Origin of the sequence: Frankia sp. AgPm24 (assembly GCF_023243055.1) — a bacterium.
In the GTDB taxonomy this organism is placed as follows: Bacteria; Actinomycetota; Actinomycetes; order Frankiales; family Frankiaceae; genus Frankia; species Frankia umida.
Map to the genome: position 1 here is coordinate 1 of NZ_JALKFW010000221.1, position 57671 is coordinate 57671.

The 57671-nt window shown below is 71.6% G+C and carries 47 protein-coding genes and 1 pseudogene; 25 read left to right on the plus strand and 23 right to left on the minus strand.

Annotated features, from left to right (window positions below):
* Positions 1–317: 317 nt before the first annotated feature.
* The 3 genes from MXD61_RS25895 to MXD61_RS25905 form a co-directional block, all read right to left on the minus strand.
* The gene (locus tag MXD61_RS25895; RefSeq protein ID WP_248816028.1) at positions 318–689 is read right to left on the minus strand and encodes a hypothetical protein; all 372 of its coding nucleotides are present in this window, start codon (positions 687–689) and stop codon (positions 318–320) included.
* Between the two features lie 100 nt (positions 690–789).
* A complete protein-coding gene (locus tag MXD61_RS25900) occupies positions 790–993 on the minus strand; it encodes a cold-shock protein (protein WP_163547935.1) in 204 nt (67 codons plus the stop codon).
* 209 nt (positions 994–1202) lie between these two features.
* The gene (locus tag MXD61_RS25905) at positions 1203–2153 is read right to left on the minus strand and encodes a LysR family transcriptional regulator (protein ID WP_248816029.1); all 951 of its coding nucleotides are present in this window, start codon (positions 2151–2153) and stop codon (positions 1203–1205) included.
* Between the two features lie 74 nt (positions 2154–2227).
* Between MXD61_RS25905 and MXD61_RS25910 the strand changes: the two genes are divergently transcribed.
* From MXD61_RS25910 to MXD61_RS25925, 4 genes are all read left to right on the plus strand, one after another.
* Entirely contained in the window at positions 2228–3166 is a 939-nt protein-coding gene (locus MXD61_RS25910) for a hypothetical protein (protein WP_248816030.1), read from the plus strand.
* A gap of 57 nt (positions 3167–3223) precedes the next feature.
* A complete protein-coding gene (locus MXD61_RS25915) occupies positions 3224–4009 on the plus strand; it encodes an SRPBCC family protein (RefSeq protein WP_248816031.1) in 786 nt (261 codons plus the stop codon).
* Positions 4010–4288: 279 nt separating this feature from the next.
* The gene (gene add, locus MXD61_RS25920) at positions 4289–5371 is read left to right on the plus strand and encodes an adenosine deaminase (protein WP_248816032.1); all 1083 of its coding nucleotides are present in this window, start codon (positions 4289–4291) and stop codon (positions 5369–5371) included.
* Positions 5372–5421: 50 nt separating this feature from the next.
* Positions 5422–6573: a glycerate kinase gene (locus MXD61_RS25925; protein ID WP_248816033.1), complete on the plus strand. Its 1152-nt coding sequence runs from the start codon at positions 5422–5424 to the stop codon at positions 6571–6573.
* On the opposite strand, the gene MXD61_RS25930 is transcribed toward MXD61_RS25925, so the two are convergent.
* The gene (locus MXD61_RS25930) at positions 6570–7367 is read right to left on the minus strand and encodes a peptidoglycan-binding domain-containing protein (protein ID WP_248816034.1); all 798 of its coding nucleotides are present in this window, start codon (positions 7365–7367) and stop codon (positions 6570–6572) included. The two genes, MXD61_RS25925 and MXD61_RS25930, sit on opposite strands and share 4 nt — an antisense overlap.
* Positions 7368–7703: 336 nt before the next feature.
* On the opposite strand from MXD61_RS25930, the gene MXD61_RS25935 reads away from it, so the two are divergent.
* On the plus strand, positions 7704–8825 hold the full coding sequence (locus MXD61_RS25935) for a GNAT family N-acetyltransferase (RefSeq protein ID WP_248816035.1): 1122 nt from the start codon (positions 7704–7706) through the stop codon (positions 8823–8825).
* A gap of 372 nt (positions 8826–9197) precedes the next feature.
* On the plus strand, positions 9198–9899 hold the full coding sequence (locus MXD61_RS25940) for a hypothetical protein (protein ID WP_248816036.1): 702 nt from the start codon (positions 9198–9200) through the stop codon (positions 9897–9899).
* A gap of 73 nt (positions 9900–9972) precedes the next feature.
* On the opposite strand, the gene ahcY is transcribed toward MXD61_RS25940, so the two are convergent.
* Positions 9973–11409 carry an adenosylhomocysteinase gene (gene ahcY / locus MXD61_RS25945; RefSeq protein ID WP_248816037.1) on the minus strand — a complete coding sequence of 479 codons (1437 nt, stop codon included), beginning with the start codon at positions 11407–11409 and terminating at the stop codon, positions 9973–9975.
* Positions 11410–11595: 186 nt separating this feature from the next.
* A complete protein-coding gene (locus MXD61_RS25950) occupies positions 11596–14271 on the minus strand; it encodes an RND family transporter (protein ID WP_374629584.1) in 2676 nt (891 codons plus the stop codon).
* Positions 14272–15125: 854 nt separating this feature from the next.
* Between MXD61_RS25950 and MXD61_RS25955 the strand changes: the two genes are divergently transcribed.
* Entirely contained in the window at positions 15126–16190 is a 1065-nt protein-coding gene (locus MXD61_RS25955; protein ID WP_248816039.1) for a phosphatase PAP2 family protein, read from the plus strand.
* Positions 16191–16216: 26 nt separating this feature from the next.
* Here the strand turns inward: MXD61_RS25955 and MXD61_RS25960 are convergent, their stop codons facing one another.
* Positions 16217–17437, minus strand: coding sequence for an acetyl-CoA C-acetyltransferase (locus MXD61_RS25960; protein WP_248816040.1), 1221 nt, complete (start codon positions 17435–17437; stop codon positions 16217–16219).
* A gap of 374 nt (positions 17438–17811) precedes the next feature.
* On the opposite strand from MXD61_RS25960, the gene MXD61_RS25965 reads away from it, so the two are divergent.
* Positions 17812–19722 carry a C2 family cysteine protease gene (locus tag MXD61_RS25965; protein ID WP_248816041.1) on the plus strand — a complete coding sequence of 637 codons (1911 nt, stop codon included), beginning with the start codon at positions 17812–17814 and terminating at the stop codon, positions 19720–19722.
* Between the two features lie 30 nt (positions 19723–19752).
* Here the strand turns inward: MXD61_RS25965 and MXD61_RS25970 are convergent, their stop codons facing one another.
* Positions 19753–20691 (minus strand): universal stress protein, encoded by a 939-nt coding sequence (locus MXD61_RS25970; RefSeq protein WP_248816042.1) that lies wholly within the window; start codon positions 20689–20691, stop codon positions 19753–19755.
* Positions 20692–22356: 1665 nt separating this feature from the next.
* Between MXD61_RS25970 and MXD61_RS25975 the strand changes: the two genes are divergently transcribed.
* On the plus strand, positions 22357–24225 hold the full coding sequence (locus tag MXD61_RS25975) for a hypothetical protein (protein ID WP_248816043.1): 1869 nt from the start codon (positions 22357–22359) through the stop codon (positions 24223–24225).
* A 214-nt stretch (positions 24226–24439) separates the two neighbouring features.
* The gene (locus tag MXD61_RS25980) at positions 24440–26329 is read left to right on the plus strand and encodes a GMC family oxidoreductase N-terminal domain-containing protein (RefSeq protein WP_248816044.1); all 1890 of its coding nucleotides are present in this window, start codon (positions 24440–24442) and stop codon (positions 26327–26329) included.
* A 51-nt stretch (positions 26330–26380) separates the two neighbouring features.
* Here the strand turns inward: MXD61_RS25980 and MXD61_RS25985 are convergent, their stop codons facing one another.
* The gene (locus tag MXD61_RS25985) at positions 26381–27229 is read right to left on the minus strand and encodes a hypothetical protein (protein ID WP_248816045.1); all 849 of its coding nucleotides are present in this window, start codon (positions 27227–27229) and stop codon (positions 26381–26383) included.
* 372 nt (positions 27230–27601) lie between these two features.
* Between MXD61_RS25985 and MXD61_RS25990 the strand changes: the two genes are divergently transcribed.
* Entirely contained in the window at positions 27602–28129 is a 528-nt protein-coding gene (locus tag MXD61_RS25990) for a peptidylprolyl isomerase (RefSeq protein ID WP_248816046.1), read from the plus strand.
* 349 nt (positions 28130–28478) lie between these two features.
* A complete protein-coding gene (locus tag MXD61_RS25995) occupies positions 28479–29345 on the plus strand; it encodes a rhomboid family intramembrane serine protease (RefSeq protein WP_248816047.1) in 867 nt (288 codons plus the stop codon).
* 106 nt (positions 29346–29451) lie between these two features.
* Here the strand turns inward: MXD61_RS25995 and MXD61_RS26000 are convergent, their stop codons facing one another.
* Positions 29452–29883: a PH domain-containing protein gene (locus MXD61_RS26000; protein ID WP_248816048.1), complete on the minus strand. Its 432-nt coding sequence runs from the start codon at positions 29881–29883 to the stop codon at positions 29452–29454.
* Positions 29884–30078: 195 nt separating this feature from the next.
* Between MXD61_RS26000 and MXD61_RS26005 the strand changes: the two genes are divergently transcribed.
* Both MXD61_RS26005 and MXD61_RS26010 read left to right on the plus strand, forming a co-directional pair.
* Positions 30079–31983: a glycoside hydrolase family 15 protein gene (locus tag MXD61_RS26005; RefSeq protein ID WP_248816049.1), complete on the plus strand. Its 1905-nt coding sequence runs from the start codon at positions 30079–30081 to the stop codon at positions 31981–31983.
* Positions 31984–32090: 107 nt separating this feature from the next.
* Positions 32091–32450, plus strand: a complete 360-nt coding sequence (locus MXD61_RS26010; protein ID WP_163548438.1) for a hypothetical protein — start codon at positions 32091–32093, stop codon at positions 32448–32450.
* A 21-nt stretch (positions 32451–32471) separates the two neighbouring features.
* On the opposite strand, the gene MXD61_RS26015 is transcribed toward MXD61_RS26010, so the two are convergent.
* The 3 genes from MXD61_RS26015 to MXD61_RS26025 all read right to left on the minus strand — a co-directional run bounded on the left by MXD61_RS26015 (position 32472) and on the right by MXD61_RS26025 (position 34946).
* Entirely contained in the window at positions 32472–32870 is a 399-nt protein-coding gene (locus MXD61_RS26015) for a Rid family hydrolase (RefSeq protein ID WP_248816050.1), read from the minus strand.
* 198 nt (positions 32871–33068) lie between these two features.
* Entirely contained in the window at positions 33069–33326 is a 258-nt protein-coding gene (locus tag MXD61_RS26020) for a cell division protein CrgA (protein ID WP_163548436.1), read from the minus strand.
* A gap of 717 nt (positions 33327–34043) precedes the next feature.
* A complete protein-coding gene (locus MXD61_RS26025) occupies positions 34044–34946 on the minus strand; it encodes a TerB family tellurite resistance protein (RefSeq protein ID WP_248816051.1) in 903 nt (300 codons plus the stop codon).
* Between the two features lie 359 nt (positions 34947–35305).
* On the opposite strand from MXD61_RS26025, the gene MXD61_RS26030 reads away from it, so the two are divergent.
* The 3 genes from MXD61_RS26030 to MXD61_RS26040 all read left to right on the plus strand — a co-directional run bounded on the left by MXD61_RS26030 (position 35306) and on the right by MXD61_RS26040 (position 37447).
* The gene (locus MXD61_RS26030) at positions 35306–35905 is read left to right on the plus strand and encodes a protease (protein WP_248816052.1); all 600 of its coding nucleotides are present in this window, start codon (positions 35306–35308) and stop codon (positions 35903–35905) included.
* A gap of 61 nt (positions 35906–35966) precedes the next feature.
* Positions 35967–36431 carry a nuclear transport factor 2 family protein gene (locus MXD61_RS26035; RefSeq protein ID WP_308222852.1) on the plus strand — a complete coding sequence of 155 codons (465 nt, stop codon included), beginning with the start codon at positions 35967–35969 and terminating at the stop codon, positions 36429–36431.
* A gap of 134 nt (positions 36432–36565) precedes the next feature.
* Positions 36566–37447, plus strand: a complete 882-nt coding sequence (locus MXD61_RS26040; protein ID WP_248816053.1) for a neutral zinc metallopeptidase — start codon at positions 36566–36568, stop codon at positions 37445–37447.
* Positions 37448–37756: 309 nt separating this feature from the next.
* Here the strand turns inward: MXD61_RS26040 and MXD61_RS26045 are convergent, their stop codons facing one another.
* On the minus strand, positions 37757–38323 hold the full coding sequence (locus tag MXD61_RS26045; protein ID WP_248816085.1) for an NADPH-dependent FMN reductase: 567 nt from the start codon (positions 38321–38323) through the stop codon (positions 37757–37759).
* Between the two features lie 354 nt (positions 38324–38677).
* Between MXD61_RS26045 and MXD61_RS26050 the strand changes: the two genes are divergently transcribed.
* Positions 38678–39898, plus strand: coding sequence for a phosphotransferase (locus MXD61_RS26050; RefSeq protein WP_308222853.1), 1221 nt, complete (start codon positions 38678–38680; stop codon positions 39896–39898).
* 90 nt (positions 39899–39988) lie between these two features.
* Here MXD61_RS26050 and MXD61_RS26055 read toward each other — a convergent pair whose 3' ends face one another.
* The gene (locus MXD61_RS26055) at positions 39989–40852 is read right to left on the minus strand and encodes a biosynthetic peptidoglycan transglycosylase (protein WP_248816055.1); all 864 of its coding nucleotides are present in this window, start codon (positions 40850–40852) and stop codon (positions 39989–39991) included.
* A 375-nt stretch (positions 40853–41227) separates the two neighbouring features.
* On the opposite strand from MXD61_RS26055, the gene MXD61_RS26060 reads away from it, so the two are divergent.
* Positions 41228–41629, plus strand: a complete 402-nt coding sequence (locus tag MXD61_RS26060) for a hypothetical protein (protein ID WP_248816056.1) — start codon at positions 41228–41230, stop codon at positions 41627–41629.
* 89 nt (positions 41630–41718) lie between these two features.
* Here MXD61_RS26060 and MXD61_RS26065 read toward each other — a convergent pair whose 3' ends face one another.
* On the minus strand, positions 41719–43047 hold the full coding sequence (locus tag MXD61_RS26065) for an ABC transporter substrate-binding protein (RefSeq protein ID WP_248816057.1): 1329 nt from the start codon (positions 43045–43047) through the stop codon (positions 41719–41721).
* Positions 43048–43643: 596 nt separating this feature from the next.
* Complete coding sequence (locus tag MXD61_RS26070; RefSeq protein WP_248816058.1) at positions 43644–44426, minus strand: enoyl-CoA hydratase/isomerase family protein; 783 nt, start codon at positions 44424–44426, stop codon at positions 43644–43646.
* Positions 44427–45079: 653 nt separating this feature from the next.
* Here MXD61_RS26070 and MXD61_RS26075 point away from each other — a divergent pair.
* The gene (locus MXD61_RS26075; protein WP_248816059.1) at positions 45080–45817 is read left to right on the plus strand and encodes a class I SAM-dependent methyltransferase; all 738 of its coding nucleotides are present in this window, start codon (positions 45080–45082) and stop codon (positions 45815–45817) included.
* 324 nt (positions 45818–46141) lie between these two features.
* Here the strand turns inward: MXD61_RS26075 and MXD61_RS29040 are convergent.
* Positions 46142–46195, minus strand: a pseudogene (locus MXD61_RS29040) (hypothetical protein); the annotation flags it as partial.
* Positions 46192–46443: a hypothetical protein gene (locus tag MXD61_RS26080; RefSeq protein ID WP_248816060.1), complete on the minus strand. Its 252-nt coding sequence runs from the start codon at positions 46441–46443 to the stop codon at positions 46192–46194. The gene MXD61_RS26080 and the pseudogene MXD61_RS29040, both read right to left, overlap by 4 nt.
* Before the next feature lie 221 nt (positions 46444–46664).
* Here MXD61_RS26080 and MXD61_RS26085 point away from each other — a divergent pair, with 221 nt between their 5' ends.
* Entirely contained in the window at positions 46665–47213 is a 549-nt protein-coding gene (locus tag MXD61_RS26085) for a sigma-70 family RNA polymerase sigma factor (RefSeq protein ID WP_248816086.1), read from the plus strand.
* Positions 47210–48169, plus strand: coding sequence for an anti-sigma factor (locus tag MXD61_RS26090; RefSeq protein ID WP_248816061.1), 960 nt, complete (start codon positions 47210–47212; stop codon positions 48167–48169). The genes MXD61_RS26085 and MXD61_RS26090 overlap by 4 nt, the downstream gene beginning before the upstream one ends.
* 20 nt (positions 48170–48189) lie before the next feature.
* On the opposite strand, the gene MXD61_RS26095 is transcribed toward MXD61_RS26090, so the two are convergent.
* Complete coding sequence (locus MXD61_RS26095; protein ID WP_248816062.1) at positions 48190–48804, minus strand: hypothetical protein; 615 nt, start codon at positions 48802–48804, stop codon at positions 48190–48192.
* A gap of 499 nt (positions 48805–49303) precedes the next feature.
* Between MXD61_RS26095 and MXD61_RS26100 the strand changes: the two genes are divergently transcribed.
* Both MXD61_RS26100 and MXD61_RS26105 read left to right on the plus strand, forming a co-directional pair.
* Positions 49304–51019 (plus strand): hypothetical protein, encoded by a 1716-nt coding sequence (locus tag MXD61_RS26100; protein ID WP_248816063.1) that lies wholly within the window; start codon positions 49304–49306, stop codon positions 51017–51019.
* The gene (locus MXD61_RS26105) at positions 51019–54075 is read left to right on the plus strand and encodes a WD40 repeat domain-containing serine/threonine protein kinase (protein ID WP_248816064.1); all 3057 of its coding nucleotides are present in this window, start codon (positions 51019–51021) and stop codon (positions 54073–54075) included. Before MXD61_RS26100 ends, MXD61_RS26105 begins: the two co-directional genes overlap by 1 nt.
* A gap of 15 nt (positions 54076–54090) precedes the next feature.
* On the opposite strand, the gene MXD61_RS27790 is transcribed toward MXD61_RS26105, so the two are convergent.
* The 3 genes from MXD61_RS27790 to MXD61_RS26120 all read right to left on the minus strand — a co-directional run bounded on the left by MXD61_RS27790 (position 54091) and on the right by MXD61_RS26120 (position 56405).
* A complete protein-coding gene (locus MXD61_RS27790; protein WP_308222854.1) occupies positions 54091–54837 on the minus strand; it encodes a lipopolysaccharide assembly protein LapA domain-containing protein in 747 nt (248 codons plus the stop codon).
* 208 nt (positions 54838–55045) lie between these two features.
* Entirely contained in the window at positions 55046–55489 is a 444-nt protein-coding gene (locus MXD61_RS26115) for a hypothetical protein (protein WP_248816066.1), read from the minus strand.
* 10 nt (positions 55490–55499) lie between these two features.
* Positions 55500–56405, minus strand: coding sequence for a mechanosensitive ion channel family protein (locus MXD61_RS26120; RefSeq protein ID WP_372512076.1), 906 nt, complete (start codon positions 56403–56405; stop codon positions 55500–55502).
* Positions 56406–56600: 195 nt separating this feature from the next.
* Here MXD61_RS26120 and MXD61_RS26125 point away from each other — a divergent pair, with 195 nt between their 5' ends.
* Positions 56601–57530 carry a DUF3710 domain-containing protein gene (locus MXD61_RS26125; RefSeq protein ID WP_248816068.1) on the plus strand — a complete coding sequence of 310 codons (930 nt, stop codon included), beginning with the start codon at positions 56601–56603 and terminating at the stop codon, positions 57528–57530.
* Positions 57531–57671: the final 141 nt, after the last annotated feature.

A 57671-nucleotide genomic window follows, 5' to 3' on the forward strand; every position in this document is an offset into this window, starting at 1 on the left:
GGCATCACCCTGATCGAGATGTCCCCCCGGCGCGACAGCCTTGAGGACCGCTACCAGGGCCTCGTCACCGCGGCCCGGGGGGGGCGCGCGGCGCCCCCCCCCCCCCCCCCCCCCCCGCCGGCGGCGCCCCCCCCCCCCCCCCCCCCCCCACCGCCGCCCACCTGGTGCTGCAGTGGTGCATGCACTCGTTCTGCCTGGGTGTGGGCTGGTGCCGCGAGCGCTGGATCGCCTCGGCGAGCTGCCCGATTCGTCGATGCGCAACCATCGGTTGCTCATGGGGTCCGGAGCTCGGGTGGAGCTCGGGTTCGCCTGCCAGGTCAGGCTGCGGTGGCCCGGCGCCAGACGAGGCCCAGGGTGAACGGGTGGCCGAGGAAGCGGCCCCACGTCGGCTTGGTGTCGAGCCAGGACTCGTCGATCACGTTCTCCCGCATCTCCGCGAGCGTCCAACCGGTGGCGAGACCGGCCGTGACCTGGTCACTGGCCAGGTGGACGTGGGTGATGATCGCCCGAGACGAGCCGGACGCGTCGTCATAGTGGGTGGGCATCCCGGACGTGATGATGAAGTGCGGGTGGAAGCGGTCCATGATGTCCTCGACCGTGCGGTCGTACGTCGCCGACCATTCGTTGTAGCCGGTGCGGACGTCGACGGTCGGGTAGCCCCGCTGGTCGAACTGGACGAAGGTGAGCACCCGCGCAGTATCGCCGCAGGTCGACGTGCCCTCAACGGACTTTCGGCGCGTGACCCGGGGTGGGGCCACGCGCCGAAAGGAAGATCACATGGTGCGACGGTCAGGCGGGACTCACGTTGTCCGCCTGCGGTCCCTTCTGGCCCTGCACGATCTCGAACTGGACGCTCTGGCCCTCATCCAGGGACTTGTAGCCGTCGGCCACGATCGAGGAGTAGTGGACGAACACGTCCGGGCCGCCGCCGTCGACGGAGATGAATCCGAAGCCCTTCTCCGCGTTGAACCACTTGACGGTACCCTGCGCCACGATGCTTTCTCCTTGCCGCGCTCCCGGTGTGCGTCCTTCGCATACCGGCTTCGCACCAGGCCGCGATCCGTTCCGCGGTCTGGTCGTGCCGTTCTCTGCGTAGGTCACGCACCGAGAAACCAGCAACACCTCAAGCCTACCCCGTGGCAGGTGCGCCGCGCCGGACCAGCGCTTGTCCGCTTCTGGTCCACTCGCCCCGCTGTGCCCCGCTACGCTCCCGCGAAAACGGCCGCCACAGCCAGTGCCGCCGGGCCGGACCGGCCGGTACTCAGCAGTTCCTGGCGAAATGTCACCGCCGCGCCCCCGGCCGCCAGCCCACCGGCGCGTGGCCGCGTCCGCGCCCCGCGGGTCGGCAGCGCCGCGGCGCGGACCGGCACGGCGACCAGCGACGTCCGCTCCGGTGGCAGCGCCCGTGGTGGCAGCAGCGTCAGCCCCTGGCCGGCGGCGACCAGCGCCAGCAGCCCCTGGACGTCCGGGCCGGTCAGGTGCAGGCGCGCGCGGAACCGTCGCTCGTTGGTCAGCGTGCGCAGTAGGGCCAGCCCGCAGCCCGCCTCGGGTGCGTCGATCCAGCCGGCGTCGACCAGATCGGCGAGGCGTACGTCGGGTCGTCCGGCGAGGGGATGATCCGCGGGCAGGATCACGGCGACTGGTTCCTCGACCATCCCCACCGCCCGGATGGGCCCCACCTCGGGTAGCCGCAGTGGATCGCCGCTGGTGGCGAGCCCAACAGCAACGCCGAGGTCGACGTCCCCGCGGGCGACCGCGGTGGCCACCGCGGTGGAGCCCGCGACGACCACGCGCACCTCCAGACGGGGAAAGTCGGGCCTGACCTGTTCGAGCACGGTGGCCAGTCGGTCGGCGGCGAGCGGGTGGACGGCAACGGTCAGCAGTTCGGACGGCGTGCCCGCGGCCCGGGTGACGTCGGTGCGCGCCGCGGACAGTCGCAGCAACAGCGGTGTGGCGTGTTCCAGCAGTCGGGCACCGGCCTCGGTCACCGCCACCGAGGGCCGACGATGCAGCAGGACGACACCGAGGTCGGACTCCAGCGCCGCGATCTGCTGTGACACCGCCGACTGGGTGTAGCCGAGGCTGTGGGCGGCGGCGGAGAAGGAGCCCGCCGCCGCGACCGCGACGAAGGTGCGCAGCTGCTGCGGATCCACATTATCAGTATTACTGATGGCGGATGCCGGAATTATCGTTGGATCTGATGTCCGCCGCCCCGGACCATCAGGGCATGCCGCTGTCCTCATCGCCCGCCGCCACCGCCACCGCGACCTCCGCCTCCGCCTCCGCCTCCGCCGGCGAGCCCGTCGTCCCGCCTCGAGCCGGGGCCGCGCCCTACGCCCGGGTGGCCCTGGTCGGGGACCGTAGCGCCGAGGTCGCCGCGCACGCCCGTATCCCGGAACTGCTCGAGGCGCTGCGCCTGCGCGATGGTCTGCCGCTGGACGTCTACTGGATCCCGACCGACGAGATCCTCCCCGTCCCAACCGCCGGCTCCTCGGCCGACCGCCTCCCGACTGGCCTGGCCGTGTCCGACCAGGCCGCGTCCGCCGGGTTCCTGGCCGGGTTCGACGGAGTCTGGCTGGTGCCGGGCAGCCCGTACGTCAGCGAGGCGGGTGCGCTCGCGGCGGTCCGGACAGCCCGCGAGCAGGGCATCCCCCTGCTCGGGACCTGCGGTGGGCTGCAGCATGTAGCCCTGGAGTTCGCCCGGTCGGTGTGCGGTCGCCCGGATGCGGCCCACGCCGAGAACGATCCGAGCGCCACCGCGCCCCTGATCGTCCCGATCGCCTGTGCGCTGGACGGTCATGAGGGCGTCGTCCTGGTCACCCCGAACTCGCTCGCCGAACGGCTGATCGGCGCGGACCGCACGGTCGGGCGTTACTACTGTTCCTACGGCATCAATCCGTCCGACACCGGCCTGCTGCTGGCGCACGGACTGCGCTTCAGCGGCGTCGACGAGACCGGCGAGGTGCGGGTCCTGGAGCTGCCCGGTCATCCGTTCTTCCTGGCCACGCTGTTTCAGCCGGAACTCGGTTCGGACGCGGGACGGGTGCATCCGGTCATCCGCGGCTTCGCCGAGGCCGCGGTCGCCCGCGCGGCCGCCCGGCGTGTCGCCGCGCGCGGCGCCTCGGGTCCGGCGTCCATCTGGGGACCCGGCTCGCAGGTGTGTTAGTCGAACGGGCGCGGGGATGAGCGTCATGTCTGCAACTCGCGATGAACGGGAGGAAGCATGGCGAGCACGGTTCAGGAAACGATCGAGGTCCACGTCCCGATTCGCACCGCTTACAACCAGTGGACGCAGTTCGAGTCCTTCCCGAACTTCATGGATGGGGTGGAGTCGATCGCACAGCTCGACGACACCCACACCCACTGGAAGATCAAGGTCGCCGGCCAGGAACGCGAGTTCGACGCGACCATCACCGAGCAGCTGCCCGACGAGCGGGTGGCGTGGAAGAGCACCGGCGGCACGGATCACGCCGGGGTCGTGACCTTCCACCGCCTCACCGACGATGACACCCGGGTGACCGTCCAGCTGGACTGGCAGCCCGACGGCCTCGCCGAGAAGGCGGGTGCGCTTCTTGGCGCCGACGACCGCCGGGTCAAGGCTGACCTGCGCAAGTTCAAGTCGTTCATCGAGCACCGTGGGAGCGAGACGGGTGCGTGGCGCGGTGACGTCGCCCGCCCGGACGCCGCTGGCGGCGCTGACGGCGCTGACAGGTACGAGGCGGGTGCGGCCGGTCGTGGCTACACCGATCGGGCGGGTGACCCGAGCTCGGGTGACGCCGTGGGCGGATCGGGCTACGCCGACCCGACCGGCGGCTCCGACTACGCCAACCCGACCGGCGCTCCGGACCACGACCGCCCGGCGGGTGGTTCCGGTTCCGGCTATGGCTCCCCGGCCGGTGGTTCCGGCTATGGCTCCACGGGTCCCGCGGGCGGTACGGACTACCGCGAGCCTGGCCCGACCGGGCAGGCGGGACCGCGGACGCCGGGTAGCGCCGCCGGCGGCTGGTGACCTGGCACCGCACGGACTTCACGGCGAATCTGAGGGCGTGGCAGGACGGACCCCCGTCCCGCCGCGCCCTCGCCATGTGCGGGTAGCGCGGCACCCCGGCCCTTCGGTCGGGCTCGGAGCCCGGGTCGCTTTCCGGCGTGGTCTCTGACCTGGTTCCGGGGGCGGGGTGGGTCCCGTACCCTCCAACTGGGCGAGTGAGCGGTGGTGGGCCGCCGCATCGGGTCGCGAGGACGCGTCGGGCCTCGTGGCGGTGTCACACCGCGAGGAGGAGGGGCATCCATGCGTGATCTGCGGACTCTGCCCAAGGGCCACCTGCACCTGCACTTCGAACTGGCGATGCGCCCGTCCACGCTGGCGGACCTGGCCGCGAACGCGGGGCTGCCCACACCACGGACCTCGGGTTTCACCGAGTTCGGCGGCTTCGGCGAGGTGATCGGCGGGATTCTGCCGCTGTTTCGCGGCCCGGCCGACTTCGAGCGGCTCGTCGACGAGATGGTCAGCGACGCCGCGGCCGAGGGCATCGTCTACCTCGAACCCAGTTTCTGGCCGTACGCCCACCCCGAGGTGTTCGGGAGCGCCGACGAGGCGTGGGAGACCGTTCTGGGCCGTTCGGAGCAGGCCGGCGCGCGCCACGGTGTCACCGTCCGCTGGATGGCCGCGGTCGACCGGGTGTTCGACTCCCCCGAACGGGCGGTGGAGGTGGCCCGCACGGCCGTGCGTTACGCCGACCGGGGCATCGTCGCCCTGGGCCTGCACAACGACGAGAACGGCTGGCCGCCCGAGCCGTTCGAGGCGGCCTTCCGGCTCGCGGTCGACGCCGGGCTGAAATCCACCCCGCACGCCGGTGAGCTCGACGGGCCGGCGTCCGTGCGGGGGGCGATCACGAAGCTGGCCGCCGACCGGCTGCAGCACGGGGTGCGGGCGATCGAGGATCCGGCGCTGGTCGACGAGCTGCGCGAACGCGGCATCTGCCTGGACGTCTGCCCGACCTCGAACGTGCTGCTCTCGGTCGTCCCGTCGCTGGCCGAGCATCCCCTGGCGGCGCTGGTGCGCGCCGGTGTGCGCTGTTCGATCAATGCCGACGATCCACTGCTGTTCGGCCCCAACTGCCTGGACGAGTACGAACTGTGCCGCCGCGAGCTGGGACTGACCGACGACGAACTCGCCGAATGCGCCCGCAGCTCGGTGCGCTCCGGTGCGGCGCCGGACGCGGTGCGTGACGCGGCACTCGCCGGGATCGACGCCTGGCTCGCCGCGCCCGCCGACCTTCCCGCGCAGCCCGCCGCCCCGTCGGTCCTGTCGGTCCCGTCCGTCCCCTCGGTCTCGTCCGCCCCGTCGGTCGCCGAGGGCGGCCGTCGGTGAACTCCGACCGGCAGTCGATGGTCGTCGCGGGGCACTGAGCGTGCCAGGTCATGATCGATAGCGGTCGGGGCCGGTCGTGGCGGGTGGTGATCGCGCCCGATTCGTTCAAGGGGTCGGCGAGTGCCACCGAGGTCGCGGCGACACTGGCGCGCGGATGGCACTCGCGCCGTCCACAGGACGAGATCGTGACGTTGCCGATCGCCGACGGCGGTGAGGGAACGCTGGATGTCTTCGCCGCGACGGTGCCCGGGGCCAGCCGGCGGTCGCTGCGGGTCACTGGTCCGGATGGGCGAGGCCACGACGGCGAATGGCTGGCCCTGCCGGGGGATGTCGCGGTGGTCGAGCTCGCCGCGGTGAGCGGACTACCGCTGATGCGTACCCCGGACCCGTTGGGCGCCCAGACCATCGGCGTCGGGCAGGCGCTCGCGGCGGCGCTGCGCGAGGGGGCCAGGCAGATCCTGGTCACGCTGGGGGGGTCGGCATCCACCGACGGCGGCACCGCGGCGCTGAGCGTGCTGGGTGCCGGGTTCACCGATGCCGCCGGTGGGGTGCTGCCGCCTGGCGGGGGCGCTCTGGTCACTCTGAATCAGATCGATCTCGCCCGTCTGGTCCCCCCGCCCGCCGGGGGAGTGCGCTGCCTTGTCGACGTCGACGCCCCCCTGCTGGGGGATGCCGGTGCCGCGGCCGTCTTCGGCCCGCAGAAGGGGGCGACCGCCGCCGACGTGGACCGGCTGGCCGCGGGGCTGACCCGGCTGGCCGGGTTGCTCGGTGGTGATCCGAGGGCGCCGGGTGCGGGTGCCGCGGGTGGCACGGCCTACGGTCTCGCCGCTGCCTGGGGCGCGCAGCTGGTCTCGGGCGTCCAGACGATCATCGAGGTGGCTGGCCTGCCCGGTGCGCTGGACGACGCGGACTGGGTGGTGACCGGGGAGGGCCGTTTTGACCAGACGTCCCTGCGCGGGAAGGTCGTCGGTGGCGTACTGGCGCTCGCGCGGCGGCGGGGGGTGCCGGTTCTGGTCGCGGCAGGGCAGGTTGACGCCCCCCGTCCGGAGGGGGTCATCGGGGAGGCCGCGCTGGCGGGACTCGCGGGCGGGGTCACGGCGGCCATGGCGGATCCGCACCGGTGGCTGCGGGCGGCGGGTGCCGAACTGGCCGCGCGGGCCGAGCACGGTCACGACGCCGGGCGCCGCCACCGGGGGATCTAGACGGTGCGGTTGAGGCCGGTCAGGATCCAGCCGAGTTTGCGCCAGGTGGTGGGGCCGCAGACGCCGTCGTCGGGGATGCGGCCGAACCACTGCGAGGCGTACCGCTGCAGGGAGGCCACCCGGGCGGTGGTGCGTGGCCCGTACGTGCCATCCGGGGGCAGCCGGTTGGGATCGCCGGTGGGTGCCTCATGGCCGAAGGCGATGTTCAGCGCGTTCTGGAGTTCGGCGACGTCCGGACCGGTCATGCCCTCGCGCAGGGTGGGCCGGCGGGCGTAGCGGTCGCGGGGATCAGCGGTGAGGGCCGTCCGGCCGGTGGCCAGGGAAAGGATGTCACCGCGGCGGTTCGCGCGAATATCCCCAGGGCATTCATGGCCGCCCCAGGCGGTGCCGCCCATCCGGTGGGTGCCTATACCGTGGCCGTCCGGCGAGTCGGTGATCTCCGCTCGCCAGCCGAACTCCTGCATTCCCCAACGGAAGAGTTCGGCCAGTCGGGTGACCTGAATCGGGGTGTAGTCCTCGGTGGGGTATCCCTCGCATTCGCACGAGATCCAGTACGGGTTTCCGGCGGCCTGCGCCCACGCCCGTTGGTCACATCGCACGTACTGTTCGAGGTCTCCGTTGCGGGAGAGCCACAGATGTGAGCTGACCTGGCTGGCCGAGCTGTCGAACCAGGAGAACAACGAACCGTTCCCGACCTGGACGTGGGGGATGAGGCCACGGGTGGGCTGCACCATCAGCCCGGAGGTGTTCCGCACGGGCCGGTACCGCGCCGGCGGATAAAGGGTCGCCGCCATCGTCAGCAGCCCTTTCGCGCACAGCTGTCGTCACGCCGGGTTGTTGATTGGAAACTCACGATGCCGGTTGCTTCCTCTTCGTGCGAGTGTGGTCGCATCGGCCGATGCCGTCCCGTTTCTATCTGGTTCGCCGCGCGCGCCGGGATACCCGGGGTCCGTAGATGTCATTCCGTGTCCGTACGGATCCATAGCGGGACCGTTCGGTGGCCATCGGTCGATCTGGGCAGGATGCCCGGCTCGCCCGGTCCGGGAAACCCGTCCGTCGGGCGAAAGCGGTCCCCGTCCTGGTTGGGGCGCCTAAACTGCCGCACTGTGCCCGGTGACCGACCCACGAGCGTGGCCATCGTCGCGGGAACACCGCCGAGCGCGGTGCTCGAGCTGCGCACGACGGTGTTCGTCGACGAGCAGGGCGTGCCGGCCGAGCACGAACTGGATGGTCGAGACGGCGACGCCGACCACGCTGTCGTGTTCGACGCGGCGGGCCGGGCGCTGGCCACCGCGCGCCTGCTGGACCCGGGGCCACGCACCCTCGGCGCGCAGCCGGTGGGCATCATCGGACGGGTCGCCGTCGACGGCGCATGCCGCGGGCAGGGCCTCGGTCTCGCCGTCACCACGGCGTTGACGGAGCGAGCCCGCGAACGTGGCCTGCCCGCCGTGGAACTGCACGCCCAGCTCCAGGTCGCCGACTTCTACGCGCGGCTGGGCTATCGCGTCATCGCCGAACCCGATATCGAAGCCGGCATAGAACATGTCTGGATGCGCCGCGACCTCGCGCCCGGACTGCGTCAGGCCCGCGCCGAGGACGTTCCCGCGCTCCGCAGGCTGATGGACGTGGGCAGGCTGATGGACGTGGGCAGGCTGATGGACGTGGGCAGGCTGATGGACGTGGGGCAGCCCGCGGCATCGGGCATCACCCGGGCGGCGGCACCCGGCGGGCCCGCCCACCCGCCTCCGGTCGGGCAACCCCACCTGGCGGCACCCGGGGGGCTGCCGCACGCGATGTGGATGATCCCGGGACGGGCGGACGATCCCGATCCGGCCGGGCGGGTGCTGGCCTGTGTCGCGGTGCGCCGCCACGAGGAGCCGGCCGGGCTCCCGTCGCCGTCGGTGGCCGAGGTGACGGGGCTGTGGGTGGCGCGGTCAGCGCGCCGGCAGGGCCTGGGGACGACCCTGGTGCGGGTGTGCGAACGGGCCGTCCGACAGTGGCGGAGCAGTCAGACGCAGGCCAGCCCGCCCGTCCGGCCCGCGCTGGCCCCGCCGACAGCGCCGGTGGTGCAGGTGGTGTTGTGGTGCGACGAGCGGTCCGTCGCCGTCCACCAGTTCTGGCGGCGGCTGGGGTACGTCCCCACCGGACGATCCCGGGCCTGTCCGAGTGCTGTCGCCATGGTCGAGATCGAGCTTCGTCGATCGGTGCCACACCGGCTACCCGGACGGCCGGCGCGGCCGTCGGCATCCTGACCGTTCACCTGGCACAACGCCGGATCCCACGGTTCGGTGATCCGGACCGGACACGGACCGCTGTTCGAGGAGCAGGCCCGGTTTCCGGACGTGACCCCGCGATCCGGCCGAATGCGCGGCCCCGTCCGGGGGGCGTGGCCGAGACGAATCACCCCGCCGGCACCCAACACATCGCCAACTACCGCTATCCTTGCGACCGATTGCTGTTGTATTTACGGGAATCCCGCTCCAAAGGAGCGGAAACAGGTGTGTCGGTACACGTGGACCGTCGCGCCGACGGGCGTTGGGTGCCCGGGTTCAACAAGGAGGCATTCAATGCCGTTTGCCGTGTCGTCGCGTCACCGTCGCAGGCCGGAGCAGCCTGCCGCGGGCGTGGCATCGCAGGATTCCGTCGACGTCCATGCTCCCGGCCAGGGGTTTCGGGCCGGTGCCCGGTTCGGAGTTCGTGCTACGGGGCCGTCCGGGGGGCGCCGCCGGGTCCGCGCCATCATGGCCGCGACGGGCACCGCGCTCACCCTGACCGGGCTGGTCGCACTGGGGGGTGCGGCACCCGCTCAGGCCGGCGGGGAGAGCTGGGCCCAGTGCCCGAGCAACGAGGTGATCAGCATCACCGCACCGCCGGAGCCGGGCTGGCCGTCCGACGGGATGACGCTGCTGGCCGCCGGTTACTACGCGCACATCGCGCAGGCCTGGCCGCCCACCACCTCGCTACTGTGCCGCACGAAGGCCGGGGGTGGCGCGGCGGTGGGGCAGCCGCCGATCAGGATCGAGCAGCTGAGCTGCCCGAACGGTCAGGTGACCTTCGGCGTGCCGCGGCCGAAGATCGCCGGTGGCAACGGTGTGGATGGTCCGCCCGTCCAGTGGGGCACCTACCTGCCCGAGGGCTGGTACGACCTGTCGGCCACCGCCAATGACCCCGGCTGGACGCCCGTGTGCTGGTCGCAGACCAACCGCACGGCGACCAGGCCCGCGCCGGCTCCGGCGGCGGCCCCGGCTCCCGCCGCCAGGCCGGCTCCGGCCCCGGCCCCTGCTTCGGTGCCGGCCACCTCGGCCGCCCCCGCGCGGGCCAGCTGACAGTCGGTTCCGCCGATCAGCGGCCGGCCGTCCATGGCAGCGGAATCAGCTGTGGACGGCCGACCGCGGGCGATCAGTAGCGGTAGTGGTCCGCCTTGTACGGGCCCTCGAGCGGCACGCCGATGTAGTCGGCCTGCTGCTTGGTGAGGGCGGTGAGCTTGACGCCCAGCGCCGACAGGTGCAGGCGGGCGACCTTCTCGTCCAGGTGCTTGGGCAGCACGTAGACGCCGATCGGGTAGCTCTCGGTCTTGGTGAACAGCTCGATCTGCGCGATCACCTGGTTGGTGAAGCTGTTCGACATGACGAAGCTCGGGTGGCCGGTGGCGCAGCCGAGGTTCATCAGGCGGCCCTCGGCGAGCACGATGATCGAGTGCCCGTCCGGGAACACCCACTCGTCGACCTGCGGCTTGATGTTGATCTTCTCGATGCCGGGGGTCTTCGCGAGACCGGCCATGTCGATCTCGTTGTCGAAGTGCCCGATGTTCGACACGATCGCCTGGTGCTTCATCGCGGCCATGTGGTCCGCGCGGATGATGTCGAAGTTGCCCGTGGTGGTGACGAAGATGTCGGCGATGCCGACCACGTCCTCGAGGACGTCGACCTGGAAGCCGTCCATCGCCGCCTGGAGCGCACAGATCGGGTCGATCTCGGTGACGATGACCCGGGCGCCCTGGCCGCGCAGCGCGTCCGCACAGCCCTTGCCGACGTCCCCGTAGCCGGCGACGACGGCGACCTTTCCACCGATCAGGACGTCGGTGGCCCGGTTGAGACCATCGATGACCGAGTGGCGGCAGCCGTACTTGTTGTCGAACTTCGACTTCGTCACCGAGTCGTTGACGTTGATCGCCGGGAACGCGAGCGTGCCGGCCTTCGCCATCTCGTAGAGCCGGTGGACGCCGGTCGTCGTCTCCTCGGTGACGCCCTTGATGGTGCTGGCGGCCTCGGTCCAACGGCCGGGACGCTCGGCGATCGTGCGCCGCAGCGTCTCGAGGATGATCGCGTACTCCTCGTTGTCCGACGGGTCGGTCGCGGGTACCGCGCCGGCCAGCTCGAACTGCGCACCCTTGTGGACGAGCAGGGTCGCGTCCCCACCGTCATCGAGGATCATGTTCGGGGCGCCACCGTCCGGCCAGGCCAGCGCCTGGTCGGTGCACCACCAGTACTCCTCCAGGCTCTCGCCCTTCCAGGCGAAGACCGGGACGCCCTGCGGGTCGTCCTTGGTGCCGTTCGCCCCGACGACGACCGCGGCGGCGGCGTGGTCCTGGGTGGAGAAGATGTTGCAGGAGACCCAGCGGACGTCCGCGCCGAGGGCCACCAGGGTCTCGATGAGCACCGCGGTCTGGATCGTCATGTGCAGGGAGCCCATGATCCGCGCGCCCGCGAGCGGCTGGCTGGCCGCGTATTCGGCGCGTGTGGACATCAGCCCGGGCATCTCGTGCTCGGCAAGCCGGATCTCTTTGCGGCCGAACTCGGCCAGCGCGAGATCCGCGACCTTGAAGTCGAAACTCATGCCCTCTCCTTCGACGCTCGGATGGCTGCCGAGCCTGGGGAATCGGCGTCTCGTCGCCGAGAACACCTGACCTGAGCGTGCCACATGCCGAAGGCGGAGCGAAGACCCGGGCCAGGGTCCTTCACCCCGTCACCCTCTGCTCCCCGCTTTTACCGTCCGTCACCATTTACCGTTCCCGGACGGTCATTACCGTTTCTGGGGGACGATCGGAGCGCCGGACGCCGCGGCCGGGACGGCGGCCGCGGCGGTGGAAGCGCCCTCGGGGGTACCGCCGGGGGTGGTGCCGGCGGAGCCGCGGTGGACCCAGTGGTGCTCGTCCGCCCAGACGAGCAGCGGGGGCAGGACGACGAGGGCGGACAGCAGCGCGACGGCGACGTTGAGGGCGACCAGAAGGCCGAAGTCGCGAAGAAGGGGCAGGGAGCTGAAGGCGAGGACGCCGACACCGATGACGGCGGCCAGGGCCGAGACGGCGAAGGCGCGTCCGGTGCGGCCGGCACTGGTCTCCGCCGCCTCCCGGGGCCCAAGGCCACGGGCACGTTCCTCAAGGTGACGATAGATCAGCAGAGTGGTGAACTCGGTGCACAGAGCGACGATCAGCGGCCCGCTGACGGCGGTCAGCGGGCTGAGGTCGACTCCGATGGCCAGCGCGATCAGCGAGCTCAGGCCGACGGCGATCAGGACCGGCACGAGCGAGAGCACCGCCCGGACCAGGCTGAGATGGCACAGCAGCAGCAGCACGAACACGGCGATGAGCGCGTAGTAGGTGAGCTGGGTGCGGTTGTTCTGGAAGGACGCGACCAGGCCGGTGCCGATCACGGCGAGGCCGGACGGGGTCGCCGTGATGCCGGCGGGCGGATGGGTGTTCGTCCGGATGTCGTCGACGACGGCGGCGCGGCGTTCCAGCGAGCCCGAGCCCGTCCGCAGGACGATGTTCATGGCGCCCATGTCAAGGTTGACCGTGCTGCGCTGGATGTCCGGCGGGGCGACGGCGTAGGCGGCGCGGATGTCCTGACCGGTGGGCATCACGATCGAGGTGTTCGGCACCTCGAGCAGGTAGCTGACGATCGTCACCAGGCTGCTGGCGTCGACGAGGTCGGCCGAGTGCGTCGAGAGCTGCCGGTTGGCGAACTGGCCGACGAAGGACGCGGTGGCGTCGTCGAAGACGTTCGGCGAGCGGACGAAGACCCCGAGCTCACTGGCCGAACCGGCGCGCGCCCGCAGAATACCGATGTCCTTGATGACCTGGCTGTCCTGGTTGACCCATTTCTCCGGGTCGGTCTGCACGGTCAGCCTGCCGTCCGCGACGATGCCCCCGGCGAAGATGGCCACCGAGGCCAGGACCAGCGGGATCGCGGTGATCTGGGGCAGCCCGCCGAGGCGGATGATCGTCCGGCCAAGGGGGCCGTGGGTGTAGTCGCCCGCGGGTGTGGGGCGGTGGCGCTCGCTGGTGTCCAGGGCGAGGACGAGGAGCAGGGCGGTGGCGATCACGATGACCGGCAGGCCGATCGCGAGCAGCGTGCCGAAGTCCCGGATCATCGGGACCTCGCTGAACTGCAGTGCGCAGAACGACAGCACGGCGGCGATGGTCGCCACCAGCAGGGCGCGGCGCAGTCCCCGCCACGCGGCGGCGACCGGATGGCCGCGGCGGTCGAGCTGCGACTCCTCCTCGATGCGGCTGTGAAGCTGCACGGCGAAGTCGATGCCGACGCCGAGCAGCACCGGCAGGCCGGCGATGGTCACCACCGACAACGGCACCCCGATGTATCCGGCCAGGCCGAACGCCCAGATCAGGCCGACCGCGACGACGGCGAGAGGCAGCAGACGGAACCGGACGGCGAACGCGGCGAGCAGCAGCCCGGCCATCAGCGCCAAGGAGATCACGCCCAGGGTGAGGAAGCCACCCCGCAGGTAGTTGTTGATGTTGCGAAGCAGGACCGGTGAGCCGGTGGTCAGCACCGACGCGTGGTCGAAGGTCTCGCCGGCGATGGCCCGCTCGACGATGTGGGCACCATCACCCTGTTCACGCAGGGACGCGTTGCCGGTCAGCCGAGTGATCATCTGCGCCGTCGAGGTGGACGGGAAGAACGGGCGCAGCGACTTGCGGATCGCACCGGTGTTGTCGTGGAGCAGGATGTCGATCCAGGCGGGGTTGCCCAGCGTGCGGGCGGCCACCGGGATGGCCTGGACGCGGGCGAGGGTGCGCAGCGAGTCGGCGAGGCGCCGGTCGGCCGAGTCCCTGTCGGTGTCCCGCGCCTGCGCGCCGAGCAGCATCTTCGCCGCCGGGCTGGTCAGCGGGTCGCCGCCGGTACCGCGCACCAGGTTGTCGGTGAACTCCAGCGCGGTCAGCGGGGTGATGACCGAGGAGATGTGCGGGTCGGCGTCGAGGTCGCGCTGCAGCTTGCGGAACTGGGCGATGTTGCGTGGGGTGAACAGGTCCGCGGTGTGACTGCCCGGCGCCACCGTGAACAGCGTGATCATCGCCTCGCCACCGAACAACGACTGGTACTCGACGTTGTCCTTGGCGATGCGGGAGTCACTGTTGAGGTAGTTGTCCTGGCTGGTGGTGAACTCCAGGCGGGTCAGGCCGAAGCCGAGGATCGCCGTGACGATCAGGGCCGCCACGGCGGCGAGACCGGTGCGCCGTCCGGCCGACCCGCTGCCCGGGGCCGACCCACCTGGCGGGGCCGACCTACCTGGGGCCGACCCGCCTGTCGGGGCCGACCCGCCTGTCGGGGCCGACCCGCCTGTCGGGGCCGACCCGCCTGTCGGGGCCGGCGCGGCTGTCGGGGCCGGCACACCGGGTGGAGCGGACGCGCCGAGTGGGGCCGGCGAGTCGCCAGCCGAACTGGTGTTCTGGGACATCAGGCACGCTCCGGAGTCAACAGTGGCCCCCGGAACAGCGCGCACTGCGACATCCGGTCCGACGGCGTACCTCGGGATGTATAGCGTAGGTCACATCGCGGGCGGGAGTCCCGGGCATCAATCTTTTCCGACTTCTTTTTGTGTCCGGTCAGACACGAGATGTAGTTCTATGCGGATAGTTCGCTGCCATCGATATACGCAGCGAATCCTATCGTGCCCTCATGCGGCCTGAAGGTGCCCCCCCATGCGAAAGCGGTGGCGCTGTGCCACCGCGCGGCCCGTCCCTGCTGTCAAGGGCGCCAGCCTCGACCCGTGGTCGGTCGCGGATGGACCCTCGGGCCGAGACCGTAAGGCCTGCGGGGCCGAAAGCGTGCTTTCCGGGGCGCCTTCGGGCCGCCGTGGGGTGCCAGGGGCCGCGTGCGGGCGGCGGGCGCCAGGTCGTGACTGTGAGTGGGCAACGCCTGGCCGTGCCGTGGCGGATCGGGTCGCGCGTGGGCCGCGAGTCGGGTCGCACCGTGGGTGCGCTTTGGTGGGGCGGGGTTCACATCCGGGGATCTCGCCGGAGTCGGGAATCCGACAGGGTGAACGAACCAGGCCGCGTCGTCCCGGAATCGATGATCTCTGGTTCCTCGTTGTTAATCTGCGGGTAAGCGGGGAAAAAGCGACCTGGACAGTTCGCCCTGTGTTGGACGCATCGGGCATGCGGTGATGGGCGGAAGTCGAGGAAAGATCCCGGACTGAGCCGTATCTCACACGCAGTTCGCTGTCGCCCTTACCGATCGGTCGGTAGGAACGAAGAGGCAGGTGAACGGGACGTGTCCTGATGGGGAGGCGCGGATGCTGCGGAGCTGCAGATGGTGAGCGCAACGGGCCAGGTGTTCCCGAACGAACGGCACCAGGGTGGGCGGGTCGTTGACCTGCTACGGGCGAGTTGTTTCGTCCTCGGTCAGGTAGTTCTGCTGGGGTCGCTGTACGTGCTGTACGACCTCGGTCGCCACCTCGCCACCGGTCGTGAGCTGGAGGCGCTGCGGCACTCCGTCGACGTCTGGAACCTCGAGCGGCTTTTTGATCTCCCGGATGAGGCTTCGCTGCAGGCGCTGGCGATGCGTTCCACCCGGCTGCTGGAGCTGGCGAACCGCTTCTACGTGACCGTGCACTTTCCCGCGGCGATCACGTTCCTGCTCTGGGTTCTGCTCTTTCAGCGTCACGCCTGGCGCCGGGTACGGACTGTCATTGCCGTCTCCACCGGCGTGGCCCTGATGATTCACATCGCCTATCCGCTGGCGCCACCGAGGTACCTGCCGCGCGTACTGCCCCAGGTCAACCTGATCGACACCGGCGCCGTGATCGGCCCTTCGCCCTACGGTCCCCATGACACCGTCGCCAACCAGTACGCGGCGATGCCGAGCCTGCACATCGGATGGGCGATCCTCGAGGCCTGGGGCGTGATCACCATTCTGCGCATCCGCGCCCGATGGCTCGCGCTGATTCACCCGATCATCACGACCATCGTGGTGGTCATCACCGCGAACCACTACTGGCTGGACGGCATCATCGGCGGCGGCCTGGTCGTGGCGGCGGTCCAGCTCACCCGCCCGGAGGTGCAGTCCCGGATCCGGCTGTGGGCGATCATGCTCCACCTGCCGGTCGGCGCACCGCGGGCGGCCGTGGCAGGCAGCGGTGCGGTGTCGTCCCCGCTGCCGTCGCCTCGCCGGCCAGCCTCATCCACGTCGACCGTGCCCAGTCGAACCGCGATGTCCGCCTCCGCCTCGGCGGCCGCGACCTGCGGCCCACCCTCCGCCCCACCACCGACATCGGCGGAATCACCCTCGGCGTCCACATCGTCACCATCCTCCGCGTCGATGTCGTCGACAGCTGAGCCGGTCAGACGGGTCGACTCGACGGGCCCGGCAGGCTAGACCGCTGTCCATGTGTGCTCGGGACCTCAGGAGAGCCGTTCGATGATCAGGGCCATGCCCTGGCCGCCGCCGATGCAGGTGGTCTCCAGGCCGATCGTCGTGTCGGTGGTGCGCAGCCCGTTGACCAGTGTGGTCAGCAGGCGGGCACCGGTCATGCCGAACGGGTGGCCCAGGGCGATGGCGCCGCCATGCACGTTCAGTCGGTCGAGGTCGATACCGAGCTGACGGTAGGACGGGATGACCTGGGCGGCGAACGCCTCGTTGATCTCCACGAGGTCGACGTCGTCAATGGTCATCCCGGCGCGGGCCAGTGCCCGTCGGGTGGCCTCGACCGGACCGAGGCCCATGATCTCCGGTGACAGTCCGCTCACGCCGCTGGCTGTCACCCGGGCTATCGGAGTGATGCCGAGTTCCCGGGCCCGTGTGTCACTCATCACGACGACGGCGGCGGCTCCGTCGTTCAGCGGGCAGGCGTTGCCCGCGGTCACCGTGCCGTCCGGGCGGAACACCGGGTGCAGTGCCGCGAGGGCCTCGAGGGTGGTGCCGGGCCGAGGGCCGTCGTCGGCGTCGACGATCGTGCCGTCGGGCAGCTGCACGGGGGTGATCTCCCGCTTGAAGAAGCCGGCGTTGATCGCCTTCTCGGCGAGGTTCTGCGACCGGCAGGCGAACGCGTCCTGCTCAACCCGTCCGACCCCGGTGAGCTGGGCGACGTTCTCCGCCGTCTGCCCCATGGCCATGTAGACGTCCGGGAGTTCGCCCCGACCGCGCGGGTCGGTCCACGGGGGGGCTCCGCCGCCGGCCCGGGCGGCCGTGTGACCCTGCGCGCCGGCATAGCCGGGATTCTGCGTGCCGGGCAGGTTGTCGCTGTTACCGCGAACGTATCCGCTGACCACCTCCACACCGGCGGCGACGAAGACGTCCCCCTCGCCGGCTCGCACCGCGTGCATCGCCATCTGGATGGCCTGCATCGACGACGCGCAGTAGCGGGCGACGGTCGTGCCCGGCACGTTGTCGAGCCCGAGGGTGACCGCGACCACGCGACCGATGTTGTGGCCCTGTTCGCCGCCCGGCAGACCACAGCCGAGTATCAGATCGTCGATCTGGTTCGGGTCCAGCATCGGGATCTGGTCGAGGACGGCTCGCACGATCGTGGCGGCCAGATCGTCGGCCCGTAGACCCCGCAGCGAGCCCTTGAACGCTCGTCCGATCGGCGAACGGGCAGCGGCGACGACGACTGCGTCGGGCATGACCGACCTCCCCATCCTTGCCTGACCCGTCGGGTGGCACCGGGTCCGGCCGCTCGTCCTCGGCGCTGTGTTCGCGCGATTGCGGACGGACGGAACAAATGATCGAAACTGTAGCGCGATGACCACTCCTGGGTCGCCCGACGCGAGCCCGGGGGACGCCACCTGCCCGGCTGCGATCTACCCTCAACCGATCGGAACGGAACGAATAGGACCTCTGTCGGACCACTCGCGGATCACTGACGGGGCCAGTAAAGGACAACTCGCCCCGACCGACCGACCGCGCCGTCGGACGTCGGACGCAGGCGGACGGACGCGGTCGGCGATCGGTGCGGGCGCTGGGCCCGGCCAGGGAGGACGCGCGGAGGGCGTGGGCGATGGACATCGCGTTTGGTGCTGGTGCTGGTGTCGAGGCGGTGCGGGTGGCGCGGTGTACGCGGGAGCTCGCCGGCTGCGCGGCCGAACTGCGCCGGCAGGCGTCCGAGGCGTCGGCGATCGCGGAGACGCTGGTGGACACCGCGCTTGTTGGGGCGGACGTGCCGGCCCGGTCGGGTGAGGGCCGCGCGTCGCGGAGGGGCTCCCCACTCACGGATCGGCTGCGTGCGGCGATGGCGTCATGGCGCGAGCAGTTCGCCCTGAGCGCCGAGGCACTGCACGGCCTGGCGAGCCGGCTGGACCAGGCGGCCGCGGCCATGCCGGTACGGCAGTCGTGGCCCCCGCCGCCGTCGGCGATCGCGGCGGCCAGAGTCGTGGCGATGCCGTGGCCCGTGGTGACGGCCGTGGCGTCGCAACCGGCTGGGTCATCGGAACCGAACGGGGTGATCCTGCTGGTCCCGGACGAACTGACGGTCTGCGCTGCTCGGTTGCGTTCCGTCAGTGGGCGTGCGGAGGCCCTCGAACGGGCGGTGGCTGGATCGATGGGTCGAGCCGAGCAGGTCCTGCGCGACGCCGCGACGCCACGACCGATCACACCGATGTCGGTGGAGGTGCTGCGGGAGACGACCGGACGGGGGCTGCGGGTGGCCTCGGTGGGGGCGTTCGCGGCCGCCGTCGATCTGGAGGGCAGGCTGGTTCGGCTGGCCGACGGGCCGTTCGCGTCCCGGCCCACGCCGGCCGGTGCGGGTTCGGCGCTGGCGATCGCGGCGGGGCTGCTGGCGGCGGTCGATGCGACCACCTCGGGGCGGTCCCGGGGTCGCTCGGCCGCGGCGACGCTGCGCGCCACCCGGGCCGCGCTCGCTGGCCTGTCACCGGTGACACGGGCGGCGGTGATCAGTCAGCTGCGTGGGGCCGGGCTCGCTGCCCTTGGCGAGCAGGCGCGCCGGCTGCGCGCGGCTTCCAGCCGGCTGGCGGATCCGTCCGAACTGGGCACTGTGGCGCAGGCGATCGAGCTGGCCGGGCTCGCCGATGACCTGCTCGCGTCCGCGCCACGCGAGATGATCGACGAGCTCGTCCGGGCGCTGCCCTGGCTCGAGCCGGCGCCACCGACCGTGCCCGCCACCTGGTCGGCGTCACTGTCTCCGGCCCCGCGACCGGCCGGCACGCCATCGGCGCCGGTGTGGGCGGATCGCTCGTCCGAACCGTTGGTGCGCGACGGGATCGGGTCGGATGACATCGGCCAGGGGACGGTGCCCGACTGCTACCTCGCGGCCGCGCTGGTCGGCTTCGCCGCACAGGACCCGGACCGGCTGGCCGCGGGCATCCGGCGCAATCCGAACGGCACGGCCACCGTCACGCTGCACCCGACCGCGGATCGCGGTGATGGTGCCACGTCCACGAACGTCACGTCCACGAACATCACGGTCACGGCGAACCTGGCGCAGGGGCTCGTCCGGATGCGACGGGACGGTCCGGTCGGCTGGCAGGAACTGGCGGTGGACGCGGACAACGCCGACGGCCGCGGTGAGCTGTGGCCGGCACTGTACGAGAAGGCGTTCGCCCGGCTGCGTGGCGGTTATCCCGCGTTGGGCTACGGCAGCACCGTCGCGGCGCTCAGCACGCTCACCGGGCATCGGGCCAGCTGGCGCGACGCGCGGCGGACCGGCTCGGACGACCTCGCCGCCGCGCTGGGAGATGGCGAGGTCGTCCTGGTCACCACCCGCGAGCGGACCGGACCGGCGGGGCTGGTCGCGGCGCACGCGTACGCCGTCCTCGCGGTGGACAGCGGGCGGGGGCGGGTGTTGTTGCGTAACCCCTGGGATCCGCCGGCGGGCGAGACCAACGAACGCTGGTACGACTGGTCGGCGGTGCGCGGGGACGTGCGCACCGTGGTCCGCGGCGCCACGAGGTAGGCCGGCCGGGTCGGATGTGGCGGTTCGGGCTCAGGGTGAACGGATGATCGCCACCGGTACGGCCGAGTGGATCATGCACTGGTGGCTGACCGAGCCCAACAGCAGCTCGGCGAACCCACCGTGACCGCGGGCACCGACGACCACCAGGTCGCACTCCTTGCCGGCGGTGAGCAGCGCCTGGCTCGGCGAGCACGGGACGGTCCGTCGCTGCGGCCGCAGACCCGCCGGCAGCTCGTCGCGGACCCTGGCGATGGCCTCGTCGAGAACGGTGGACGCCTGGTCGCCGAGCACCTGCGTGATCTCGACCGGGGTCGCGGCGAACGGCACCGGCAGCGCCGCGAACCAGGCGTGCACGGCGATCAGCTCGACGCCGCGCAGGTCGGCCTCGGCGGCGGCCCACACCAGCGCCGCCAGCGAGTTCGGTGACCCGTCCACGCCGACGACGACGGGACGCGGCTGCTGGAGGAAGCCGTGCCCGGGCTGGTCGTTGCCACCCCGGGCGATCACGACGGGCACCGGTGCGTGCACGGCCACCGAGGTGCTGACCGCGCCGACCCGTAGCCGGTGCAGCAGACCGCGACCGCGGGCACCGACCACGATCATCCGGGCATCGTGCCCCACGGTGAGCAGCGCCTGCGCCCCCGGCTGGTCGACGACCTCCTCGGCCACCGTCACGGGTGCCACCGCGACAGTGGCGGCGGCGGCCACCCTCGCTGTCGCCACTGGTGTCGACGTCGCTGCCGCCGCGGCCGCCGCGATGGCCTCGGTGACGGTGCGATGAAGGAGATGGGCGGCCTGTTCGGCCACCTCATCGGCGGAGTGTGGCCAGATCGGCTCCGGTGTGCCCGAACCGATGCCGATCACGGCGCGAACCGTGCAGCTGTGCCGTCGCGCCTCGGTCAGGGCCCAGTCCAAGGCCACCCGGGAGCCGGCCGAACCGTCCACTCCGACCACGATGTCGTCGTTCACGCGCGGCCTCCTCACGGTCGCCGGACATGGATCGCCGGTGCTCCCGCCGCTACCCGGTCGATACCCGGACCTGGCCGGCGGGAACCCGACCCCCCGACCTGGGGCATGCACCGGCCAGGGGCCGACGGACCCGGTGCGGCCGGCCGAGTTGCGGGTCTGGTGTGGTGGATGGGTGTGGTGGCCGGGTGGGCGTCCCGGGACCACGGTGGTGTGTCCTTGACCCCCGGCTGGTAGCCGATGGGTTGGCCGCGGGGGGACGGCCTGCCGGAGGGGTCGGTCCGGTCCGCTGCCATCCAGCGGCGAATCCGATGGGTGAGCATGGTTTTGGCGCATCCCGGAGCTACGCACAACACGGCGTTCCCACCAGATCACGTAGCCCTTGCCCGTTGATGATGTGAGGTTGTGCGCGGGCGGCGCGTGATACGCCTGATCGGCCGGAATGTCCAGGATCTGTCCGCAACCGAGAGCACTTGCACCAAGAACATTTCGGACGGGGGAGGAAACGCCGTCCGGCCTCGTCGGGTCGTCACCGATCTTCGACGCACCGTGCCCACCCTGGTTGAGCGGGACGGATCCCGCCGCCGCGCGCGGCACCCGTTCCTGGTGTCCGTCGATCGGTCGTTGGTATTCGAACCCGGGCCGGATCGGTGTGATCGACCGGCAGTGTGCGGTGGGTCGACAAAGGACGAGGTGCGCCGTCCGGGGTGATCGAGGGGGAGTCGCCAGGGTGCGGGCCGTGGTCTTTTTTCCGGCTGACCTGAACGGCTTTTACGGGCTGTTCCGATGGGACCGGGCGGGATCGCGCCACCTGCGCCGCTGACCCGAATTCACCGTCGGCCAGGTGCCGGTCGGGGAACGGGCCGAGCGGTACGGCCGACGGCCGGGCGGGTGACACCGGGGCGGTGGTCTGGCCGGCTGGCCGGCGGCCTGGCCGTCCGACGTCGGGGTGTGCCGGTGGGGTGGTGTGATCGGTGGGCCATGAACCGGTGCCCACCGCGGGGATGGCCGGTCGGGTGTCGGGTGGGGGTCGAGGCACCGCGGGAACCGTTCGGTGCTTTCCGTCGACCGATCGCTCCAGGTCGGTCTGGCGACCCAGGATTCCGCTGTTACCCGTGCACCCATCGAGACTTTGTCAACATGATTTAAATTTTTTCTCCTGTGTCGGATGGACCTCGCCTGATTCAGTGTTCGGGGTGGCAGTCAAGTGTTTCGATGGTTGATTTCGATGAATGCTCGTGGTCTCGATGTGGTCGCCTGGAATTCTTTTTGCTGCGAAGCAGTCACCGGATGTTTGATGTTTCTGTCACACCACGACCACCCAACGGCGGTGATGGAGTCATGTCCTCTTCATGTGAGCGTGGTGGCTCCCCGCAGGAGCCCCATGATGCGGTGCGGAGTACGGTGCCTGAACACACGTCGACCCGCCCGCCCCCCGTCGATCCCGTTCCGTCGGGCTCGATCCCCGGACACCCGGTCCCTGCCCAGTCGGACCCGGGCCGTTCGTCAGCTCCACGTGACAGTGTGGCGTCGGGCGACGGTGCGGCTTTGAGTAACGGTGCAGCCTCACGTGGCAGTGCGGCATCGCCGGGCAGTGCGGCATCGAGTGACAGTGCGGCATCGAGTGACAGTGCGGCATCGAGTAACAGCGTCGAGGGAAGGAGGCCCGTGCCGTCGGACACCATCCAGCTCGCCATCCCTGGTGCGCTGGTCTCCGTCCGAGTGGCGCAGGACTCCGGGACGCTGATCGGTGATCGCATCGGATGGCAGCGGGCCATCCTGCGGGCCGGCCTACCGTCCGCGGCGAAGCTCGTCGCCTGCACGATGGCCAGCCATCTCGCCGAGACGCCGTCGAGCGTTCCCGACGGCGTGGCCGTGAGCGGCCCAGGGCTGCGCACACTCATGGACCAGACCGGTTACAGCCGGACCCACGTGCAACGACAGGCGTCACGCCTGCGCCAGACGGGCTGGCTGACCACGGTGGCCCGCCCGTCCGCCGGGCGGATGACCCGGTTCGCCCTGACGATCCCCGACTCGGCGGTGGAGTCCGGCCTCGTCCGGCTGGTCGAGAGTCCGCCGGTGGCCAGCGCCGAACGGTCGTCGGCGGCGAACGCCGCACCCGGCGGGCCTGTCCCAGGCGGTGCCGGGGCAGGCAGCGTCCACCGGGCAGGCGGTACGAGCGGCCCCCCGGGTGGCGACAGCGACGGGGCTGACACCTCCGTCGCCTCGTCCGCTCCCGGCGCCGCCCCTGCCTCCGGCTCCAGCTCCGGCTCCGGTGGAATCGGGGCAGGCCATGGCGGTCGGCTGCGTGGCACCGGCGCGGCAGCGGCGGGCGGACCGACCCGGCGGCACGGGCGCCGTGGCCGGTTGGGTTCGCGTAGCTGGGCCGGCGCACGCCGCCGTAGCCGAGTGATGGCAGCGGTGGGCTCCGACGCCGCGATGGTTCCGGACAGCGCCGTGGCTTCTGACGCCACGCTCGGCGCTGATGTGACGGTGGGCGCTGATGTGACGGTGGGTGCTGACGTGACGGTCGGTGCTGACGTGACGGTCGGCGCCGGGATGCCGCTGGGGTCCGAGACGCCTGCCTCCGTGCCCGACACCGACACGCGGCCGCTGGCCGACGCCGTCGAGGACATGCCGGCCGTCGAGGACATGCCGGCCAGGGCGGCTGGCGCCGAGGTGACCACGCTCTCCGACGCCGAGCCGGTTCACGAAGCGTCTGCCGGGTCGACCGAGAGTGCCGAGCCCGCCGGGTCCGCGGAGGGTGAGGTGGTCGACCCGTCGGTGCCGAGCATCCCGCTGCCGCCGCCGTCACCGACGGCGCTGACACTCGCGGCAACCCAGGTGATCAACGTGCTGGCGAACGCGATGCGGCGGTCGACGTCGGACTACGTCTCGCTCCTTGCCAAGCTGGAGGTCATCTTCGACGAGGACAACTGGGATCCGGTCACGCTGGCGCTGCACCTTGTCCACATCATCAGCACCGGAGTGCTGGTCGGGGACGGCGACGAGATCGACAACCTGTCCTGGCGACTTGACCGGCTGCCGCGTTCCTCGGCGGAGTGCGAGTGCCGGTCCTGCATCGAACAGCGGGCCGAGAAGCTCCGGGCCGCCGCTGCCGCCCGGGCGGCGCAGACGGATCAGGTGCGCCCATCGGCCTACGCCGACATGGGCGTCGACGGCACGTGGACGCCCACCGCCAGGCCGGCGGCGATCAGCCCGGCCACTCTGCGCACCGGTTCGCCCAGGGTCGCGAGCTCGAAGTACGCGAACGTCGGCGCCGTGCGGACCAGAGCGCCCCACGGCACGTCCCCCGCCAGCGCGGTGCGCTCGGAGCATCCCGCGCCGGCCGAGGTCCCGCTCCCGCCGATCGAGGAGATCGAACGAGCGGCTCAGGTGGGCCTGGAGGCCCGGGCACGCGCCCAGGCCGCCGCCCAGGCCGCCGCCCGCACCGGGGCCGTCCTGAGCGGCACCGCCCCCGCCTCCCAGGGGGACACACACCTGCTGGAACGCCGCGACCCCAGCAGCGCGGCCTGACCTCACGTACCGCGACCTTCCAGGTCTGGCCTCCTCGGGCCAGACCTCCCCAGCCGCGAGTTTTCGGGTCGCCGAGCGTTACGGCGTCGGCGTCGCGGTCGGGGAACGTAGTCGAACGGCGCATCGTTGACGTCATCGCGGGTCGACCGGTGCGCCGTGGTGGTCGGATCTGCGCGTCAGGAGTGGCCGGCAGCGAGCGCGGTAGGTGGCGAGCATGGCGATCGGTCCGTTCCGAAGGCGTCCTGACCCCCGGGTCGGCGGGCCCGCCGAAGCCAGCGACGAGACCGGGCTGGACGGCGAGGGCACGTCCGGCATCGATGTGGTTGTGATCGGTAGCGGTTTCGGGGGGAGCGTCAGCGCACTTCGGCTGGCGGAGAAGGGGTACCGGGTCCTCGTCGTGGAGGCGGGGCGCCGTTTCACGGCGGAGACGCTGCCCCGCACCAACTGGGATCTGCGGCGATATCTGTGGCTGCCGCAGATCGGCTGCCGCGGGATTCAGAAGATCACGTGGCTGGGGCGGGTGCTCGTCCTGTCCGGGACGGCGGTGGGCGGCGGCTCGGTGGTCTACGCGAACACGCTGTACCGGCCGCTTGACGCGTTCTACACCGATCCGCAGTGGCGGGACATCACCGACTGGCGGGCGGAACTCGCGCCCTACTACGACCAGGCCGAACGGATGCTCGGGGTGGTGGCGAACCCGTCCACGACCTACGCCGACGAGGTGTTCCGCGGCGTCGCCGAGGAGCTCGGTGTCGGTGCGAGCTGCGGGCCGTCCCGCGTGGGGGTGTTCTTCGGGCGGGACGGGCAGCAGGAGCCGGGTGTCACCGTGGCCGACCCGTACTTCGGTGGGGCCGGCCCGAGCCGGACGGGCTGCGTCGAGTGCGGCGAGTGCATGACGGGCTGCCGTCGCGGTGCCAAGAACAGCCTGGACCGCAACTACCTGTGGCTCGCCGAGCGGGCCGGCGCCCGCATCCTCGCCGACACGACGGTGACCGCGGTGCGTCCCCGGCCAGGTGGCGGCTACGAGATCGACATTGTCACGGCACCCGTCCGGGACGCGCGTCAGCGTGCCGCGGCCGGTCGAGACACCGGCCTGGCGGGCTGGTGGCGGCGCCCGCGGCAGCGGCGCCAGCAACGCCAGCGGCGGACGTTGGTCACGGAGCAGGTGGTGTTCGCCGCCGGCACCCTGGGCACCCAGCGGTTGCTGCACCTCGGGCGTGAGCGGGGGGAGCTGCCGGGACTGTCGGATCGGCTGGGGGAACTCACCCGGACGAACTCCGAGTCGATCCTCGGGGCGAGCCGGCACCGCGCGGACCGTCGGGTCACCCAGGGTGTCGCGATCACGTCGTCGTTCTATCCGGACGACCACACCCACGTGGAACCCGTCCGCTACGGGCGAGGTAGCAACCTGATGGCCCTGTTCAGCCTGCCCATGACGGACGGGGGCGGCCGATGGCCGCGCTGGCTGAAGGTGCTGCGAAAGATCGCCATCCATCCCTATCAGGCGATGGCCGGTCTGCCGTGGCGCTGGTCCGAACGGACCATGATCGTGCTGGTCATGCAGGCGCAGAACAACTCGCTGACGGTGCGTCTGCGCCAGGGCCCGCTCGGGCTACGGTGGCTGAGCAGCGGGCAGGGCCACGGCGAGCCGAACCCGTCCTGGCTGCCGGCCGGCAACGACGCCGCCCGCCGGGTCGCCGACCGGATCGGCGGGCATCCGCGCGGTTTCATCGGTGAACTCGTGGACGTCCCACTGACCGCGCACATCCTCGGCGGTGCGGTCATCGGCACCGACCCCACCCAGGGCGTGATCGATCCCTACCACCGGGTGTTCGGGCATCCGGGTCTGCACGTGGTCGACGGTGCCGCCGTCACGGCGAACATCGGGGCGAACCCCTCGTTGACGATAACCGCCCAGGCCGAACGGGCCATGGCCTTCTGGCCCAACCGGGGCGAGGCCGATCCACGTCCGCCGCTGGGTGAGTCCTACCAGCGGGTCGAGCCGCCCGAACCGGCCCAGCCGGCCGTGCCCTCGTCCGCTCCCGGTGCCTACCGGCGGCGACTGCCGTTGTTCGCCAGCACCGACACGCCGGGAGACCGCTGAACGAGCCAGCGGTTCCCGGCGGGTGAGCAGACAGCCGAAGGAAGGTACAGGTCAGCGGGGGCCGGGACGGCTGATCTCGCTGCGCGTGGTGTCCACGCCGGGCATTTCCTCGAGGCTGTTGGACGAGGCGCGCAGGCGATCGTCGAAGCTGCCGGCGGCCAGCGGGCTGGTGCCGGTCGCGGACGTGCCGGTGCCGGACGTGCCGGTGGTGGACGTGCCGGTGGTGGCGGCGCCCGTGGTGGATGTGCCGGGGGTGGACAGCGGGGTGGGGATGGGTTCGGGTTCGGTGCCGAGCGCGTCGCTGCCGCGCTGCGCCAGGTAGCGGCGCGCGGCGACGGTGCCAGCGGCACCAGCGCCGAGCAGGAGGATGGCCAGTGTGCCGCGGCGGCGGTGGCGGCTCACCCGGGCGAGCTTCGTCTCGGCCTTCGCCAGACGCTTCTCGAGGATCTGCTGGGCCTTGTCGGCTTCGAGGCGAGCCTTGGTCTCGGCCGCGACGGCCCGGTGGGAACGCTGCCGCTCGGCGCGGATCTCCGTGGTCGCGCGGGCGCGTTCAGCGGTGAGTTCCGCCCGCGAGCGGGCCTTCTCGACCTTGCGACCGGCCCGGCCGGAGACCTTGACGGCTTTGCCGGCCGCCTTGCCCGCGCCACGCCCGGCCGCCCGCTGCGCCGCGGCACCACCGCGGACGGCGGACCCGGAGGCATCGGAGACGAGGTGGGCGACGCTGGCCCCGGCGTCCCGGGTGGCGGAGGCCGCGGTGCCCGCCGTGTCACCGGCGATGCTCGCCGCCCGGTGTGCGGCGGTCCCCGCGGCGTCGGCGGCGTGGCGTGCGGCGTCCGAGATCCCGCTGACCGGCGCGGTGTCGGTGACGTGCGAGATACGGTCCTTCAGCGTCGTACTCATGGCGTCCTTCCCTGTCTGCCGTGCACAGTGGGCCGTGGGTGGGGTGGGTCAAGATCTCTGTGCAGTGTGCCGTACCCCGCTACCCGCCCTCTCCAACGCGCAGTTGCCTGCCAGGCGTGTCACGCCGTCCTGACCGGCCTGCCGGGGGTGCGTCCACGGGCGTCCGGTGGAGTCAGACGTGCCCGGATGTGGGCCTACCCGGGCGCGTCCGGATGAATACTGAGCGTGGACTCGCGCAACGTGGACGCGCCGGGCGCATACGATCGGGACCGGCCAGGGTGCCGTCTGAGCGGACACCGCACCGACCGGACACCGAACCCGGCCCGAGCAGGCCCGAACTGAACAGACCCGACCTGAAGAGAAGAGAGCCTCATGGCCGAGGAGCTGTACGCGACGCTGCGCACGACCGCGGGGGACATCGAGATCCGTCTGTTCCCCGACCACGCTCCCAAGACCGTTCGTAACTTCGTCGGCCTTGCCACCGGCGAGCAGGAGTGGACCGACCCGTCGACCGGCGAGCGCAAGGCGGGCACCTCGCTCTACAACGGCACGATCTTCCACCGGGTCATCCCGGACTTCATGATCCAGGGCGGCGACCCGCTGGGCTCCGGTCGGGGCGGCCCGGGCTACAAGTTCGCCGACGAGTTCCACCCCGACCTCGCCTTCACCCGGCCCTACCTGCTCGCCATGGCGAACTCGGGCCCGGGGACGAACGGCTCGCAGTTCTTCGTCACGGTGGCGCCGACGGCGTGGCTCACCGGCAAGCACACCATCTTCGGCGAGGTCGTCCGCGGCACCGAGATCGTGGACGCGATCGCCAAGGCGCCCACCGGCGCGCAGGACCGGCCGAAGAAGGACATCTCCATCACCGAGATCGTCGTCGATCGCCGACAGGCCTGACGGGCTGGCGGTCCGGGCTCACACAGGGGTTGTAACGATGGGCGCACCGCCGGAGTCGGCCAGTGAGCCGGGTCGGGACCCGTTCGCGCCAGGCTCCGGCGCGTCACCCCCAGGCCCAGGTGGCCCCGGGGGATCGCCACCCCCCGGCTGGCGGCCGGATGTAGGCCCGCCGCCCGGCCAGCAGGGCTGGACCCCACCCCCCCAACCAGGCGGCCCGGACAGCCCGGGCGGTCCTGGCTGGGGCGGCCCGGGCCCGGGCGGTCCTGGCTGGGGTGGTCCGGGCTGGGGTGGTCCGGGCTGGGGTGGTCCGGGTCCGGGCGGTCCGGGTTCGGGTGGGACGTCCGAGCCGGTGGTGGCGCCGCACTGCTACCGGCACACCGACCGGGAGACGTACGTCAGCTGCCAGCGTTGCGGCCGGCCGATCTGCCCGGACTGCATGCGCCCCGCCGCCGTCGGGTTCCACTGTCCCGAGGAGGGCCGGGGCGATTCGTCGTCCGCGGGCCACAACGGAGGCGCCGGACGACCCGCGCAGCGGGACCCACGCACCGTGCTCGGCGGGCGGGCGGGCCAGGCCCGGCAGGCCCTGGTCACCCAGAGCCTCATCGTGGTCTGCCTTGTCGCCTATTTCCTTCAGGGCGCGCCCGGCCTGAGCAGCAGCGACCGGTACAACGACTTCACCGAGCGCTTCGCGATGAACGGCTACCAGATCGCGGTCGACGACCAGTACTACCGGCTGCTGACCGCGGCGTTCCTGCACGCGAGTGTGCTGCACATCCTGTTCAACATGTACGCGCTGTTCCTGCTGGGCTTCCAGCTGGAGGCGCTGCTCGGCCGGGTCCGCTACCTGGCGCTTTTCGTGGTCGGCGCGGTCGGCGGCAACACGCTGAGCTATCTGCTCGGTGGCCGGGGCACCTTCTCGGTCGGTGCGTCCACCGCGATCTTCGCGTTCTTCGCCGCCTACTACGTGATCGCCCGGCGACTGCGGATCGACTCGACCCAGATCCTCGTGGTCATCGGGATCAACCTTCTGATCACGTTCACCCTCAGCGGCATCGACAAGTGGGGCCATCTGGGCGGCCTGGCCGTCGGCATCCTGGTCGGCCTTCTGTACGCCTACGTGCCGCCCCGCCACGCCCGGCTACAGGCCGGTGGTGTGCTGGGCATCCTCGCGGTTCTGCTCCTGGCGGCGTTGGCCAGGTCCGCCGCGCTCACCTGAACCTGACCTCGGACCGGCGGCTCGGGCGCCTGAGGGTGCTCGTGCGATGCCGCCCTGGGCGGGGTCGGGCGGGGTCGGGCGGGGTGGGGCGGTGGCGCTGGGGGAGTCAGGGGGACCTGCGGCGGATCTGCTCGACGCGCTCGGCGACGGGGGCCGGGTCGGTGCCGAGCTGGCGGCGGGTGAGCAGGATCGGCCCGTCGATCGTCTCGATCTCCAGGGTGCGCAGGTGCACCGCCCGCCGGTTGTGGGTGACGGTGCCGGCTCGTACCGACAGCACGGCGGCCCAGGGCAGCTGGCGGCGGCGTAGGCCGTCCACGAGGGTGAGGCCGCCGGCGTCGACCAGCAGGGTCGGCCGGGCCAGGAGGTCCCGCACGGCCAGGGTGCCAAGGCCGGCGGCGAGCACGCCCAGCAACAGCCGTCCGGCGCCGTCGAGCTGCTCGAGTCGAGCGGCGAGCGAGCCGATCGCGGCGACCAACGCCGCAAGCGTGCAGCCCAGGGCGTAGAGCGCCACCCGCCACAGCGGCGGCGACCAGGACACCGAGCCCACGCGATCGGGCCGGTCGGATGGGTCGGGCGGGGTCACGACCCCACGCAACCACACCCGGGGCCGCCACTGTGACGCGGTCCTTGCGTCGCCCATCCGATCGGCTACTATTCGCAATCTCGTCATGACGCTATGTGTTCATCCTGGGTGGCGAGGTGGGATGGATGCCGTGGGTGGCAGGAGGTTCAGGTGGCACAGGCTCCGGTGCGGCGAAGTGGGGGCAGCCCGTTCCCGCCGATCGCCGAGTACGGGTTTCTGTCGGACTGCGAGACGTCCTGCCTGGTGGCGCCGAGCGGGAACGTCGAGTGGATGTGCGTGCCGCGCCCGGACGCGCCGAGTGTGTTCGGCGCGGTGCTGGACCGTTCGGCCGGCGGGTTCCGGTTCGGACCGGACCGGACCCAGATTCCGGCCGGGCGACGCTACCTGCCGGGGACGAACATCCTCGAGACGACCTGGCAGACCCCGAACGGCTGGCTGATCGTCACCGACTGCCTGGTCGTCGGGCCCTGGCACCGTACCCATCGGCGATCCAATACCCATCGGCGCACCCCCAGCGACTGGGACGCCGACCATGTGCTGCTGCGGCTGGCCCGCTGCGAGCACGGATCGGTCGATCTGAGCCTGGTCTGCGAACCGAACTTCGACTACGGCCGGCACGCCGAGTCGTGGGAGTACGAGGCCGAGGACTATTCGTCCGGGGCCATCGGGCACGCCGGTACCGGCGTCAACCTGCGACTGCGTACCGATCTGCGACTCGGCTTCGACGGCCGCCGGGCGCTGGCCCGCACGACCCTGCGGGAGGGGGACACGGCCTTCGTCGCGCTGACCTGGCGGGCCGAGGATCCGCTGCTGCCGGGTACCTACGCGCAGGCCTGCGAGGCGGTGGAGCGCACCACGCAGTTCTGGCGCCAGTGGCTCTCCCACGGGATGTTCCCGGACCATCCGTGGCGGCGGCATCTGCAGCGCAGCGCGCTGGCGCTCAAGGGGTTGACCTACGCGCCGACCGGCGCGCTGCTCGCGGCTTCCACCACGTCCCTGCCGGAGACCCCGCACGGCGAACGCAACTGGGACTACCGGTTCAGCTGGCTGCGCGACTCGGCCTTCGCCCTGTGGGGGCTCTACACCCTGGGTCTGGACTACGAGGCCAACGACTTCTTCTCGTTCATCGCCGACGTCGCCGAACATGACGACGAGATCCAGGTGATGTACCGGGTCGGCGGTGAGCCGCGCATCGACGAGGAGATCCTCGGCCATCTGTCCGGCTACGAGGGCGCCTCCCCGGTACGGGTCGGGAACGCCGCCGCCCTGCAACGTCAGCATGACGTGTGGGGGGTCGTGCTGGACTCGGTGTATCTGCACACCCGGTCCCGGGACTACCTCTCGGAGCGGCTGTGGCCGGTGCTGGTACGGCTGGTCGAGGCCGCCGCCGCGCACTGGCGTGAACCGGACTGTGGGATGTGGGAGGTCCGCGGCGCGCTACAGCACTTCACGGCCTCGAAGATGATGTGCTGGGTCGCCCTCGACCGCGGCCGTCGCCTCGCCCAGATGCGCGGTGACCTCTCGACCGCGACCCGCTGGAAGGCGATCGCCGAGGAGATCCACGCCGATGTCTGTGCGCAGGGCGTCGACCATCGCGGCGTGTTCACCCAGTTCTACGGCTCGACGGCACTGGACGCGTCCCTGCTGCTGATGCCGCTGCTCGGCTTCCTGCCCGCCACGGACGATCGGGTGAAGGCCACCGTGCTCGCCATCGCCGAGGAGCTCTCCGAGGACGGCCTGGTGCTGCGCTACCGCACCGAGGAGACCGACGACGGGGTGGCCGGCGAGGAGGGAGCCTTCCTGATCTGCTCGTTCTGGCTGGTCTCCGCGCTGGTGGAGATCGGCGAGCTGGCGCGTGCCCGCCAGTTGTGCGAGCGGTTGCTGAGCCTCGCGAGTCCGCTGGACCTCTACGCCGAGGAGATCGATCCGCACAGCGGCCGGCACCTCGGCAACTTCCCCCAGGCGTTCACCCACCTCGCGCTCATCAACGCGGTGATGTACGTGATCCGCGCCGAGGACGCCGAGGCCTACGCCCGCCCGTCCCCGTCCACCTGACCCACCCGCCGTCGACCTGATCCGTTCGCGGTCCCCTGATCCGTTCGCACAGTGGGCGTCGTCGCCTTTCGCCTCAGGGTGAGGGGCTGGACGGCTAACGTGAACGGATGGCCAGCCTGGAGGTAAGGGACAAGCGGGTCGAGGTCGTCATGCGTGGCCTGGAGCGGCTCGGTGCGCTGCGCGGTGACGTCTCCGTGGCGCTCGATGAGGTGCTCGACGTGCGGACGTCGGCGGAGCCGTTCGGTGAACTGCGTGGGTGGCGTCTGCCCGGGACGGGTCTGCCGCGGGTGATCGCGCTCGGTACCTGGCGCTCCCGGGACGGCAAGGACTTCGCCGCCGTCTACCGTGGCCGCCCCGCCGTGGTCGTCGAGGTGCGTGCGGGGGCGGAGTTCCGCCGCCTGCTCGTCGGCGACGAGCACGCCGAGGACACGGTCTCCCGCCTGCGGGCCGCCGTCCTGGCCCGCTGATCACGCCGCACTACCCTGGAACTACGTTTCGCAGTCTCCACGGATTGCCTCGACTTCGACTTCCACAACCCAACGTTCGTCAAGAAGTCCGCTGACGATCACCATCGTGGCGGCCGGGCGGGTGCCCGCGAACAGGTCCCGGTGCACCTTGCCCACAGCATCGGCATGTGCGCCGGAGGTGAGGTACATCCGGGTGCGCACCACGTCCGCGAGGCCCGCGCCGGCCCGGGCCAGGGCCGCCTCGACCAGCTGAAAGCACCGTCGGGCCTGGGTCGCGGCATCTGCTGGCACGCTGCCGTCCGGCCAGACGGGCCCGGTGCCGCTGACGAGGATCCGGTCGCCGACGCGCACGGCGCGGGAGAATCCGATGATCTCCTCGTAGGGCGAGACGCCCGCGATGAGATCACGATTAGTGTTCATGCCTTCACTATCCATCGATCTCACCCTCAAGGGTGATATCCACACTTGTGGACAACGGTTGTGGATAGATGACAGCCGTGCAAGTCGTCAGCTCTTCCCTGGACGCCCCCGAGTCAGCCGGTAGCGACCCCGTCCGCCCGCGTGACAACCCGTTCACGGCCCTGCGGCGGCGGGGTCCCGGCTACCGGCGTGGCGGCGTCAGCGCCACTGGGTTGACACAGCCAGCCCGATGACGACGAAACCGAAGCCGATGAGGATGTTCCAGCCGCCCAGGCTCTCCATGCCCAGCACACCGCCGTTGGAGAAGTAGTAGATGAGCAGGTAGACGATGCCAAGCAGGAACAGAGCGAGGATCAGTCCGCCGAACCACGGTGGCGACGGCGGCTTGCGCCGGGTCTGGTTTCCGCTGGTGGTCGGTGGCTGCTTCTTCGGCTTGCGGCGTCGTGACTCGGGCACGGCGGTACTCCTTGACTGGCCAGGCATGGACGACGCGCGATCGCCCTTCGCGTCGTCCCGTGCGGGCAGTGGCGATCCCACGTTGGGCAACAGCGTAGACAGCGGATCTGTGTCGGCGCCGATAGCCTGCCGAACTGGATCGGCGCGTGGTGCCAACCGGGCATCCACGATGCCCCTGCCCGCGTAGCGTGCGGCGCGAGGACGTTTCCGCGATGGCATCGGAAAACGGCGTGATCGTTGGAATCCACCCGCGTCCCGACGAGCGTTGGAGGGGTTCGGTAGCGCATGGTCACCGCGGCGGGGATCCGGGCGCGTCGGATGGCGACAGCATCGGCCGGGCGCGTTCGGCGAGCCGTGGTCATCGCGTCCGTGCTGTCCCTGGGTGTTCTGCTGGGGGGTGTGACGAGGCAGCCCGGCCGCTCCGCCGATGCGGACGCCTTCGCCGACGCTCGCCTTGGCCCTGGCGCGGCGGCGCAGGTCATCGCCGACGAGGCGCGCCGAGCAGCCACCGAGGCCGCCACAGCCCCCGCCACCGCCCCCGCCACCGCGACGGCGTCCACGCGGGGTGTCCCGCCGACGCCGAGGCCGACGGCGGGGCCCGCGGGGGGGGCCCGGAGGCGCACCATCGTGGACACCCCCGGGGCGCCCGCGGCGGCCCCCCCGGGGCCGGCGGGGCCGGCTGAACCGCAGGTCGCGACCGATCCGGCGTCGACCCCGTCAGAGCGCGAACTCGGCCGGGTCCAGACCGAGCACGAGGGCCGCCTCGCGCACCACGGCCCGCTCGCTGGCCACGAACTCGCCGTCCACCAGGCCGATGACCTGCCCGAAGCGAATCACCGCGGAGGCCTGCGCCGCCCGCCCCCGCACCTTGGCGATCTCGGCCAGGGCCACCGCCCGGCCAGCCTCAAGATCATGCTCGAGGCGGTCCAGATGGCCCTCGAACAGCGTGATCGTCTCCTGCTCGGGGAACTGCGACAGCACCGGATCGGTCGCGGCGTACGCCCGCACGCCCTCGCGTTCGGTCGGATCGATCCGCCCGTCCGCCACCGTCACCAGCGCACATATCGCGACGGCCGCATCGCGGAAGGCCAGTGTCCGCAGTTCCTCGCGGCGGGCGAACAGCTGCGCCCGCAGCGAGGCCAGCGACGGCAGCCGCCGGGTGCCACCGATCGGGTCGAGCCCCCGCCACAGTGGCCACCCCTCGGCCAGCCAGCCGCGCACCACCTCGGCCATCGACACCGGACGCAACCGGGTCGCCAGCAGCACATCGACATCCACCGGCACGAGCGTGTGATCCCCCCACCGTGACGGCGTCGGAATGTCGGCGGGCCAGATCCCCCCGAACAGCACACTCAGCACATGGTCATCGCCCTGCACCGGGGCCCGGCCCGACACGCTCCCGTCATGTTCGACCGCGCCGACGAACTGACGGGACACCACCCGTGGCCCCGCGAGCCGTCCGACCAGCCGTTCCAACGCGTCATCGGCCGACTCGTCACCGTGCACGGGGCCGCCGGGCAGCACGTGCCAGGCGTCATCGGGCGGTCGGGCGAGCAACACCCGGTGATCGATCCGCAACAACAGGCGAACATCGAGTCGAAGAGCGGTCCGTAGCGGCATACAAGGGCCTCCCGGCGACACACAGCACAGTGGGTCTCTCGCTCCCCGCATCATCGCGCAGACGTGCCGACAACCACACACAGCGGTGCGTCCGGGTCATCCGCCCAGCCGGGATGTCCGACTCGTGCGGGCCCGCGCCACCCCTTCGCCGCCTCATCGCCACCGCGACGCTCGGGCCGGTACCAGCCGATGGGAGCGAGCCCTCGACCGTGGGAGTGGCACCCGAGTGGTGGAACTGTCGCAGGTGAGCCGTAGCGTCGGGATGTACTGTTCGTCCACCTCGACGCTGCCGCCGGCCCGCGCGTGCGCAAGCACGCGGGCCCGCCCGTGGTCGAGGTGCGTGCCGCGATGAGGTGTTCGTGAACAAGTTCCTGCTCAGCGTGCACGTCCTGGCGGCGATCGTGGCCATCGGCCCGGTGGCGGTGGCGGCCAGTATGTTTCCCCCCTCGGCCCGCGCCGCCCTCGCCAACCCCGGCGATGCGCACGCCACGGCCGTCAGCCGTGTGCTGTACCGGATCTGCGGGGTCTACTCGGCGGCCGGCCTGATCGTCGTGCTGTTCGGCTTCCTCACGGCCCAGGGCCTGGGCATCCTCGGCGAGGCCTGGCTGATGGTCGCCATCGCGCTGACCGCCCTCGCCGCCGGAGTGCTCGCCTTCGCCGTCCTGCCCGCGCAGCGCGACCTGATGGACGAGATCACCGCCGCCAGCATCGGTGGACCGGTCGACGCTCAGGCGCTCGACGCCGGGCGGATCACGGACGCGACGGTACCGGCCGACGACGCCCCCACGTCGGAGGCGGCCGCCGTGACGAGTACGGCCGCCCTCCCGAGTGCGGGTGAGGTGGCGGGCGCCGTGGCTCGCAGCCGGCGACTCGCGATGAGCGTCGGCATCTTCAACCTGCTGTGGGTCGCCGTCACCGTGCTGATGATCATCCGCCCGGGGTCCACGACGAACGTCTGAGCCGGCGGTTTCCCCGTCGTGGCAGGCATTCTGATGCGATGATCGCCTCAGCGGCCGCGGCGTGACGCGGCGTGACGCGGACCAGGCGAACACGGGGGAGACACCGGTGGGGCAGGCTCTGGACATCGTCCGACAGGCGCTGGACGCGTTCGACGGCGGCGACGTGCCGGCCGCGCTGGCGCTCATGCACGAGGATCTGGTGGTCGAGGCACCCGGTGGGGTGCGCGTCGAGGGCCGGGAAGCCGGCGCCGGCTACAGCGCCGCGTTCCTCGCCGCCTTCGACGACGTGGACGTCGACACGCACATCCTCGCCGAACAGGGCCAGCTCGTCGTCGAGGAGTACACCCTGACCGCCACCCACACCGGCCCCCTGCGGGAAGCCGACGGCAGCGAGCATCCGCCCAGCGGCCGGCGGATCACCCTGCGGGTCGTCGAGGTCTACCGGGTGGAGGGCGGGCTGATCGCCGAGAACCGGATCTACTACGACCAGACCCGTCTGGCCCGCCAGCTCGCCCCCACCCTCTAGCGTCGTGCACACCGACGGCGGGTCGATGTTCGGCGGCTGATCGTCCGGGACATACTCCATCCGGAACCCGGCAGACCGGACACACCGGTCGGACGGCTGCCGGGCGGACCCGGGGGATCGGTGGAGGGCAGGACATGCAGTTCGACGACGAACAGGTCGATGCGTCCGAGCTGGACGACCAGCGCGGCGGAGGTGGCGGCCTGGGGCGCGGCGTGGCCTTCGGCACCGGCGGTGCGGGCATCATCGGCGTGGTCATCTACCTGCTCGTCACGGTGCTCGGCGGCGGGTCGGGTACCTCGACGTCCGGCCCGGCCCTGTCGCAGCCCGGCGGCGGGACGTCCGGGGACGTCGCGACGCGCTGCAACACCAGCGGGGCGATCAACACCTATGACGACTGTTTCGTCCTGAAGGCGTTCAACGAGATCAACGAGGTGTGGGCGGCGCAGTTCAGCCGCTCCGGCCAGACCTACACCAAGCCGCGCCTGGTCTACTTCTCCCAGGCCGTGCGCACCGGCTGCGGAACCGCGTCGTCCCAGGTGGGCCCGTTCTACTGCCCGCCGGACCGGCGCGTCTACATCGATCTCGGCTTCCTGGCCCAGCTGCAGAAGGAATTCGGCGCGCAGGGCCGCTACGCGCAGGCCTACATCGTCGCCCACGAGGTCGGCCATCACCTGCAGACCCTGACCGGCACGGAGGCCCGGGTCCGCCAGGCACAGCAGGCGAACCCATCCCAGGAGAACGCGTTGAGCGTGCAGCTCGAACTCCAGGCCGACTGCTACGCCGGCGTGTGGAGCACACTCGCGAACACCGGCGGCAACGTCACCATCGGCGAGGCCGAACTCGACCAGGCCCTCGGCGCCGCCCAGGCCGTCGGCGACGACCGCATCCAGGCCCGCGCCGGCGACGTCAACCCCGAGACCTGGACGCACGGCTCCGCCCAGCAACGCCGCGACAGCTTCCTCACCGGCTACCGCGGCGCCACCATGGCCTCCTGCGGCACCGTCCCTCACACCTGATCACCGCCGGCACCGGCCGGCCGCGCGGTGGCCGGCAGGTGCTGGCGACATCGAAAAGCGCGCTGTTCGCGGCGAGTGCCCGAACGCCGACCTGACCGAACTCGATTCGACAGCGCCTCCCGCGGTAAGATCGCCCAGTCCAAATCACGACGGATGCCGGATGCTTCCTGGAAGTCCAGCTCACAAAGCGTCCTCCCCACTCCCGTGGGGGTGATCCGACCGAGACGGCGTTGCACGCGGCGAGGTTGATGTCCTCCCCACGCCCGTGGGGGTGATCCGACTGACGAGTGGTGCAGCTCCCTGCCCGTCTCACGGGATGCTGTTTGTTTCGGAACGGCGGGCTTGGAGATGTGCGGCGACAGCGTGCAGGGCGGCGGTCAAAGCGGCGCGGATGTGAGGGTCCTCGACCAGCCCGTCGGCGCCGATGGCGTCCCGGGCGATGGGGATGTCGGCGCAGGCCTCGGTGATCAGGTCGACGGTGACGTAGCGCAGCACGGTGGCCAGTTCGGCACGTGCGCCGGCGCCGCGGCCAGGTGCGGCGACGTTGATCCAGGCGGCGGGCCTGTCGTAGAGGTCGCCGGTGCCGACCGTCCAGTCCAGCAGGTTCTTGAGGCTGCCGGGTAGGGCCCCCGCGTACTCCGGCGTACAGAAGACCATCGCGTCGGCCGTGGCGATCGCGGCCCGCAGGTCGGCGACGGCAGGGTGGGGGGCGTCATCATCGGCATCCGGGGTGAACGCCGGCAGCTCCATCAGCCCGTCGTACAGCTCGGCTGTCACGCCCTGCGGTGCCACCGCGGCGAGGGTGCGCAAAGCCGCGGTGTTCGTGGACGCGTCCCGGGTGCTTCCCGAGATCAGTAGCAGACGCATCTGGCCCATGGTCACATCCCTATCATCCACAGTGTCGGGTTGTGGCCAGGTGGGTCGCGATGACGGCGGAGCGGCATGCGGCGAGCTCCCGCGACGCACAGTCTTGGGACGGATTCCACGCCTGCGGATATGAATCCTCGCGGGATGAAAGAAACCGGAGAGCGGCAGTTCGGTCGCTGTTGCTGGCGAGTGCTGTTGAGAAGCGCAATGGCGCCCTGGCTGTCGTGCGTGGCCCTGGAATGTGGCCTGCCAGCGTCGCGGCGGTGACTCCACGGCCGTGCAGAGGAGAGGAGGGGGCGGGGAGTGGACCGGGAGCGCGGGTGGCCGGGTTCGGGGCCGAGCTGTCCGGCATGATGAACGTCCGTGACCGTCACCACGGCAGCCTCCCTGACCGGTTCTGCGTCTGACCTCAGGGAAATCCTCGCCGCCTACGATCTTGGGCCGTCGCCGCAGGCCCGGCTGCTGCATCTGTCGGAGAACGCCACGTTTGAGATCACCTCGGGGGAGGCTGACGGGCCGAGCGATACCACGGCCCTCTCGGATGGGTGTCCGGGGCCTGGCGGTGATCGTCGATGGGTGCTGCGGTTGCATCGGCCCGAATATCATGATCGTGCTGCTGTTCACAGCGAGCTGGCCTGGATCTCCGCGCTCCGGCGCGACGGCGTCGTGCGCACGCCCGCGGTGATTCCGACTCGTTCCGGTGGCAGTGTGGTCACGTTTCTTCGCCCGCCCGCGGTGGACCCGGCTGTTCCGGCCGGTTCCGGTCGGAACAGGGAATCCGAGGCTGTCGATGTGCGGCACGCGGTGCTGTTCGAATGGGTGGCGGGCCGATCGCCGGAGACATTGGAGCCCGCGGCCCTTGTCCGGGCGTTCGCGCAACTCGGCGGGATCGCCGCTCGTATGCACCTGCACGCTCGGAGCTGGGAGCGTCCACTTTCCTTTTCTCGCTTCTCCTGGACCTGGGAGACCATGCTCGGCCGGGACGGACGGTGGGGCAGCTGGTCGGCCGGTCTCGCGGCCGCGCTGACCGGCGGCCCTCCCACAGGGTCGGAAGCCGGGATAGGTGGCCCCGAAGGGGTCGGCGGCGTGCTGCGAGAAGAAACCGAGCTGTTGGAAAAGGCGGTGCGGGAAACGTATCGTCGGGTGGTCGAGTATGGGACCGGCGCGGCGCGGTTCGGTCTCGTCCACGCGGACATGCGGCTTGCGAACCTGCTGATTCCGGATGTCGCGTCTGGCGATGACCGTGCCGATGATGCGAACGGCGAGGTGTGTGTCATCGATTTCGATGACTGTGGGTTCGGGTGGTATCTGTGGGATCTGGCGGCCTCGCTGTCGTTCATCGAACACCTGGACGTGGCCGGAGACCTGACGGACGCCTGGCTGACGGCGTACCAGCGTCAGCTGCCACTGACGGCCGATGACATCGAGATGATTCCGACGTTCGTGATGATGCGCCGGTTGCTGTTGGTGGCGTGGCTCGGCACCCATCCGCATTCCGACGCGGTGGCGAGCCGCGCCGAGTACGCCCGTGACACCTGCACCCTCGCCGATGCCTACCTACGTGGACGTCTGCTCGCCTGCTGAGAGGAACAGCCGTCGGCGGACAGCGGGTCCCTCACGGCCGGGGCGACGCGGCCGTCGGTGGGACGTGGCTGGGTCGCGGGGCTGTGCGCGTCAGCGCAGGTTGAGGGGGGCGGAGAGGACCTGGGTGGCCTGGGTGGCGGTGAGGCGTCCGGTGGCGACCAGCCGGTCGAGGACGTGGCGTTGGCGGGCGCGGGCGGCGGCGAGATGTTCGTACGGATCGTAGGCGGACGGTGCCTGGACGAGGCCGGCGAGCAGGCTTGCCTGGGTCCAGGTCAGGGTGCCCGGCGTCTGGCCGAAGTAGCCGGCGGCGGCCGCGACGATGCCGTAGTAGCCGTGGCCGAAATAGACGGTGTCCAGGTACATCCGAAGAATCTCGTCCTTGGAGTAATGCGCGTCCAGTTTCACGGCGAGGGCGGTCTGCTCGATCTGGTCGATCGTGTCGCGCCGTCCGCCGGTGTAGAGAAGTTTCACGAGTTGCTGGTCGAGGCTCGCACCGCCGCGGTCCGGGCCGCCGAACAGCGGCTGGGAGAGGCCACGTATCGCGCCGAGGGGATCAATGCCCTGGTGGGAGTAGAAACGGCTGTCCTCGGTCGCGATCAACGCGGCGACGAGTCGGCTCGGCAGCGCCCCGCTGAGCGCCCGTGCCCCGTGCTCCGCGGCCTGCGCGTCGACCCGGGTCCGCGCGTCGGCGACGGACGGCGTGACACCGAGGAGCACACCGAATCCGAGCAGCGCCGCCAGCCCGCAGGCCAGTGCCGTCAGCAGCAGCCGGCGCAGCACCCGCACCCATCGTCGGCCGGGGCGTCGACCAGAGTACGAGGCGGTCTCGACCTCCGGCTCGTCCAGCTCGTCAGGTCCTGTCGTCCCCTCGGGATACCGGATGTTCTGAGGCTCGGTGTTCTGGGGCAGGACGTTCTGAGAAAGGGTGTTCTGGGGCAGGGTGTCGCGGGTCAAGCCGTACCTCCTGCCTGCGGTTCGCCGGCTGCGTCGCGCGGGCTGCGCCGTGGTCTGTTGTCAGTGTGTCCAGCGGGGATGTGAACACGCTGTGGGCTGTGGTCGCCAGCCCAGCGGTCGTGCACCGCGGCGGTGTGCCGGAATGCGGAAAATCCAGATCTCCGGGCACCTGTGGGCGCTTTTGGGAGAGTTGTGAACAAGGGTGGAAAGGTGTCTTTCGGGGTCTTCTGGCGGCGTGGAGGATGGTCATCGAAAGCGTTCGGGAGATTATCCACGACGGCATAGGGGTAGCCTCCCTGGGCGCGCTCTGGATGGTGTCCTGCCTGCATTGAGCTGAGGTGGATGGCTGTCGGTGCGCCGGTCGAAGGGATGGCGATGAAGGTTGCCAAGGGCTTTCGATATCTGTTCCTGACGGTGCTCCTCGCTTTCGCTGGATTCCTTGCCACCGCGCCGGTCGAGGCGGCGCCACCGGCGTCCCCGTCCACACCGGCGCCGACGGCTTCGCCGTCCAGTGGCGCACCCTCGGGGCCGGTGGGCAGGCCGCACGCCGACAAGCCTCCGGTAGACAAGCCGTCGGTGGCCGGGCCGTCGGTGGCCGGGCCGTCGGTGGCCGGGCCGAAGCCGGTGGAGCGCCATCGGGATCGGCACTGGATCTGCCGGCCGGGTTACTGGGAGCCGGGTTACTGGATGCCCGGGTTTGTCTGGCACGGGCGTGCCTTCCCGAAGGAATGGCACGACCGGACCTGGCATCCGGCGCAGTGCTACTGGGTCTTCTGATAGACGGACGCGGCAGCCGTGTGCCGAGGGCCCGGTCCCGTCGGGACGAGCCGTCGGCACACGGCCAGCGGTGCTGTTCGGCGACGGTGCTATTCGGTGGTGACGGTGCGGCCGCAGCGGGGGGTGGCGGACACGGGGGTGAACGTGGCGCCGTCCTTGTTGACCCGCAGGTAGTCGTAGCAGGCGGTGGCGGCGGCGAGGCCCTTCGCGGGGTTGATCGGGGCGAGGAGGAGGCCGCCGGCGTCATAGTGGTCGAGGGTGCGCAGCGCGGTGAGCAGGGCGGCGCGGGTGGGACAGTGGCCGGCGGCCCGTACCCCGGTGAGCAGCAGGTCGGCGCTGATCCAGCCGATCAGTGCGTTGCCGTCGGCGAGTGTCGCCGCCTGCGGTGCGTAGGTGGTGAGCGCGGTGCGGAAACGCTGGTGGGCGGGGGCCGCGAGCTCGAACGGCGCGTAGTCGACGAAGGTGTAGACGCCGGCGGCCCTGGTCCCGGCGGCGGCGAGTTCCTTTTTGCTGTAGGTGGTCTGGTCGCCGAGGATCGCGGTGAGGCCGAGGGCGGCGTTGTGGGTGGCGGTGGCGATCGCGTAGAACGTCTGCGCGGGCACGAAGGCGATGACGCTGTCGGCGTCGGCCGCGCGGATCTGCTCGACGAGCTTCTCGCCGTCCAGGGGTCCGGGCGAGACGAGCAGGGACGCGGCCACCCGCATCCCGGCGGCGCGGGCGCTGCGCTGCGCGGCCGCCGCCATGGCCTGGGTGCCGTCGGACAGTTGCACCGCCACCGTCGCCACCCGCCGCGCGCCGCGACTGTAGAGGAAGTCGCCCCAGCCGCTGGAGGCTGGTGACATGCCCATCGGACGGGAGTAGCTGAACACGTTCGTCCTGGTCGCGGCGCCGGGATCGCTGACGTGGCCGTCGACGACCGGTACCGCGGCGGCGGCCAGTTCCGGCGCGCCGCCGACGGACGCGGAGCTGAACCGCAGGATGCCGAGGGCGTCGCCCGCGCCGGTGAGGCTCCGTCCGGCGGCGGCGTTGCGGGTGGGGATGCCGTGGTCGTCCTCGATGCGGTAGGTCAGCCGGCGCCCGTCCACGCCACCGAGGGCGTTCTGCTCGCCGAGGCGGGCATCGACACCGGCGCGGAACTGGGCGCTCGGATCCCCGCCTGTATCGCCGGGTCCGCCCGAGGGCGAACCGGAGTAGACCATGCCGAGGCGGATGGTGTCGCGGTCGACGCCGGGCGTGGTCGCGCATGGGTACCCACCCTGCGCGACCTGCCGCAGCAGGCTCTTGGTGACCGCGGTGTCGCCTCGGCCGCCGGGCTGGCCGGCGTCGCTGGTCTCGTGCGCGCCGCAGCCGGTCACGGCGACCAGCACGCAGGTGATCACGGCCCTGGCCGCGGCGTGTGACCGCCGGTGTCGTCTCATGTCCCCCACCCGTCCGTGTGCCGGTCCTGCGCCCGTTGTTCGGGCGTGCCGCGTTCGCCGTGGACGGACGGCCTCACCGAAATCCGGAAACCGGCCCGAAAGTGGGATCGGGCCGGCGAGGCCACCTCATCGCACGGCCGATCGAGAGGCAGCACACGGTAACTGGCGGCCTTTTCGGACGACTACGCGGAGACGGCTGCGGAAAAGGGTGCTACGCATTTCGGGTGGGGCCGGGTGGCGGTATCGAGAGTTCCGGGAACTCTCCGTGTGCAGAACACTCCGGGGTTCTCCTCGATGATGTGAGTGGGCTCACGAAGAAGCGGCTACTTGCCCCTTGTCCGGACGGCCCACGGGTGGATTGATCATTCGGGTGATCCGGATGGGGGTAATGATTATGCCGGATGGGCATGGCGGGATTCCGGCTTCGCCGACCGGTCACATCGGTTCGTGCCGCCGGAAACAGTGACAGATGGTTACCGGCGCAGGTCGGTGGGCCGCGGTCAGCGGCTACCCGACAACGCCGAAAACTTCTGGATATCGGCTGGCGTCGGGTGGGGCAAGACAACCACCACCGTCGGGCGACGCGCCGCCGGCGGCTACGCGCCGGTGAAGCGGGGCTCGCGGCGTTCGGCGTGCGCGTGGGTTCCCTCGGCGAAATCCGCGGTGTCCCGCAGGACCGCCTGCTCGGCGGATTCGCGGGTTGTCACCGCCTCGATCGCCGGCAGCAGGTCGGCCCACATGGTCGCTCGGATGCTGCGCACCGCCAGCGGTGCCGAGGCGGCGATGGCACGGGCGTGTTCGATCGCCGCCTCACGCAGGTCGACGGCGGCGACGAGTCGGTCGGCGAGGCCGATCGCGAGCGCCTCGGCGCCTTCCACCCGTCGTCCGGTGTAGAGCAGATCGAGGGCCTTCTGCCGGCCGACCACCGCCGGCAGCGTCACCGAGATGCCGAAGCCCTGATGCAGGCCGAGGCGGGCGAAGTTCGCGACGAAACGGCTCTCGGGCGTCGCGACCCGAAAGTCCGCGGACAGGGCGAGCCCGAGGCCGCCGCCGATCGCGGTGCCCTGGACCGCGGCCACCACCGGGATCGGCGCGGCGAACAGACGCAGCGCCGTGCGGTAGAGGGCCGGTGCGCCTTCGTCGGCGCTCAGCGGGGCCGCCGAACTCGCCCCGGTGAAGTCGGCGCCGGCACAGAAATGCCGGCCGTGCGAGGCCAGCACGATCGCGCGGACGTCACCGTCGGCGGCGAGCCGCTCGTAGGCGTCGGCGAGGGCGTCGATCAGGTGCACGTCGAAGTAGTTGTACGGCGGCCGGCGAAGCTCGACGACCGCGACGTGGTCGGGCCGGGTCTCGACGGCGATGTCCGTGACCGCGCTCATGAGCTCCTCCGAGATCGGGCTGGCGCGGCCGTCCGACGGTACCGGCCACCCGGTGCTTATACCGCACCCGGTGCTTTGCCGTCCGTGCACCTGACCGATTCGCCCATTTTTCATAGGTCTGGCGTGGGAAGCTGAATCGGCGCAAGAATTATCCGGATAGATGTCCGATGCTTTGTGGAGGTGCGGGCGGTGGTGGCGCGGCGCTCCCGCGGACGCTGTTGTCCCAAGGGTCCTTCGGGACCTGTCGACGGGACGTTGTTCCTGTCCCGTTGAGTCGTTCGGCCGGCATTCTGGAGGTCGACCGTCCCGATCGGTTTAATCTGCGGTCCCACGATCGATCAAAGGAGATCATCATGGACGGCTGGGCGGCATCGACGGCATCGACGGCATCGGTGACTGCGGCGTCGACGGTGCTGGCCTTACCGTATCCGTCGGCGGGAGCGACCAGTTCCGCGAGGCCGGCCCGACCGGTTCGCCCCGCGTCGACGCCGGCCGACACCGGCCTTGGGGGAGTGCTCCCCGTGGGAGCGCCGGCGGCGGGAACGGTGCCAGCGGAAACGGCGCCGGGGGGAATGGCGTCCGGTGGGCCGGGGGGTTGGCGGCCGGTGTGGGAACTCGGTGATGATGCTGCGCTCGCGCCGGTGTTCGCGAGTATGGCGGGGGATCTGGTGCGGGCGGCCGGCATCACCCCGATGCATCGGGTGCTCGACGTGGGCGCGGGTAGCGGTAACGCGGCGCTCGCGGCGGCCGAGGCCGGCGCGGACGTGGTGGCCTGCGATCCGGTGTCGGCACTGCTCGAACGCGGGCGTGCGGTCGCCGACGCGCGCGGGCTCAGCCTGGACTGGCTACCGGCCGACGCGCAGCGGCTGCCCTTCGGCGCGGACACGTTCGACGTGGTGCTGTCCTGCGCGGGTGTGATGTTCGCGCCCGACCAGGCCGCCGCGGCCCGCGAACTGGTGCGGGTGTGTCGTCCGGGCGGCACGATCGCGGTGGCGAGCTGGACCGCGGACGGAGCGATGGGCCGGCTGTTCGCCCTGCTGGAACGGTACGCCCCAGCCCGCACCGACGGACGGGTGGCGGCGCCGACCGCCTGGGGACATCCGGCGAGGGTGCGGGCGCTGTTCGCCGGTGGTGACGTCCGTCGGCTGAGCACCCACCATCGCACCGCCCGGCTGGACTACGGCGGATCGCCGGCGCAGTGGTGCACGTTGTACCGCGCATATTTCGCGCCCATCATCGAGGCATATGACCGGATCGGGCCGAACCCGAAACGCATCGCCGCCCTGGACAACGCTTTGCTGCGATTCGCCACCGACGAGTATCTTGGCCCGCTCGGCGGCCCCGGACGCTACGAGTTCGAATACCTGCTGCTTCTCGCCGAGCCGCGATGACACCTGCCCGGCGGCCACGGCTGTCCGGCGGCCGGGAGAGCGGTCAGGCCGAGGGCGAGTGGTGTGGTCGCCGGGGCGGACGGCCACCAGACGGCCTGCGGTGCCGCGTCCGGTCACCTCCACCCGGTCGTCGCCGGCACCGGTGGTGGTTGCGCCCCCGATCGGGATCTGGCGGCCGGAGCGCCACAGGAACGCGCCCTGGGTCGGGCCGGACGCGCTCACCAGCACCCGGCCGGCGTTGTTGACCGCGATCGCGCGCGAGCCGTGCAGCCCGGGCAGGGTGCCGAGGTCCTGCGGGCGGGTGCCGCGCCAGCGGACGGCCCGGGTCGTCCGGGCGTCGGTGGTGCTCCAGCCGACCACCAGCCCGGTGGGGCTCACGGCCAGCGCGCTGCTGCTGCTGCGGCGGCCACCAGCTGCTGGCTGCCCTCGAGGAAGGTCACCCGGCCGCGCCACCACACCCCACCGGTGGAGCTGTAGGAGCCGTCGTTCCAGACGCCGACGAACAGCCCGGCCGCGTTGCCGGCGACCAGCGTCCCGTAGCCACCGGAGCGCGGGCCGGGCACGACCATCGGAGCCAGCGGGTCACGGACCGAACCGTCCGCCGCTCCCAGGTCGGGTGGTTCCACGTCCGGTGGGCGGGGCGAAGGCCGGCTCGGGCTGGCGGATCCGCGAATCCAGGGCGTCTACCAGTGATGATTACTTTTAGGATTTGAATAGTGACTTTTAGTGGATGGAGTGTCAATGGCCGACGTGGCTCGGCGCGTCACGATCCGGGTGCTGATGGTGACAGTGGTGGCGCGAGGTGGTCCGGGTGAACCGGGCGGGGCGATGATGCGTGTTGGTGGGCATGCATGCGCGGCGGCGAGGGCGCGACGGCGGGCCGGAGGTCGAGGACCCCGCCGCCGAGTTCGTGCGCGCCGTCTACACCGAACACGGCTCGGCGCTGCTCGCGTTCATCTCCCGGATGACCGGTGACCGTACGAAGGCCGAGGACGTCCTGCAGGAGACGCTGGTCCGGGCCTGGCGGCACGCCGGCCGGCTCGACACCGACGAGCGGCCGTTGCGACCATGGCTGTTCACCGTCGCGCATCGCATCGTGGTCGACGAGCATCGGGCGCGGCGGGCCCGACCGGCCGAGGTCGGACCGGAACACCTCGAGTTCCTGTCCGCGGGCAACGAGCTGGACCGCGCGCTGGAGAGCTGGCAGGTCGTGGAGGCGTTCCGGGCGCTGAGCGCCGAGCATCGGGCCGCGCTCGTCGAGACCTACTACCTGGGACGCTCCGTCGCCGAGGCGGCCGTGAACCTGGGAATCCCGCCCGGCACCGTCAAGTCCCGGGTCTACTACGGACTGCGTGCGTTACGGCTGGCACTCGAAGAACGGGGGTGGGCGACATGAGCAGCGACTGCGCAGCCCCCCGCATCGCGCTGGGCGCCTATGTACTGGGCGCCCTGGAACCCGCGGACCGCGCCGCCGTGGCGAACCACCTGGGCGACTGCGCGGAGTGTCGCGCGGAACTGGCCAGTCTCGCCGGCCTGCCCGGCCTGCTGGCACGCCTGCAGCTGGCCGACGTGGTGGAGCCCGACGAGCCCAGCAGCACCGACCTGGACATCGCCGCCATCGTCGACGCGGTCCACCTCGACACGGCCCACCTCAACGCGCGGACCCACAGCGACCCGCGCACGGACGGGGCGGCCTCCGCGCCGGACGGGTCCGACGACCCGCGGACCGCCGCGGGCACGGGCCAGGACCAGGACCAGGGGCCGGATCAGGGCGCGCGGCCGGATCAGGGCGGGTGGCCGGGGCATGGTCAGGGCCCGAGGCATGGCCGGCAACCGGCCCGGGCGGCTCGTCCGGTTGTCGAGCCACGGGCGGGGACCGACACCGAGATCACCCGGCGGGCACTGGCGTCGCTGCAGCGGGCCCGTCGCCGCACGCGCCGCCGGGCCGTGCTCGCGTCGGCGGGGCTGCTCGTCGCGGTCGTGCTCGCCACGGTCGGGATCACGGTCAGCGTGCACTCGAACGGCGACTCGCTGACGGTTCGTCCACCCGGGCGGATGTACACCGGCGCCAGCACCACCAGTCAGGTCGAGGCATGGGTGTGGGTCGCCGCGAACCCGGCTGGCAGCGCCTTCACGGTGAAGGTCGCGAACGTGCGTCCGGGCAGTCACTGCACCCTGATCGCCCAGGCTGTCGACGGGCACGAGGAGACCGCCGCGACATGGGCGGCCAACTACGACGGCGACGTGGAGGTGCGGGGAACCGCCGGGATCGAACCGGCGAACCTGGCCCGCCTGCTGATCGTCGACGCGCAGGGCGGGCGGATCGTCGTCCTGCCCGCCCGCGGCGCCTGACGGCTCAGCGGCTCAGCGGCTCAGGGGCGGCGGGGGCCGTTCAGCCAGGGCATCAGCGCGCCGATCGCGAAGCAGACGGCCGACGTGACGATGGTGAGCACGAGGTCGACCAGCGTCGTCGGTGACAGCAACCGGGTCGCCGAGAGAGCGAAGACCCCGAACAGGCCCACCGCGCAGCCGGCGGGGACGAACCGCAGGCCGCGCAGCCACCAGGTCGCGGGCCCGGCGTGCCGGCCCAGCGGGAGCAGCGCCACCGCCCACAGCAGCCCCATCAGCACCAGCAGCCCGACGCCGAACAGTCCGTAGATGGACAACAGCGAACCGTGGACGTTCGCCGTGCCGGACTGACGGGCGACCGCGTGCAGGTCGGTGTCACGCAGGGTCACCTCGACCGGGACGAGGCCGGTGGCGCGGCCGTCCAGATCGCGGATGTCCAGATCGACGGTCCAGTTGGCCGAGCCCTGCGCCGGGACGGTGGTGTGCAGCCGGGTGTCGTAGTCGAAGAACGTGAGACCAAGCACATTTCCAGAAAGCCGCACCGAGTCAATCGGGACGTCGACCCGGCTGAGGTTGTGCACGCCGACCACGACCCGGGCGACGGTGCCGGCGTTCAGGACGAGGTCCCCGCGATCCAAGGCGTGCCCATCCACCGTCACGGCAAGCTCAACACGACCACTCGACTCCGCCCGTGCGATCGACGGGGGCAACAACACGAGCCAACCCAGACAGACTGTCAGGCATATGACAATCAGAAAGCTTTTCTGAACCGCCACCCTCGGCGCAGCCGCGCATTCCACGAGTTCCCCCGACTCTTCCCTGGCTGGGATGCCCCCGACCGGCGTGGTCCATGTTGCCCTAGCCGGGGATCTTCGGCCAGCCTGCTGTTATTCTATGGACCGTCGTATGGGCGGGGCTTCCGCCTCTCGCATCAGGCACGTAACGTCAGGCGCGCACCACGCGTTTTCAACGAGCTGTGTTGACGGGCCGTTATCGCCGTGTTGCCGTTCGCACCCGGGGGGGCGACCTATGTCTGGCCATCGAGCAGCCGGTCGATGGACGGCTCGATCATCACGGTTCGGGGCATCCCGAGGTGATCGGTCGTCGCGTGGTTCCGTCGCTGTCATCTTCCTGAGCGTGCTGCTGCTGTGCGTCGGCACCGGGGTGGCCACGGGGTTGGGCACTCCCGCCGGGGCCGGCGTCCCGATCAGCGCCGCCGCGGCCGGTGATCCCACCAGCGCCGCAGCCACGGAGGGTTCCACCGGGCCGACGCCCGCGGCCGGCGCGGGCGACAGCACGACGGACGGCGCCTCGCCCACCTCCGGCGGCGGGTCGACCACGACCACCGGGCCGCCGACCGACGGCGGCTCCGGCGGCTCCGGCGATGCCGGGTCGCCGACGGGCGGGTCGACGCCGAGCGCCGACCCGAAGCCCGACCCGACGACCCCCGCTCCCACCGCCGGCACCACCAGCCCCACGACCGGCACGCCGTTCACCGGGACGGGCACCCCGGGTACCCCAGGCACGTCGACCCCGACCACCGGCACGTCGACCCCGACCACCGGCACGCCGAGCGCCGGGACCACCTCGCCCGGTTCGGCGAGCTGCTCGCCGAGCGCCTCGGCGACCAGCGCCTGCCCGACCCAGCCAGAGGACTGCCTGGCCAACATCGCCTCGAGCGCGTTCGTGCCCGCCTGCGAGTCCCCCAGCCCGACGGCCTGCCCGCCGAAGGCCACTGTCTCCCGAGTCCCGGTGATCGCCACGAACGGTGTGGTCGCCGCCTCGGGCAGCGCCGCCACGGGTGGGCACACCGACAGCTGCGCGCCGCCGTCGACGGGGCCCGGGCCCTGCCCGTCCGCCACATCGACCCCGGCCGCCTCGGCCGACGCGGACTGCCCTGGGCGATCCTGCCCCAGCACCTCGGCCACCCGCACGCACCGCACCGCCGACACCACCTGCCCCACGGGCACGGGGAACTCGCCGCAGTGCCCAAGCCCGCGGCCAGGCCAGCCGGGCCATCCGGCCAGCGGCGCCGCACCCGCCCCGGCGGCCACCCCGATCTGCGGGTCAGACCCCGGCACGACCGACCACCCCACCGAACAGCCGACCAAGGTCACCTGCTCGGACGGTTCGGTGCGCGACCGCGCCGACCAGTGCCCGCTTCCGCAGCGGTCCTGCCCCGGCACCTCGGTCGGGGTGCCGGTGGGTACCGCCTGCCCGTCCCCGCCGACGCCGACCGCGCCGGTGCCCGTCATCTGCTGGGACGGTTCGCAGCACGCCGCGACGGCCGACTGCCCGTCCGGACGGGTGATGTGCCCGGGCGGTATCTCGGTCCCGCTCGAGCAGACGTGCCCGAGCCCCGAGCCGACGCGGTGCGCCAGGGGAACGGTGCGTGTCCTGGGCGTGTGCACGCCGGTGCGTCGCGCCGGCGACCCGGTGCCCCCGGTCGGCCAGCCCGAGGCGCGGGAGGCGAAGGCCGGTGAGCTGCTGTTCGACCGGACGATCGTTAGCGCCGGCGACACCCTGTTCGCCCGCGGCGCCGGCTGCGATCCGGGCGCCCAGGCAACCCTGACCACCGGCGGTGAACTGGTCGGACGCGCCGTCGCGGACAGGTCGGGCACCTTCGAGACCGTGGTGCAGTTCGCCAGCTTCGAACCCGGGCACCGTCCGGTCGAGGCCCGCTGCGCCGGCGAGAAGCCGTTGACCGCCGGCATCGACATGGTGCTCGTCGCCGCGGACACCAGCGCGTCGGCGACGTCGGTGCTGCTGCCGCTGTTCCTCGCGTTGTCCTTCCTCGCCGTCCACTACCAGATGGCAGCCCGGCGTCGGCGTCGGGGCCGGGTGCGTCGCTGATGGCGAACCCGTCCGCGTCCCAGGCCGCCGAGAGCGACGGCGTCGCCGGCGCGGGCGGGTCCGCTGCCCTCAGCGCCGGAACAGGTGCCGACGGTGGCGACGGCGGGACCTCGGCGCCGGCCGAAGTGGGGCCCTACCGGCTGGTGCGGCGCCTCGGCGCCGGCGGAATGGGCACGGTCTACCTGGGCGAGACCGCCGAAGGCGGCCAGGTCGCGGTCAAACTGATTCGCCCGGACCTTGCCCGGCTCGCCGAATTCCGGTCCCGGCTCAAGCATGAGGCCGACAACGCCCGCCGCGTCGCGCGGTTCTGCACCGCCGCGGTCCTCGACGTCGACATCACCGGTGACCATCCCTACCTCGTCACCGAATACGTCGACGGACCGACTCTTTCCGAGGTGGTGCACAGCCGCGGGCCGCTGACCCCCGCCGAACTGCACCAGCTCGCGGTCAGCATGACCACGGCGCTGATGGCCATCCACCGCGCCGGCGTCGTGCACCGCGACCTCAAACCCTCGAACATCCTGCTGTCCCGGCTCGGCCCGAAGGTCATCGACTTCGGTATCGCCCGCGCGCTGGACAGCGCCACCGTCGTCGGACGCGACTCCGGTACCGACCGGCACCTCGGCACACCCGCGTTCATGGCGCCCGAACAGGCCCGCGGCGAGAAGATCACATCGGCGGCGGACGTCTTCGCCTGGGGTGGTGTCCTCGTCTACGCCGGCACCGGCCGCTATCCGTTCGGCACCGGCCCCGCCCCCAGCCTGCTGTTTCGCACCGTCAACGACCCGCCCAACCTCGAGGGCCTCGACCCGAGCCTGCTCCCGCTGGTCGAGGACGCGATGCGCAAGATCGCCACGCTGCGCCCCGCCGCCGAGGAGCTCTACGTCCGCCTGCTCGACCTACGCGTCGACGTCCCCGTCACCGCCCGCGAGCAGATCCTCTCCGAGGTCACCGCCCTCATCCGCCCGCTGAACACCACACCCCCCAGCACCCCCACCTCCGAACCGGACGCGGCCGGCCACGCCGTGGACGGCGACCCGGCCGGTCCGATCACCCCGATCACCGGCCAGATGCCGCACGACCCGCCGCCCGAGACCCTGGGCACCCAGCCGCTGCCCCTCAACCCCGCCGCGTCCCCCCGCTCGACCGGCACCGGCTCGTCCTCCACCCCTGGCGGCGTTTCCCGGACGGGCGGTGCCTCTCGAACCGGTGGTGCCTCTCGAACCGGCGGTGCCTCTCGGACGGGTGGTGCCTCTCGGACGGGTGGAGCCTCGTCTGCGGGGGAGGCGGGCCCGCCGGCTGGCGGGAAGATTCCCTGGCGTCCGGCGGACCAGTGGACGGGGACCCCGCGCCTTGACGACGGACTGGTCACGGTCTGGGGCGCCGGCGAGGCAGTGGACGCCCGGCGTCTGGGCGCAGCCGCGGCGCGGACGCCCCAGGCCGGCCCGTCGGACCCGGCGACCCTGGCCGACGACGACCTCAGCGACGCCGAGACCGGCATCGTGCCCACCGACCGCCTCAATCGTGTCCGCGACGCCCACCGTGCCCGTCAGGCACGTCCCGGCCAGGCTCCGGCCGACGGCCCCACGTCCCGCGCGGCACCGGCCCGGGACACACCCACCCGCGATACCGCGTCCCACGGGACGTCCGGTCGTCCTACCGCCGACCGCGCTGGGCAGTCGGGGCAGCGTGGCTCGGGCCAGCACGGCCAGGTGGGGCAGCACGGCCAGGTGGAGCGGGGCGGGGCCTCGTCGAGGACACCGGCGGATCGGGTCCGGCGGGGACGGCGCTGGCTGGCACTGGTGGCGGTCGTGCTCGTGGCCGTGCTCGTCGGCGCGATCGTCCTGCTCGAGAGACGGGACAAGGGCGGGGCGGACGTCGCCGACGTCCCGGCCGCCGTCGCCGTCCAGGCGATCACGCGGCAGGCCACCGATCCGGGTCTGGCCAGTCGCCTGGCACTCGCCGCCTACCGCGCCGCACCCACCTCGACGCGGACCCAGGAAGCGATGATCGCCGCGTTCGGCGAGAACCTCCCACCGGTCGCCGTGGACTCCGGCTCCGCCGACATCCGGTCGATGGCGATCAGCCGCGACGGCAAGCTCGTCGCCGTCGGCGGCGCGGACGGCGTCATCACCATGTGGGAGGTGACCGACCGCACCCGACTGCAACGCCGTGACTCGGTCCGCACCACCGGCTGGGTCGACTCGATGACGTTCAACTCCGACGGCAAACTACTCGCCACCGGCAGCGCGGACGGCTCCGTCCGCCTGTGGGACGCGCACGACCCCACCAACCTACGCCGCCTGTCGATCACTCAGCGTCACACTGACACGGTGCGCGCTGTCGCCTTCACCCCGGACGGCAACACGCTCGCCTCCAGCGGCGCCGACGGGACGCTTGCCCTGTGGGACATCACCGATCCCGCGAACCCCACCATCCGCTCACACTTCGAGACCACCACCGGCGGTGTGTACGCGGTCGCGTTCGCACCGAAAGGCGGCATCCTGGCCACCGCCGGCGAGGACGCCACCATCCGTCTGTGGAACATCACCGACGCCGCCCATCCCGTGGGTGGCCTGGTGCTGCGCGGCCACAGCCGGGCCGTGCAGACCCTCGCCTACACCGCGGACGGCGCGACCCTCATCACCGGCGGTGTCGACGCCACCGTCCAGCTCTGGAACGTGGCCAGTCGCGACCGGGCGATCTCCCTGCGCAAGATCCCTGGCCAGCTCGGCGGCGTGACCGCGGTCGCGGTCTCCCGCAGCATTGTCGCCTCCGGCGGTGACGCCGAGGTGATCCGACTGGCCGGCATCACCGACCCCACCGACCCGGTACCCCTGGCGAACTGGCACGGCCCCACCCGTTCGATCACCGCCGTCGGATTCGTCGGCGACAGCGGCGTGGTGCTCGCCGCCGCCCACGACGGCATCCTGCGCCTGTGGGACGCGGACCCCGCCCATCTGGCCACCGGCGCCTGCACCGACCCCGCCAACCGCATCAGCCCCGCCGAATGGTCCACCTTCTTCGGTTCGATGGACTATCGCCCGCCCTGCTGAGTGCGGCATGCGAGATCAGCGTCGATGCCTGAGCTTCGTGGTGACACCGGAACGCCGGCTTTCCGGGGCCGGGCCGGCGGGCATCCCGCCAGCCGGGTTCGGACCAGTCTGGTTCGGACCGGTCGGGTTCGGTCCGACCTGGTTCGGTCCGGTAGGCGGGTTCGCCGCCACGCGCCGGACGGTCCGACGAAGCTGAATCATCCGACCGACACCGGGGATGGCGACGAGCAGTGCACCAGCGACCGCGGAGAACAGCATGGCCACGGCGAGCGGCAGCGTGCCGCTCAGGCCAAGGAACGACACCTTCACATCGTCCAGATTCTGCAGAATGAATATCAGCAGAACGATCAGGACGACTGAGAACAGTATCAGGCTCGTCCATGCCCGACTGGTGCGGGTATGCGGAATATCCGGCCGTGCGGGCGAACCTCCAGCACCGCCGCGCGAATTCCTGGAACCACGGCCCTGGCCGACATCACCAGGGCCCGGACCGGTGCCTCCGAACCTGTTGCCCGCGGGGCCGGGACCCGCGGGGCCGGGCGCGGCAGGCCCTGGGTCTGAGGGGGCGGGATAGGACGTGGCGGCGGGCGGTGCGCCGGTCGGCGGGAAGCCTGGCTGTGGGCGGGTGTTCACGGGGAAGCCGCTCGTCTGGCCAGGTGCCGGTTGCGGTGCGCCGCCCGTGGACGGATGGCTGGGGGGCGGCGTCGTCATGACCTTCGTGTACCCCGTCAGCTTGACAATATCCCGATCGGATGGGCCCATCCGATCGTCGAATCAGTCACTTGTTTCGTCCGAACAGCCACATCACCGAGGAGATTGGCACCCGAACGATCCTGCCGAAACCTGGCGAAGGATTCGGGGCCTCGGTTCCGCACCCGCCCCTGGCCGGATTCGATGACAGTGCCGCGACTGACCGGTTTGCGAATGAACAGGCGCTTTCCGGATTGCGGTGCTGATCGCGGGTGGGGCGTCAGGGGGTGCTGGTGGTGAAGCCCGGTGCCACCACGCCGGAACTCGAGAACGAACCGGTACCAGCGGTGGCGGTGGGGCTCGCGCCGACGGAGCCGAACAGGCCACCATCGGTGGACGGGCTCGGCGTGAGGTCGGTCGGGGTGGGGGCCACGGTCGGCGTCGGGGTCGCGGACGGATCGGGGGTGGGGGCGGCCGTGGTGGGGGAGGCGGTCGCCCGGGTGATGGTGCGGGTGGTCGTGGTGGTGGTCGTCGTCGTGCCCTCGTCGGTGGCGGCGGTCGTGCTGGCGGCCGCGCGGGCCTGCGCGACACGAGCCGGGATCGGGCGGGCCACCAGGTACACGGCGGCGGTGGCGAGGAGGAAGACGATCAGTGCGGCGGTCGAGCGTCGCATGTGGATCGACTGGGCGAAGCGGAGCACGCGTTCGCCGGCGGGCGGGGTCACGATGGCATCCTCACGTGGCGGAGGGCGCGGCCGTGTCGAGGTCCGCGGAGACGGTGATGCCCTCCCGTTTGAGAGCGGTGGAGATGCGGGCCCGCAGGGTTCGTCCGACTTCGAACTGGCGGCCGGGTTGGGTACGGGCGACGACGCGGATGCGGTACTCGTCGAGGTCCAGGCTTTCCACGCCCATCACGGACGGGGCGTCCAGCAGCAGGTCGTGGAGCACCTCGTCGGTGTACGCCTCGACGCCGACCCGGTTGAGCAGATCACTGACGGTCGTGACGTCCGCCGTCGCGGGGATCGGGACGTCGATCACGGTGCGGGCCCAGTCCCGGGACAGGTTGATCACCTGGACGATCTGCCCGTTCGGCGTGGTGACGACCTCACCGCTGGACGTCCGCAGCCGGGTGATGCGCAGCGTGACCTCCTCGACGGTGCCCAGGGAGCCCGTCCCCGGGCCACCGGAGACGTAGAGCCGAACCAGATCGCCGAAGCCGTACTGTCGCTCGGCGATCAGGAAGAACCCGGCGAGCATGTCCTGCACGACGCGCTGCGCGCCCAGGCCCAGGGCCACACCCACGATCGTCGCGGGCGCGACGAAACCGGTCACCGGCACGCCGAACCGTTGCAGGACGAGCACCGCCGTCAGACTGTAGACGAGAACCAGCGCCACCCAGGTGATCACCTGGGCGACGGCGTGGCGATGCTTGGCCGCCTCGGTGCGCACCATCTGGTCCTGGGTGGACTGCACGTCGATCCGGCTGGTGACCTGGTTGCCGATCCAGGTGGCCAGTCGGGTGAGCAGCACTGCCCCGGTCAGCAGCATGACGATCTCGAGGCCGCTACCCCGGGCCCAGTCGGTGATGTCGCTCAGCGGTGCCGTCGCGGTGACGGTTGGCTCCGTCACCGCCTGGATGATCGCGTGCCCCGGCAGGTGGGGTCGAACTCCGCTCACTCACCCGAACCTACCCGCTGTCCGATCGGCGGGTACCCGGCGGAGGTGCCCCCGACCCCGAACATCCACCGGCCCACTGTCACCGATCCGACGCGGTGGTCGACAGGGGGGCCGCGAACCCGCACCATGGGAGTGCGGACGGCGAGGGGGTGCACGCACATGCGGCCAGGCAGATGGGCATCATCTCGGCAGGCACGTGCCTCCCACGCGCAGCCAGGCCCGGAGAGGCCCGAGCACGGGCCCGAATCCGCGCACGGGTCCGGCTTCGGGCTCGGCACCCCGACCGGCCCCTACGACCTCGCCGAGGCCCCGAACGACGGATGGCCGCGGGTCGATCTCGGCTCGCTCGTCGTCCCGGTGCGGCCCGGTTCGACGGTCGGCGTGTCCGGTCGGCGCACCGCCCGCGGTGAGCGTGAGACCGTCGCGGTCGTCGGGCTCGGCCAGATCGAACTCGTCCTCGCCGCGTTCGCCGCACCCCGGTCGCATCCGCTGTGGGGCGCCCTGCGCGCGCGACTGAGCATCTCTTCGCGGGCCATCCTCGCCATCGCCGGCCTGCCCGCCGACGCCGCGGCCGGCCCGGTCCAGGAGACGGCCGGCCCCTGTGGCCCCGAACTGTGCCTTCTCGCCGGCACCGGCGACGAACGCCGGCTCGTCCGGGTGCTCGGGTTCGACGGGCCACGCTGGCTCCTGCGCGCCACCCTCACCATCCCTCTTCCGGACGTCCCGGCCGCCTCGGCCACCTCGGGCGTCCCGGCCGCCGGCAGCCTCACCGGTGATCTCGCGACCGGTCCTGGCCCGTCCGCCGATGTGGAGCGCATGATCTCCGAGGTGCTCCGCCAGGTGATCGTGCTTCGGGGCGGCCGGGCTGTCCCCAGCGGCGGTGCCCTGCCGCTGACCACGGTGGGTGCGTCCGGCGAGTGGCGGGCGAGCGTGCAGCGTCCCGATACCGGCCAGCACCACGAGCTGGATGATCAGCTGGGTCGGGTGCGGCCCAACGGCGCGATCGTCGGGGTGGCTCGGGAGCGCACCCCGCCGGAGGCCACCAATCTCGGTCCCTACCTCACCCGCGACCTGTACACCTGGGCCTGAGCCACCCGCGTCCCACCACGTCCGCACCTGCGACCTGCGCCGGACGCCGCCGTGGCACGCTCGCGTGGCCGACCGGCCCGTGGCCGCAGGGTTGTTCCGCCTGTGGACTCGGGTCCCACGGGGAGTGCGACGAAGCCGTCA

Excerpts from the sequence above, each read along its gene's own strand:
- MXD61_RS25910 (WP_248816030.1), top strand. The coding sequence starts at position 2,228 with ATGCCGCTGTCCTCATCGCCCGCCGCCACCGCCACCGCGACCTCCGCC.
- MXD61_RS25915 (WP_248816031.1), top strand. The coding sequence starts at position 3,224 with ATGGCGAGCACGGTTCAGGAAACGATCGAGGTCCACGTCCCGATTCGC.
- add (WP_248816032.1), top strand. The coding sequence starts at position 4,289 with ATGCGTGATCTGCGGACTCTGCCCAAGGGCCACCTGCACCTGCACTTC.
- MXD61_RS25925 (WP_248816033.1), top strand. The coding sequence starts at position 5,422 with ATGATCGATAGCGGTCGGGGCCGGTCGTGGCGGGTGGTGATCGCGCCC.
- MXD61_RS25930 (WP_248816034.1), bottom strand. The coding sequence starts at position 7,367 with ATGGCGGCGACCCTTTATCCGCCGGCGCGGTACCGGCCCGTGCGGAAC.
- ahcY (WP_248816037.1), bottom strand. The coding sequence starts at position 11,409 with ATGAGTTTCGACTTCAAGGTCGCGGATCTCGCGCTGGCCGAGTTCGGC.
- MXD61_RS25950 (WP_374629584.1), bottom strand. The coding sequence starts at position 14,271 with ATGTCCCAGAACACCAGTTCGGCTGGCGACTCGCCGGCCCCACTCGGC.
- MXD61_RS25955 (WP_248816039.1), top strand. The coding sequence starts at position 15,126 with ATGGTGAGCGCAACGGGCCAGGTGTTCCCGAACGAACGGCACCAGGGT.
- MXD61_RS25960 (WP_248816040.1), bottom strand. The coding sequence starts at position 17,437 with ATGCCCGACGCAGTCGTCGTCGCCGCTGCCCGTTCGCCGATCGGACGA.
- MXD61_RS25965 (WP_248816041.1), top strand. The coding sequence starts at position 17,812 with ATGGACATCGCGTTTGGTGCTGGTGCTGGTGTCGAGGCGGTGCGGGTG.
- MXD61_RS25980 (WP_248816044.1), top strand. The coding sequence starts at position 24,440 with ATGGCGATCGGTCCGTTCCGAAGGCGTCCTGACCCCCGGGTCGGCGGG.
- MXD61_RS25985 (WP_248816045.1), bottom strand. The coding sequence starts at position 27,229 with ATGAGTACGACGCTGAAGGACCGTATCTCGCACGTCACCGACACCGCG.
- MXD61_RS25990 (WP_248816046.1), top strand. The coding sequence starts at position 27,602 with ATGGCCGAGGAGCTGTACGCGACGCTGCGCACGACCGCGGGGGACATC.
- MXD61_RS26010 (WP_163548438.1), top strand. The coding sequence starts at position 32,091 with ATGGCCAGCCTGGAGGTAAGGGACAAGCGGGTCGAGGTCGTCATGCGT.
- MXD61_RS26015 (WP_248816050.1), bottom strand. The coding sequence starts at position 32,870 with ATGAACACTAATCGTGATCTCATCGCGGGCGTCTCGCCCTACGAGGAG.
- MXD61_RS26025 (WP_248816051.1), bottom strand. The coding sequence starts at position 34,946 with ATGCCGCTACGGACCGCTCTTCGACTCGATGTTCGCCTGTTGTTGCGG.
- MXD61_RS26040 (WP_248816053.1), top strand. The coding sequence starts at position 36,566 with ATGCAGTTCGACGACGAACAGGTCGATGCGTCCGAGCTGGACGACCAG.
- MXD61_RS26045 (WP_248816085.1), bottom strand. The coding sequence starts at position 38,323 with ATGGGCCAGATGCGTCTGCTACTGATCTCGGGAAGCACCCGGGACGCG.
- MXD61_RS26060 (WP_248816056.1), top strand. The coding sequence starts at position 41,228 with ATGAAGGTTGCCAAGGGCTTTCGATATCTGTTCCTGACGGTGCTCCTC.
- MXD61_RS26065 (WP_248816057.1), bottom strand. The coding sequence starts at position 43,047 with ATGAGACGACACCGGCGGTCACACGCCGCGGCCAGGGCCGTGATCACC.
- MXD61_RS26070 (WP_248816058.1), bottom strand. The coding sequence starts at position 44,426 with ATGAGCGCGGTCACGGACATCGCCGTCGAGACCCGGCCCGACCACGTC.
- MXD61_RS26075 (WP_248816059.1), top strand. The coding sequence starts at position 45,080 with ATGGCGGGGGATCTGGTGCGGGCGGCCGGCATCACCCCGATGCATCGG.
- MXD61_RS26085 (WP_248816086.1), top strand. The coding sequence starts at position 46,665 with ATGCATGCGCGGCGGCGAGGGCGCGACGGCGGGCCGGAGGTCGAGGAC.
- MXD61_RS26090 (WP_248816061.1), top strand. The coding sequence starts at position 47,210 with ATGAGCAGCGACTGCGCAGCCCCCCGCATCGCGCTGGGCGCCTATGTA.
- MXD61_RS26105 (WP_248816064.1), top strand. The coding sequence starts at position 51,019 with ATGGCGAACCCGTCCGCGTCCCAGGCCGCCGAGAGCGACGGCGTCGCC.
- MXD61_RS27790 (WP_308222854.1), bottom strand. The coding sequence starts at position 54,837 with ATGGGCCCATCCGATCGGGATATTGTCAAGCTGACGGGGTACACGAAG.
- MXD61_RS26125 (WP_248816068.1), top strand. The coding sequence starts at position 56,601 with ATGCGGCCAGGCAGATGGGCATCATCTCGGCAGGCACGTGCCTCCCAC.